Annotated in this window: 47 protein-coding genes and 1 tRNA gene (1 of these 48 running past the window's edge); 20 read left to right on the forward strand and 28 right to left on the reverse strand. The window is 60.3% G+C overall.

Annotated elements, in window-relative coordinates:
* A protein-coding gene (locus FN060_RS15140; protein ID WP_142588821.1) for a diacylglycerol/lipid kinase family protein crosses the window boundary here: on the forward strand, positions 1–228 show its final stretch. The gene continues 711 nt to the left of window position 1, outside the view; 228 of the gene's 939 nt are visible here — the last part of the coding sequence; its start codon lies beyond the left edge, outside the window; it ends in the stop codon at positions 226–228.
* 4 nt (positions 229–232) lie between these two features.
* Here the strand turns inward: FN060_RS15140 and FN060_RS15145 are convergent, their stop codons facing one another.
* Complete coding sequence (locus FN060_RS15145) at positions 233–1,564, reverse strand: glutamine synthetase family protein (protein WP_142588822.1); 1,332 nt, start codon at positions 1,562–1,564, stop codon at positions 233–235.
* 83 nt (positions 1,565–1,647) lie between these two features.
* Between FN060_RS15145 and FN060_RS15150 the strand changes: the two genes are divergently transcribed.
* On the forward strand, positions 1,648–3,015 hold the full coding sequence (locus FN060_RS15150; protein ID WP_142588823.1) for an aspartate aminotransferase family protein: 1,368 nt from the start codon (positions 1,648–1,650) through the stop codon (positions 3,013–3,015).
* Here the strand turns inward: FN060_RS15150 and FN060_RS15155 are convergent.
* Both FN060_RS15155 and FN060_RS15160 read right to left on the reverse strand, forming a co-directional pair.
* Positions 3,005–4,522: an ArnT family glycosyltransferase gene (locus FN060_RS15155; protein WP_142588824.1), complete on the reverse strand. Its 1,518-nt coding sequence runs from the start codon at positions 4,520–4,522 to the stop codon at positions 3,005–3,007. The genes FN060_RS15150 and FN060_RS15155 overlap by 11 nt on opposite strands.
* Positions 4,522–5,523 carry a glycosyltransferase family 2 protein gene (locus tag FN060_RS15160; protein ID WP_142588825.1) on the reverse strand — a complete coding sequence of 334 codons (1,002 nt, stop codon included), beginning with the start codon at positions 5,521–5,523 and terminating at the stop codon, positions 4,522–4,524. The genes FN060_RS15155 and FN060_RS15160 overlap by 1 nt, the downstream gene beginning before the upstream one ends.
* A gap of 87 nt (positions 5,524–5,610) precedes the next feature.
* On the opposite strand from FN060_RS15160, the gene FN060_RS15165 reads away from it, so the two are divergent.
* Positions 5,611–6,567, forward strand: coding sequence for a lysylphosphatidylglycerol synthase domain-containing protein (locus FN060_RS15165; RefSeq protein ID WP_142588826.1), 957 nt, complete (start codon positions 5,611–5,613; stop codon positions 6,565–6,567).
* Between the two features lie 19 nt (positions 6,568–6,586).
* Here FN060_RS15165 and amn read toward each other — a convergent pair whose 3' ends face one another.
* From amn to FN060_RS15205, 8 genes are all read right to left on the reverse strand, one after another.
* Positions 6,587–8,089, reverse strand: a complete 1,503-nt coding sequence (gene amn / locus FN060_RS15170; protein ID WP_142588827.1) for an AMP nucleosidase — start codon at positions 8,087–8,089, stop codon at positions 6,587–6,589.
* Between the two features lie 57 nt (positions 8,090–8,146).
* Positions 8,147–8,344 (reverse strand): hypothetical protein, encoded by a 198-nt coding sequence (locus FN060_RS15175; protein ID WP_142588828.1) that lies wholly within the window; start codon positions 8,342–8,344, stop codon positions 8,147–8,149.
* Positions 8,341–8,508 (reverse strand): hypothetical protein, encoded by a 168-nt coding sequence (locus FN060_RS15180; protein WP_183949938.1) that lies wholly within the window; start codon positions 8,506–8,508, stop codon positions 8,341–8,343. The genes FN060_RS15175 and FN060_RS15180 overlap by 4 nt, the downstream gene beginning before the upstream one ends.
* Positions 8,509–8,723: 215 nt before the next feature.
* Entirely contained in the window at positions 8,724–9,122 is a 399-nt protein-coding gene (locus tag FN060_RS15185; RefSeq protein ID WP_142588829.1) for a hypothetical protein, read from the reverse strand.
* A gap of 325 nt (positions 9,123–9,447) precedes the next feature.
* Positions 9,448–9,681, reverse strand: a complete 234-nt coding sequence (locus FN060_RS15190) for a hypothetical protein (protein ID WP_142588830.1) — start codon at positions 9,679–9,681, stop codon at positions 9,448–9,450.
* Between the two features lie 85 nt (positions 9,682–9,766).
* Positions 9,767–10,003 carry a hypothetical protein gene (locus FN060_RS15195; protein WP_142588831.1) on the reverse strand — a complete coding sequence of 79 codons (237 nt, stop codon included), beginning with the start codon at positions 10,001–10,003 and terminating at the stop codon, positions 9,767–9,769.
* 86 nt (positions 10,004–10,089) lie between these two features.
* Entirely contained in the window at positions 10,090–10,338 is a 249-nt protein-coding gene (locus FN060_RS15200; RefSeq protein ID WP_052637656.1) for a hypothetical protein, read from the reverse strand.
* A 475-nt stretch (positions 10,339–10,813) separates the two neighbouring features.
* Positions 10,814–11,149 (reverse strand): DUF2147 domain-containing protein, encoded by a 336-nt coding sequence (locus FN060_RS15205; protein ID WP_210310775.1) that lies wholly within the window; start codon positions 11,147–11,149, stop codon positions 10,814–10,816.
* Positions 11,150–11,640: 491 nt separating this feature from the next.
* Between FN060_RS15205 and FN060_RS15210 the strand changes: the two genes are divergently transcribed.
* Positions 11,641–11,907, forward strand: coding sequence for a sel1 repeat family protein (locus FN060_RS15210; protein ID WP_077547835.1), 267 nt, complete (start codon positions 11,641–11,643; stop codon positions 11,905–11,907).
* Between the two features lie 29 nt (positions 11,908–11,936).
* Here the strand turns inward: FN060_RS15210 and FN060_RS15215 are convergent, their stop codons facing one another.
* From FN060_RS15215 to FN060_RS15225, 3 genes are all read right to left on the reverse strand, one after another.
* On the reverse strand, positions 11,937–13,046 hold the full coding sequence (locus FN060_RS15215; RefSeq protein WP_142588832.1) for a pyridoxal phosphate-dependent aminotransferase: 1,110 nt from the start codon (positions 13,044–13,046) through the stop codon (positions 11,937–11,939).
* Between the two features lie 70 nt (positions 13,047–13,116).
* Positions 13,117–13,977, reverse strand: a complete 861-nt coding sequence (locus FN060_RS15220; RefSeq protein WP_142588833.1) for a LysR family transcriptional regulator — start codon at positions 13,975–13,977, stop codon at positions 13,117–13,119.
* Between the two features lie 329 nt (positions 13,978–14,306).
* The gene (locus FN060_RS15225) at positions 14,307–14,657 is read right to left on the reverse strand and encodes a hypothetical protein (RefSeq protein ID WP_052637661.1); all 351 of its coding nucleotides are present in this window, start codon (positions 14,655–14,657) and stop codon (positions 14,307–14,309) included.
* A gap of 215 nt (positions 14,658–14,872) precedes the next feature.
* Here FN060_RS15225 and FN060_RS15230 point away from each other — a divergent pair, with 215 nt between their 5' ends.
* From FN060_RS15230 to FN060_RS15265, 8 genes are all read left to right on the forward strand, one after another.
* Positions 14,873–16,090, forward strand: coding sequence for an NAD(P)/FAD-dependent oxidoreductase (locus FN060_RS15230; RefSeq protein ID WP_142588834.1), 1,218 nt, complete (start codon positions 14,873–14,875; stop codon positions 16,088–16,090).
* A 10-nt stretch (positions 16,091–16,100) separates the two neighbouring features.
* Positions 16,101–16,904, forward strand: a complete 804-nt coding sequence (locus FN060_RS15235; RefSeq protein ID WP_142588835.1) for an aldolase/citrate lyase family protein — start codon at positions 16,101–16,103, stop codon at positions 16,902–16,904.
* Positions 16,905–17,006: 102 nt separating this feature from the next.
* Positions 17,007–17,097 (forward strand) — tRNA-Ser (locus FN060_RS15240).
* A 221-nt stretch (positions 17,098–17,318) separates the two neighbouring features.
* Positions 17,319–17,723, forward strand: coding sequence for a helix-turn-helix transcriptional regulator (locus tag FN060_RS15245; RefSeq protein ID WP_210310776.1), 405 nt, complete (start codon positions 17,319–17,321; stop codon positions 17,721–17,723).
* Entirely contained in the window at positions 17,720–18,010 is a 291-nt protein-coding gene (locus FN060_RS15250) for a MerR family transcriptional regulator (RefSeq protein WP_142588836.1), read from the forward strand. The genes FN060_RS15245 and FN060_RS15250 overlap by 4 nt, the downstream gene beginning before the upstream one ends.
* Positions 18,010–18,177 (forward strand): hypothetical protein, encoded by a 168-nt coding sequence (locus tag FN060_RS15255; protein ID WP_183949942.1) that lies wholly within the window; start codon positions 18,010–18,012, stop codon positions 18,175–18,177. The genes FN060_RS15250 and FN060_RS15255 overlap by 1 nt, the downstream gene beginning before the upstream one ends.
* Positions 18,178–18,368: 191 nt before the next feature.
* The gene (locus tag FN060_RS15260) at positions 18,369–19,481 is read left to right on the forward strand and encodes a tyrosine-type recombinase/integrase (RefSeq protein WP_142588837.1); all 1,113 of its coding nucleotides are present in this window, start codon (positions 18,369–18,371) and stop codon (positions 19,479–19,481) included.
* 504 nt (positions 19,482–19,985) lie between these two features.
* Positions 19,986–20,630, forward strand: coding sequence for a hypothetical protein (locus FN060_RS15265; RefSeq protein ID WP_244665819.1), 645 nt, complete (start codon positions 19,986–19,988; stop codon positions 20,628–20,630).
* Between the two features lie 980 nt (positions 20,631–21,610).
* Here FN060_RS15265 and FN060_RS15270 read toward each other — a convergent pair.
* The 7 genes from FN060_RS15270 to FN060_RS15300 form a co-directional block, all read right to left on the reverse strand.
* On the reverse strand, positions 21,611–22,339 hold the full coding sequence (locus FN060_RS15270; RefSeq protein WP_142588839.1) for a PRC-barrel domain-containing protein: 729 nt from the start codon (positions 22,337–22,339) through the stop codon (positions 21,611–21,613).
* Between the two features lie 354 nt (positions 22,340–22,693).
* Positions 22,694–22,894 (reverse strand): DUF1236 domain-containing protein, encoded by a 201-nt coding sequence (locus tag FN060_RS23550; protein WP_142588840.1) that lies wholly within the window; start codon positions 22,892–22,894, stop codon positions 22,694–22,696.
* A 225-nt stretch (positions 22,895–23,119) separates the two neighbouring features.
* On the reverse strand, positions 23,120–23,674 hold the full coding sequence (locus FN060_RS15280; RefSeq protein WP_142588841.1) for a hypothetical protein: 555 nt from the start codon (positions 23,672–23,674) through the stop codon (positions 23,120–23,122).
* Positions 23,675–23,791: 117 nt separating this feature from the next.
* Positions 23,792–24,061 (reverse strand): DUF982 domain-containing protein, encoded by a 270-nt coding sequence (locus FN060_RS15285; RefSeq protein WP_183949944.1) that lies wholly within the window; start codon positions 24,059–24,061, stop codon positions 23,792–23,794.
* 371 nt (positions 24,062–24,432) lie between these two features.
* Positions 24,433–24,828, reverse strand: coding sequence for a hypothetical protein (locus FN060_RS15290; RefSeq protein ID WP_142588843.1), 396 nt, complete (start codon positions 24,826–24,828; stop codon positions 24,433–24,435).
* A gap of 64 nt (positions 24,829–24,892) precedes the next feature.
* A complete protein-coding gene (locus FN060_RS15295; protein WP_142588844.1) occupies positions 24,893–25,159 on the reverse strand; it encodes a DUF1488 family protein in 267 nt (88 codons plus the stop codon).
* Positions 25,159–25,446, reverse strand: a complete 288-nt coding sequence (locus FN060_RS15300) for a hypothetical protein (protein WP_142588845.1) — start codon at positions 25,444–25,446, stop codon at positions 25,159–25,161. Before FN060_RS15300 ends, FN060_RS15295 begins: the two co-directional genes overlap by 1 nt.
* A gap of 962 nt (positions 25,447–26,408) precedes the next feature.
* Between FN060_RS15300 and FN060_RS15305 the strand changes: the two genes are divergently transcribed.
* The 3 genes from FN060_RS15305 (at position 26,409) to FN060_RS15315 (ending at position 30,656) form a co-directional block, all read left to right on the forward strand.
* Positions 26,409–27,557, forward strand: a complete 1,149-nt coding sequence (locus FN060_RS15305; protein WP_142588846.1) for a glycosyltransferase family 4 protein — start codon at positions 26,409–26,411, stop codon at positions 27,555–27,557.
* Positions 27,557–29,740, forward strand: coding sequence for an amylo-alpha-1,6-glucosidase (locus FN060_RS15310; protein ID WP_142588847.1), 2,184 nt, complete (start codon positions 27,557–27,559; stop codon positions 29,738–29,740). The genes FN060_RS15305 and FN060_RS15310 overlap by 1 nt, the downstream gene beginning before the upstream one ends.
* Before the next feature lie 283 nt (positions 29,741–30,023).
* Positions 30,024–30,656: a tyrosine-type recombinase/integrase gene (locus FN060_RS15315; RefSeq protein ID WP_142588848.1), complete on the forward strand. Its 633-nt coding sequence runs from the start codon at positions 30,024–30,026 to the stop codon at positions 30,654–30,656.
* Positions 30,657–31,070: 414 nt separating this feature from the next.
* Here FN060_RS15315 and FN060_RS15320 read toward each other — a convergent pair whose 3' ends face one another.
* From FN060_RS15320 to phnD, 4 genes are all read right to left on the reverse strand, one after another.
* Positions 31,071–32,210: an ABC transporter substrate-binding protein gene (locus tag FN060_RS15320; RefSeq protein WP_142588849.1), complete on the reverse strand. Its 1,140-nt coding sequence runs from the start codon at positions 32,208–32,210 to the stop codon at positions 31,071–31,073.
* A 34-nt stretch (positions 32,211–32,244) separates the two neighbouring features.
* Positions 32,245–33,345, reverse strand: a complete 1,101-nt coding sequence (locus tag FN060_RS15325; protein WP_142588850.1) for an ABC transporter ATP-binding protein — start codon at positions 33,343–33,345, stop codon at positions 32,245–32,247.
* Positions 33,345–35,189 (reverse strand): ABC transporter permease, encoded by a 1,845-nt coding sequence (locus tag FN060_RS15330; protein WP_142588851.1) that lies wholly within the window; start codon positions 35,187–35,189, stop codon positions 33,345–33,347. The genes FN060_RS15325 and FN060_RS15330 overlap by 1 nt, the downstream gene beginning before the upstream one ends.
* A 63-nt stretch (positions 35,190–35,252) precedes the next feature.
* On the reverse strand, positions 35,253–36,215 hold the full coding sequence (phnD, locus tag FN060_RS15335; RefSeq protein ID WP_142588852.1) for a phosphate/phosphite/phosphonate ABC transporter substrate-binding protein: 963 nt from the start codon (positions 36,213–36,215) through the stop codon (positions 35,253–35,255).
* Between the two features lie 97 nt (positions 36,216–36,312).
* On the opposite strand from phnD, the gene FN060_RS15340 reads away from it, so the two are divergent.
* The 3 genes from FN060_RS15340 to FN060_RS15350 all read left to right on the forward strand — a co-directional run bounded on the left by FN060_RS15340 (position 36,313) and on the right by FN060_RS15350 (position 39,358).
* Positions 36,313–36,993: a response regulator transcription factor gene (locus FN060_RS15340; RefSeq protein WP_142588853.1), complete on the forward strand. Its 681-nt coding sequence runs from the start codon at positions 36,313–36,315 to the stop codon at positions 36,991–36,993.
* A complete protein-coding gene (locus FN060_RS15345) occupies positions 36,993–38,387 on the forward strand; it encodes a sensor histidine kinase (protein WP_142588854.1) in 1,395 nt (464 codons plus the stop codon). Before FN060_RS15340 ends, FN060_RS15345 begins: the two co-directional genes overlap by 1 nt.
* Before the next feature lie 104 nt (positions 38,388–38,491).
* Entirely contained in the window at positions 38,492–39,358 is an 867-nt protein-coding gene (locus FN060_RS15350; RefSeq protein ID WP_244665822.1) for an ABC transporter substrate-binding protein, read from the forward strand.
* A gap of 420 nt (positions 39,359–39,778) precedes the next feature.
* Here the strand turns inward: FN060_RS15350 and FN060_RS15355 are convergent, their stop codons facing one another.
* The 3 genes from FN060_RS15355 to FN060_RS15365 form a co-directional block, all read right to left on the reverse strand.
* The gene (locus tag FN060_RS15355) at positions 39,779–40,909 is read right to left on the reverse strand and encodes a DSD1 family PLP-dependent enzyme (protein WP_142588856.1); all 1,131 of its coding nucleotides are present in this window, start codon (positions 40,907–40,909) and stop codon (positions 39,779–39,781) included.
* Positions 40,910–40,977: 68 nt separating this feature from the next.
* Positions 40,978–42,294, reverse strand: coding sequence for an NAD(P)/FAD-dependent oxidoreductase (locus tag FN060_RS15360; protein WP_142588857.1), 1,317 nt, complete (start codon positions 42,292–42,294; stop codon positions 40,978–40,980).
* A 35-nt stretch (positions 42,295–42,329) separates the two neighbouring features.
* Complete coding sequence (locus FN060_RS15365; RefSeq protein ID WP_142523065.1) at positions 42,330–42,914, reverse strand: helix-turn-helix domain-containing protein; 585 nt, start codon at positions 42,912–42,914, stop codon at positions 42,330–42,332.
* A gap of 261 nt (positions 42,915–43,175) precedes the next feature.
* Between FN060_RS15365 and FN060_RS15370 the strand changes: the two genes are divergently transcribed.
* Positions 43,176–44,813, forward strand: a complete 1,638-nt coding sequence (locus tag FN060_RS15370; protein WP_142588858.1) for an ABC transporter ATP-binding protein — start codon at positions 43,176–43,178, stop codon at positions 44,811–44,813.
* 53 nt (positions 44,814–44,866) lie between these two features.
* On the forward strand, positions 44,867–45,876 hold a 1,010-nt coding region (locus FN060_RS15375; protein ID WP_142588859.1), incomplete at its 3' end, for a peptide ABC transporter substrate-binding protein.

Raw genomic sequence — 45,876 nt, forward strand, 5'->3', positions numbered from 1 at the left:
ATCCTGCGGGGTCGCCTGAAGGAAAACGCGGCGGTCACTGCCATGACCACCACCGAGGTCGAGCTGCATTTCCCTCGCGAGCGGCATGATGTTCGCTGCGTCATCGACGGAGAACTGCTGCCCATGGACCGCGACGTCAAGCTGCGCATACACGCCGGTGAACTCAAGGTTCTCGTGCCTCGCGAACCTGACGAACTTAAGCAGGAAGAGGCGGGAAGCGGCATCTGATCCCTCAGATGCGCGGAAGATAAGTGCGGTAGTCGAAATCGGAGACGGTGCGCAGGTAGGTGAGCGCCTCCTTCCGCTTCGTATCCGCATAGAGCCTCTGGTAGCGTTCGCCGAAGACGTCGCGAATGAAGGCGGATGCGGCGAAGTCTTCGACAGCGGTCAGGAAGTCATGCGTCAGGCGGCGATTGCCCGGCACCGGCTGGCCGGGTTCGGTGGGCAGGCCTGCGTCGAGCGTCTGTTCGATGCCAAGCAGCATTCCCCCCAATATGGCAGTCAGCAGGAGATAGGGATTGGCATCGGCGCCGGCGACGCGGTGCTCGATGCGCGCTGCCGGTCCGCCCTTGTCGGGTATGCGCACGGCCGTTCCGCGGTGGCCATAGCCCCAGTCGATCTCGACAGGCGCGAAGGATCCGGGCTGAAAGCGTCGGTAGGAATTGGCAAAAGGCGCGAAGATCAGTTGCGCGTCGCGCATCGTGTCGAGCATTCCGGCACAGACGGATTTGAGGAGCGCCGGCTCGCTCCCCCTGGCATCAAGGATGTTGTTTCCGTCGCGGTCGATGATGCTCGCATGGACATGCAGGCCTGAGCCGGCATGTTCGGCATAGGGTTTCGCCATGCAGGTGGATTTCAGGCCGTGGCGCTTCGCCGCCTGCTCGGCGATCCGCTTGAGATAGATGCAGTCGTCGGCGGCGGCCAGCGCATCCGCCCGGTGCAGGAGGTTGATCTCGAACTGACCCGGGCCGAACTCCGCCGTGGTGGCGTCCGCGGGCAGGCCCTGCGCCTTCGACCAGGCCCGGACCGTCTGCAGATAACCGTCCAGCGCATCGACGGCGCTCATGTCGTAGAGCTGGAAGCCGTTCGGCTCCCCGCGGAATGCAAGGCTTTTCGGCGGGCGCGGCCGTCCGGTCTCGCGCCAGTCGTCCTCCACCACATAGAATTCCAGCTCCGTGGCCACCACTGGCGTGAGCCCGCGTTCCTCATATCGTTGAAGCAGGGCGGCGAGGATGGCGCGCGGGTCCATGAAGCTCGGGCTGCCGTCCAACTCGTGCATCGTTGACAGCACTTGCTGTGACCCCTGCGGTGCCCACGGCATGGGCGCAAGGCTGCGGCGGTCCGGAATGCAGAGGCCATCGGGGTCGCCGATCGACAGGGACAGCCCGGTGATGTCGTCATTGTCGTCACCCCAGATGTCGAGCGACTGCGTCGAGGAGGGGAGCCGGACAGAACCATCCCAAACCTTCTTTTCCGCCTCCAGCGGGATCTGCTTGCCGCGCAGGTCGCCATTCATGCCGACGAGCAGGATTTCGATGCGGGGAGGGGCATTCTCGGCGGTCATGGGAAGTCTTCAGAAGGGAGTTGCGAAGCTTCGTTCGTAGCCGATAAGACTTGGGCAGACAATCTCGCCTCCGGAAGACCCCAATGACCTCTGCCACAGTCCTCTCCAATCTCGGCGCCATCGATGCCGCCCACCACCTGCATCCCTTCTCGGACATGAAGAAGCTCAATGCGGCAGGCACGCGGGTTATCGAGCGGGCCGAGGGCGTGCACATCTTCGACAGCACCGGCAAGAAGTACCTCGATGCCTTTGCCGGGCTCTGGTGCGTCAATGTCGGCTATGGGCGGCGAGAGATCGCCGAGGCGGTTCATCGCCAGATGAGCGAGCTGCCCTATTACAACAGCTTCTTCGGGACGACGACACCGCCGACGACCCTGCTTGCGCAGAAGATCGCCTCGCATGCTGGCGGCAAGCTGAACCGCGTCTTCTTCACCAATTCCGGCTCCGAAGCCTCGGACACCTGGTTCCGCATGGCGCGGGTCTACTGGAAGGCGCTTGGCAAGCTGGAGAAGACACAGGTCATAGCCCGCCGCAACGCCTATCACGGCTCGACGGTCGCCGGTGCCTCGCTCGGTGGCATGAAGTGGATGCACGAACAGGGCAACCTGCCGATCGAGGGGATTCACCACATCGGTCAGCCCTACAGGTATGCGGAGGGCGGGGATCTTTCGCCCGCAGAGTTCGGCCTGAAGGTGGCCCGCGAACTGGAGCAGAAGATCGACGAACTCGGAGAAGATCGTGTCGCCGCCTTCGTCGCCGAGCCGATCCAGGGCGCCGGCGGTGTGATCATCCCGCCGGACACCTACTGGCCCGAGATTGCCCGCATCTGCCGCGAACGCGACATCCTGCTCGTCTCCGACGAGGTGATCTGCGGCTTCGGACGGCTCGGCTCCTGGTTCGGATACCAGCACTACGGGGTGGAGCCCGATCTTGCGCCGATCGCCAAAGGGCTCTCCTCCGGCTACCTGCCCATCGGCGGGGTGATGGTGAGCGACCGGGTGGCGGACGTGATGGTGGAGGAGCTCGGGGATTTCTACCACGGCTTCACCTATTCCGGGCATCCGGTCTGTGCCGCGGCGGCGCTGGAGAACCTGCGCATCATCGAGGAAGAGGGGCTGGTCGAGCGTATCCGCGACGACATCGGGCCCTATTTTTCCGCCGCCTGGAAAAGCCTGGAGGACCACGAGGTGGTGGGCGAGGCCGAGAGCGTCGGGCTGATGGGTGGCCTGCAACTGGCCGCCGACAAATCGACCCGCCGGCGCTATGCCAAGCCTGACGACATCGGTACGCTGGTGCGCAACCACTGTGTCGAAAACGGCCTGATCATGCGCGCTACGGGCGACCGCATGCTCGCCTCGCCGGCCTTCACCATCAGCCGTTCGGAGGTGGACGAGGTGGTCGACAAGCTGCGCAAGGCGCTCGACCACCTGCGGGACACGGTCAGGGAGTAGTCTCGCCGTCTGCCGCCGGCACGTACCAGGCATAGCCGAACGTGTACTCATCGCCCGGACGACCATAATTGCGTGGCAGCATGACGGTACGCATCCCCGCCCGGCGCAGCGGGCCGTACTGGGTTTGAACGAAGGCCTCCAGGTCCTGGCTGAGGGGAGGCAGCGGATTGTCGCGCCACTGCATCCAGCCGATCACGACAGGTCGGTCCGCGGCCGGCTTGACGGTGGGACGGAAGTCGGGATGGTCTGGCAGAACGGCAGGGACTTCCGGAAACTGCACCCGCATGCTTCCGAGAAGGGGAAGCATGTCGCCAACGATGACCGAGGGCTCCCCGGCATCCGCGCGGACCGCCTCTGCATAGGCATCCATCGGCGTGTTCAAATAGTTGTAGTCGCCCGACCACCCGGACGTGACGATGCGGAGCACGAGGATTGCCGGTATCAGGACCATCGCCCCTGCCGCGATCCGGACGAAGGTTATGATCTGGCTGCGCTCGCCAATGCCGGCAGCGTCGAGTTTCAGGCAGATGTAGAGCGGGAGGACGAGCAGGTAGGGTGTTAGATACCGATCCCGGATCTGGTCCAGGCCGCCGGCTAGGATGACCAGCAGCAGGCCGAGATAGATGACGCCGAGAAGCCGTCCGAAGAGCCGCGTCCAGCGGGAGGAGGCGCGGAGTGCCTGACGCCAATCTTTGCCGAAGGCGATGACAAAGACGATCAGCGTGAGGGCCGAGAAGCCGATCGTTGCAAGCATGAGCGTCAGCATTCCTCCACCGACGCGCAGCAGATAGGGAACATCCGTTTCGCTGATCAGCTTGCCCATTGTCCTGTCGGTAGCAGCGTCGAGGTTGCTGAGAAACCAGAGGGCATGCGGCAGAGCCACGGAGAGTGCGACCACGGCCGTGACGGCAAGCCGCCAATCGAACAGCCTTCGGCGCATTTCCGGATCGAGCAGAATGGCGATGAGCGCTGCGGCAGGCAGAAGCACGAAGTTGTACTTGGCATTGAAGCCGATACCGATCGCCAGCCCCGTCAACGCGTAGGCCAGGATCGACGGACGCTCGAGCGTGCGAACCACCCCGTAGAGAAAGAAGCAACTGGCAAAGATGACGGCAACGGTATGGGTGAGATCGCGCTGCGCCTCAAAGCCTATCTGGGGAATGGTGATGAGGCCGAGCGGAGCAAGCATGGCGAGCGACTTGCGACCGATCAGATGCCAGGCTGCCAGTCCGTACAGGAGATAGCTCAGGAACAGCATGCTGTTCTTGACGATCGACAGGCTGAAAAGCGAGGGGCCGAGGGCGCCCGTCACGAGGTACTGGATCCAGTTGTAGAAGGGCGGCTGACTGTTATAGCCGACCGCCAGCCACTGTGCGAGGAACAGCTGCTCCGCCTCATCGAGTTCAAGCGCATGGGGTAGCGACAGGCGCACGAAAACCTGGATCAGGAAGTATCCCGCAAGCAGCGCAAAGACGTAGCCGGGCTTCTCTTCCAGCAGCCGGACCATCAACCGTCCTTTTCGTGGACCGTGCGCACGATGTAGGTGGACGCGTCTGTTTCCGTCCGGGTGATCAGTTCGCTGAGAATACCGGTCGTGATCAGTTGTACCGAGGACAGGAACAGCATGATGCCGACCATGAGCAGGGGCCTTGTGCCGATATCGTTGCCGAAGATGAACTTGTCGACGGCGAGATAGAACAGGATCAGGCCGGAGAGGGCGCCGAGGCCGAGACCGAGCGAACCGAAGAAATGTCCCGGCCGCGCCCTGAAGCGCATGAAGAACATGACGGCAAGCAGGTCCAGGATGACACGGAATGTGCGCGAAATACCGTATTTCGAAACGCCATGCTGGCGGGCATGGTGCGTCACCGGCATTTCGCCGATGCGAGAACTCGGCACCACGCCGGCAACCCAGGCGGGGATGAAGCGGTGCATTTCGCCCATCAGCTTGACCTGCTTGATGACCGAAGCACGGTAGACCTTCAGCGAACAGCCGTAGTCGTGCAGGCGCACGCCGGTGATCCTGCCGATCAGCCGGTTGGCGATCCAGGAGGGGATCTTGCGCAGAACGAGGCCGTCCTGGCGGTTCTGGCGCCAGCCGACCAGCAGGTCCAGTTCGCGTCGAACCAGTTCTGCGACCATGAGCGGAATGTCTTTCGGATCGTTCTGCAGGTCGCCGTCCAGCGTCGCGATCAGACGACCGCGCGCATGCGTGATGCCGGCCTGCATGGCAGCGGTCTGTCCGAAATTCCGCTGCAATTCGACGATCCTGAGTTCGAGGTCGGGACGGGCGAGTGATGCTCTCGCCTTCAGGATCGTGGCATCGGTGCTGCCGTCGTCGACAAGGATCAACTCCCAGCGCTCCGCGTAACCCGACATGGAGGCGACGATCTGTTCGATCAGCGGACCGACGCTTTCCTCCTCGTTGAAAAGAGGCACGACCAACGACAGTTCAACCGGATCGGCGGTTTCGGCGAGGCGGATGACCGACTCTTCTGTTGTAGACAACGTGTCTTTCTCCTAAAGCTCGGGTCCGGCCTGCGCCATGCTGCGGCTGGTCTGCGACGACCCGAGAAACGCTCAGGGCTCTACTATATGAAGAGTGATTCCGTTGCCACCCGCCGGGTGTGGATAATGCGCAATGCGATGACCCTTCTGACGCTCGCGATCATCATTGCCTATGCCGCCTTCATCCAGTGGGTCTGGGGCTGGGGCAGTGTCCTGGCGCTTTGGCAAACCGTGGGGCTGGGGACGGGTCTTGCGGCCCTTTCGGCGCTGCTTGCCACCTATGTGCTCCGGGCATGGCGTATCTATGACTATTTCCCGCAGGAAACCGCCGGCCGGTTCGGCGCCCTGCTGCGGCTGAGCCAGGTGCAGAACCTTCTCAATGTCATGCTGCCGTTCCGTTCCGGCGAGGCGAGTTTTCCGCTGCTGATGATGCGCGACTTCAACATCTCGCTTGCGCGCGGTACGGCGGCACTCCTCGTCATGCGGCTGTTTGATCTCCACGCATTGCTGGCAGCCGGCGGTATCGCCCTTGCGCTCGAGGCGGACGCGATCTGGGCCTGGATCCTGTGGGGAGCCTTTCTCCTTCTGCCTCCCTTGGGGTTCATGCTGCACGGCATTGGCCTGCGATTTGCGGCAAGGGTGCTGCCTGCAAAGGCAAGGCGGCTGCTGGCGGAGATAGAGGCTGGCCTCCCGGCAGATGCCGCTGCCTTCTTTCGCGCCTGGGGGGCAACCCTCCTGAACTGGTCCACGAAGATTGCGGTTCTCGCCTGGGTGCTCGGCCTTCTCGGCGGGCTGGAGATCCTGCCGGGCCTCGGAGGCGCCCTTGGGGGCGAACTGTCGTCCGTCCTGCCGTTCCATGCGCCGGCGGGCGTCGGAACCTATCCGGCAGGGATCAGCGTCGGTGCGATCGCTTTCGGCGCCGCGGCAACGGGCCCGCTGTCCGCCGATCTCGCACAGGCAGCGGTCAACACGCACTTGCTCGTCATCATCTCCGCGCTGGTGGGCACGACGCTGTCGCTCCTATCGGCAAGGGCGAAGCCATAGCGATCACCGCATTTGCCCGCTACTGGAACGCGGTCTCGTAGAAGCTTCGGAGCTTGCGCGAATGCAGGCGTTCCACCGGCATCGCGGCGAGCTTCTGCACGGCGCGGATGCCGATCTGCAGGTGCTGGCTGACCTGGGTGCGGTAGAAGGCGGTCGCCATGCCCGGCAGCTTCAACTCACCGTGCAGCGGCTTGTCGGAAACGCAGAGCAGCGTGCCGTACGGCACGCGGAAGCGGAAGCCGTTCGCCGCGATCGTCGCCGATTCCATGTCGAGCGCGATGGCGCGCGACTGCGACAGCCTCTTCACCGGACCCCGCTGGTCGCGCAGTTCCCAGTTGCGGTTGTCGATGGTTGCGACCGTTCCGGTGCGCATGATGCGCTTGAGCTCGAAGCCCTCATAGCCCGTCACCTCCTCGACCGCATCCTCGAGCGCCTGCTGGACCTCGGCCAGGGCCGGGATCGGGACCCAGACCGGCAGGTCGTCGTCCAGCACATGGTCCTCGCGGACATACGCATGTGCGAGCACGTAATCACCCAGCCGCTGGCTGTTGCGCAGGCCGGCGCAGTGGCCGACCATCAGCCAGGCATGCGGACGCAGGACGGCGATATGGTCGGTGATGGTCTTGGCGTTTGACGGGCCGACGCCGATGTTGACCAGCGTGATCCCGGCATGCCCCTTCTTCTTCAGGTGATAGGCGGGCATCTGGGGCAGGCGCCCGACGATGGAAGTTTCCTCGCGCGGCTCTCCCGGATAGGTAACGAGATTGCCCGGCTCGACGAACGCATCATAGCCTTCGCCGCCCCTGGCCATCATCTCGCGTGCCCAGGCGGCGAATTCGTCGATATAGAACTGGTAGTTTGTGAACAGCACGAAGTTCTGGAAATGCTCGGCGCTGGTCGCCGTATAATGGCTGAGGCGGGCCAGCGAATAGTCGATGCGTTGGGCCGTGAAGGGCGCAAGCGGGGCGGGCTCGCCCGTTACCTGGTCGTATTCGCCATTGGCGATCAGGTCGTCGGTGTTGTTGAGATCCGGCGTATCGAACAGATCGCGAAGCGAGACATCGGCAAGCCCGGCGGTCGCCGACGCCTCCACATGCGCACCCTCGCCGAAGGCAAAGTGCAACGGAATCGGCGTGGCGGATTCCGAAACCGTGACCGGGACATTGTGGTTCCTCATCAGCAGCCCGAGTTGTTCCTTCAGGTAGTGACGGAAGAGCTTCGGCCGTGTGATCGTGGTGGTGTAGATCCCCGGCGACGTGACGTGTCCATAGGAAAGGCGCGAGTCTGCATGACCGAACGACGTCGTCTCTATGCTGACCTGGGGATAGCAGGCGCGGTACCGCCCGGTCACCGGACTGCCATTGGCCAAGGCTCCAAAGGCATCGATCAGGAAGCGGGTGTTGCGTTCATAAAGCTCTGTGAGCGCGTCCACGGCTTCAGCCGGATCGTCGAAGACACCTGTCTCGTAGGGGCTGGGGCTGATGAAGGGGAGAGGGGAAAGAGAAAAGATTCGCTTGCTCATGGGCCATTATAGGATGAAGTCGTTGACAAGCAAAAGACGTCATCCCGTCGACAGGCGTCAAGACATCGACTGGCGCTGCAAGCTGACGAACAGCACGAAGCCTGCGCCTTGCTTGGGTGCCAGACCATTGGCCTTCGCGTGAATGGTCACGGCAGCCAGCGGGCCGACGAGAAGGAGGGCCGCAAGCGTCATGCGCAGCAGCGTCGGCGCCAGGCGCGGGGAACGCGTTTTTGTTTGTTGTTCGCTTGTCCTCATAGGAGGGCTCCGCAGAAGGGAGACAACCCGGTGCACCGGCCAGCGAAGCCGAGATCCGAACGCCTTGCCCAGTTTCCGGCATTCCCGACCATCGCACCGAGGAGGATCGCGAAGTTCACGCAGATCAGCGTGACGATGATGAAGTGGCGAACAAGTGCAGACATTCTCTTTCCCCAAACCCTATTGGGAGCAGAGAGTACCAATGCCGGCTGAACTCCGCCTGAGGCGTCGGTTCATCTGGGGTTCAGCGAAGTAAAGCTCGCGATTCCGTCCACGGTACTTCTACCCGAGACGCAAAAAAAGCCGGCGTTGCGCCGGCTTTTTCGATTTCCGCTCGAAGAGTGCGACCCGAGCGGGAACGGTGGCTTGAATGAACCGATCAGTTGGTCGGACGCAGTGCGCCTTCGTAGTAGTCACCGCGATCCTGGGTGCCGTCGATGTCGGTATTGGCCATGTTGCGATCACGGATCATCCAGTTGCTGTCACCGTTGATGCTGCCGGTCGACATGGTATCAACCTGGGTATCATCGATGCTCGGCGGGGATTCTGCATATGGCTCGTACTGCGTCGACTGGGCCAATGCCGAGCCCGCAAAAGCAGAAGAAGCGATGAGAGCGGCAACAAAACCGGTGGTAAGGGAGGTTTTCATGTCCTGTCCTTTCTTTGGGTTATCCTTTGCCAGCGCGCCGTGTGGCGGCTTGCAGGACAGAAACCCACTCGGCAGAACATCGTTCCGCAAAAGATGATTATCGGCGTTCACAAAGAATGCGAGCAACATCAAGCGGATGTTATCTTCTGCGTGATCTGGATTTGATCCGTGGCTGGGGCGAGCCCAGTCTATCGCCAGCGCTCCCTTTACCCCCGCGGTCTTCGTTGATTCGCGTCGCCACCTGTTCTATCATGACCACGCGATGGCGAGCCGCAGGCCTCTTCATCGTGTCAGGTGGAGGGCGATTGCGACCCGCCGTCCAGCCGGTGTCTTGAATGAACTGCAAAGACCAGCCGCGAGAGCGGCTGGTCTTTCGGTATTCGTAAGAGGTTCGGCCTCGTACGGCTCGTAGCAGGCGGTGGATCAATGCGTTGAGCCGTGCGGGGGGGCGCGATTATTGCGGACGGTTGGCGCCTTCGTAGTAGTCGCCACGGTCGGGGGCCTGGCGTACATCCTGAGACGCGAATTCAGCGCGATGGCTGATGCTGCCGGTCTGAACACGGTCGATCCGGCTGTCTGCGGCGTCCTTGGCTGCGCCCTCGTAATAATCGCCAGCTGCGAGTGCTGCGCCACCGAAGGTGGCGGTTGCGATGAGAGCTGCGGCGAGGGTGGCGATTGACTTGGTCATGGTGGATTTCCCTTCTTTGATAGGGCTGCCGTGCGGAAAGTTTGCGACCTGAAGCACGGCCAGCCGGTGTTTCGAATGAACTGCGTTAGTTGGGGCGGTTTGCGCCTTCGTAGTAGTCGCCGCGGTCAGGCGCCTGGCGGACGTCCTGATCAGCGGAACCGGCGCGGTCGCCGATGCTGCCCGTCTGGACACGGTCGATGCGGGATGCTTCCGTCGTCTTGGAGGCACCTTCATAGTAGTCGCCGTCGGCGAGAGCTGCGCCACCGAAGGTAGCGGAAGCGATGAGGGCTGCGGCGAGGGTCGAGGTAAGAGACTTGGTCATTGGAGTTTTCCTTCTTTGGTCAGGCTGGCGTGCCGAGAGTTTGCGACCTGGGGCACGACAAGCCGGCGTCTTGAATGAACTGCGGTTTAGTTGGGGCGGTTTGCGCCTTCATAGTAGTCACCGTGGTCGGGCGACTGGGAGGCAACCTCTACGGTCGAACGGTCGTTCGCGAGCAGGGGCTCATTGTTGATGCTGCTGGTCTGGAAGGTATCCACCGCGGCAGGAGCTTCGGAGGATGCACCTGGGTAGTAATCGCCCGAAGCGAGGGCTGCGCCACCGAACGCGGCAGAGCCGGCGAGGGCGGCAGCAAAGACGGAAAGATTGAACTTGGTCATTTCGTATTCCTTTCGGCATAAGCGAAGCAGTGCTGCTTGCTGACTGCCATATCGGATCGAAACGATCGGTTCGGAAGGTCAGAAAATGGAATCCGCTGTCAACGCGTCGTTGACAATCCAAGCCGAACTGCCGGGAAGTGCAGCGCAGGGTTGATAAACAGGAACGTTGATAGCTGCATTCAGCGCCCCGCGCCAAATGCGCTTTTTCCGTGCTACCGCCTGCAAATCAGGGGCTATATAATATCAGCAGATCTGCATGTGACCGCAGGTGGCAGGATTGTCACGGTCGAGGAAAAAGCAAGAGCAACTCTTGGCCGCTCCTCGTCGAAAAACGCGATTCACGCACCTTCACAAGTTTTTTACGGCATCAAAAAGCTGCCGCAACTCCTTTATTGGGAGCCGCGGCAGCGCGGGCGTCGTATTCGTTGGCGATAAATCTAGCCACGACGTGGAGCGTGACGTCGCTCCCGAACGATCAGAGGCGAGTCCAGGTCTGCGTCTTGCAGAGCACCGCCATGACGCAGCCCTTCATCTTCAGAGAGTTTCCGCTGACAGTACCTGAGCCGCTATAGGTCTTGTCTGCTGCGGGGTCGGTAATCTCCCCCTTGTAAGTGCCGCCGGTCCCGGACAGCTTGCCGATCTGCTTGCCGGCGTGCTTGCCCGTCTTCAGCGTAACGCAGAAGGCGCTGCCGCATTTGCCGATGGTAGCGGTTTCGCCGCTCGCCGTCTTCCAGTTGCCCTCCAGCGGCTCGGCTGCATGAGCAAAGCCTGCCGACAACAAGAAGGCGGCAGCAAGTAGTACATGACGCATGATCAATTTCTCCATCCCTGTGTCGGCCGGACCGACAGTCACATCCTCCAGCCCGCCCGGAAGGCGAGCAGGCATCAGATTAGCTTACGCGTACGTAAAGGTAAACGATGCGATGCGCCGGCGAGCGGCTTTTTCTGCGCAGCCTTTCCACCTGCCGCTCCATCGGAGCTTTGCGGATGGTTAGCAGAGAGTTGAGACCGAAATCTCAACTTTGCGTAAAATTTTTCCTCAAGGCCAAGCGCTGCAGGCATCCCGATGTTTAACGAAAAGCCAATTTTACCAAGCATTTGTATTTTGTTTTCTCGCAATTAATCATGCCTTTTAGCCGACTGTTTGAAGATCTGCCGCATAGTCCTCCTCAGCAAACGAGCGGAAAAATCCGCCGGCCTGACGGAGACAAGCCGCCGAAGACGGTGCCTCCGGAAGGATCCCGAAAGGGGCAAGAAACAGAGCAAGTTCAACGGCAACAGCTTCAAACAGGGACAAAGACAATGGCACGCTTCGAAATTCAGAATTCCGGATATGCGACGATGGGTGGCGAGACCCGCGCCGATACCTTCTGCGAAATGGGGTTGATGTATGCGACTGGCCGCGGATGCGCGGTCGATCTCGTCGCCGCTCACAAGTGGCTGAACATAGCCGCCATCAAAGGCTCGGACCGTGCGGCCGAATTGCGGGCTGATCTGGCCCAGACGATGAGCAAGGCCGAACTCGCAGCAGCACTGCGTGCCGCTCGCGAATGGATGACGATGCACTGATGAGTGGCCGCCGTTGCGGCGGCGCCACCTCAGAGGGTCTTCAAGACCCGGGGTAGCGCCTCTTCGAGCAGCGCCATGTCGGCTTCGGGCCCGGCACTGATCCGGATGCACCGGTTGAGCGGTGCGACCCCCGGCATGCGGATGAAGACGCCGTGCTCCATCAGGCCGTCGACGATGGCCTTGGAATAGGCGCCGTCTCGACCACAGTCGATGGCGACGAAATTGGTGGCCGATGGAAGCGGCAAGAGCCCATTTTCGAGGGCAATGCCGCCGATGCGCTCCCGGGACAGCCTGATGTTCTCCAGAACCTCTCCGAGATAGGCCTGGTCCTCCAGGGCAGCCAGCGCCGCGGCAGTGCTGATCCGCGCCATGCCGAAATGATTGCGGATCTTGTCGAAGGCTGCGGCCGTCCCCGGCGTCGAGATCGCGTAGCCAATACGCGCGCCTGCGAGCCCGTAAGCCTTGGAGAAGGTGCGGGTGCGAATGACGTTCGGCTGGTCGATCAGCCCATCAATGTCCGGCGTCGAACCCTCAGGGGCCGTCTCGCAATAGGCTTCGTCGAGGATCAGCAGTGTCGTTTCCGGTAGCGCCCGCGCAAATGCGACAACGCTGTCGGCGTCCCACCAGCTTCCCATCGGATTGTCGGGATTGGCGAAATAGACGAGGGGCGGGTTTTCCCTTCGCACTGCAGCCAGAAGTCCATCGAGGTCTTCCCGGTCGTTCACGTAGGGCACGGTGACGAGCCGGCCCCCAAAGCCGTTCACATGGAAATTGAAGGTCGGATAGGAACCGAAGGAGGTCACAACCGGCATGCCAGGGTCGATGACCAGCCGTACGATCTGGCCGAGCAGCGAATCGATGCCCTCGCCGATCGCAAGGTTTTGCGGCTGACAGCCGAGATGAGCGGCAAGCGCCTGCTTCAGCGCATAGTTTTCCGGATCATTGTACTTCCATGTTTCCGGTGCCGCTTCGGTGATGGCCCGAAGCACGGACGGGGCGGGACCGAAGCCGTTCTCGTTTGCGCCAATGCGTGCCTTGACCTCCAGGCCCCGGTTGCGCTCGATCGCCTCCGGCCCGACGAAAGGAACGGTTGCGGGGAGCGACTGGATGAGCGGTGTGAAGCGGGAGAATGCGGACATGGAAGCGGACCTGCTGCTGGAATCGGCTCACCATAGGGCCGAATCCGACACACGCAAGTACGTGAGAGCGTCAACCGGTTCGGCCTGCCATGCGGTCCGCCAGCCGCCGGAACATCGCCGCCAGGCGGTCCATCCCAAGCCGTATCTCCGGCCGGTGCCGGTCGTCATCATTGGCGACAATCCAGAGCGTATAGGTAAGGCCCTCCAGGATCGGCCCGTCCCGCTCCAGTTCAGGATCGGCATCCCCGACGAAGCATGGAAGCACGCCCCGGCCATTGCCGGCCCGGATCAGCCGCAAGAGCAGGTCCGGCGAGTTCGCCCAGGTCATGATGTCCGCCTCATGATGCTCGAAGGCCCACCGGTCCGCAGGCGAATGGGCGCTCTGCGTCCCGAGCGAGACCCAGGGGAGGGGAGTGCGGGACGAGTTCTTGGCGCTGTAGACGGCATGAGCGACGGGCACCGCTTTGCGCAGCGCGAGATTGCCGGTCTGCGGAGGCTCGCGCATGAGGCCGATATCCGTCTCCCGATAGGTGAAGTCGATGCCGGCATGGCGCATCTGGCAGCAGAGGCGGAAAGGATCCGTGGCTCCGCGAAGGGACGGTGTCTCGTCGGCGATGACGCCCGAGAGCCAGGCATCGGCGCCGATCGAGACGATTGGCAGGGTGAAGGCCTGTCCCCGCCAATCCGCAATCTTCTCCGCCGATGTCTGCATGGCCTGCACATGGGCTAGCAGCACCTCGCCATCCGGCGCCAGCCGGTAGCCCCGCTGGCTGCGCACAAACAGCGTCCGCCCGGTCGCCCGCTCCAGTGCCAGCATCCGGCGCCCGATCGTCGGTGCGCTGATGCCGGTACGCTCGGACGCGCCGCTGAGGCCGCCGGTCAGCGCGACATGCAGGAAGAGCTTCAGGTCATCCCAGTCCGGTTCCGTCATCGGGGCCTATTCTAGCGCGCTCATCGAGAACCGCATCATTCACCGGTGAAAAACGGCTTTCGTTTGCGCGTCTACAAGCGGTGCCCGGCAGGAGCTAGCTGAGATCCATGTTCCGCTGGAGATGAAGACCATGCTTCTGAACTGGACCGTGACCTGGGTAACCCTTTGTGACCATGCGAGGCGCAAGCGGGCGTCGCGCCTCGACGATCCCCTCGATGCGGGCGAGTGGCAGCCGTTCCGCTGGGCGATTCCGCTGATCGCGCTTCTGCTGCGCCAGCACAGTTCGGCAGGTCGACCGGACCCTATGGAGAACGCTGGCCGGAAGGTACTCAGTTGGTCTCGAAGCCGAGCCGGATGACGTGATGCAGGAATTCCGGGTCGATCAGCATGTTGAAGCCAACCGTCACCTTCTCCTCTTCCCGACGGATGACCGTGCAGCCGATCTCGTCGTGGATGCCGAGGATTTCAAGGAAGAAATTGCTCGGCACCGGCACATGCGGGCTGACCTCCAGATCGGCTCCATAGAGCGAGATGGTGCGGATCAGGCAGCGCAGGTGCGTCTTGGTGCTGAGATGGTGGCCGACAAAGATGATCTTGCCCGGACGATCGATCGTGAACTTCTCGAAGACCTGGTCGCGGGGAATGTTCTGTCTCGGGTCGCGGTCCATGTTCAAGGGCATGACACCCTCCTTCTGTCTCCTCACGGCACGATCTTAGCCTTTTTCAACTAACACATCCTGAACGATCCTCCGGCAATTGCAGATAAGCGGGTGAAAAGGATGCACCCGCTTCCTGAAGCCTCGGGCCGACGAGCGGGACATTCGGTTGACGCGCGGACGGCTCGCGGCTACCCCTGCCGGCAGAAGGATCGGTGCGGCAGAGGAGGGGCAGGTCTTTGGCGGGCAGGCTGGTGATCATCGGGGCAGGGCAGGCGGGTTTCGCGCTGGCGGCAAAGCTGCGCAGCCTGAAGGACGAGCGCCCGATCACCCTCATCGGAGCCGAGGATGCGCTGCCCTACCAGCGGCCGCCACTTTCAAAGAAATACCTGCTCGGCGAGATGGAATTTGATCGCCTGACCTTCCGGCCCGAGAACTGGTATGCGGAAAACGGCGTCGATCTCCGGCTTTCCACCTATGTCGAGCAGATTGATCGGAGCGGCCGGCGGGTCCGGATGCAGGACGGCTCCTGGCTCGACTATGAGACGCTGGTGCTTGCGACCGGCGCTGCGCCCCGGACCTTGCCAGCGGCACTCGGCGGCGACCTGGAAGGCGTCCACCTGATGCGCGACAAGCGCGACGCCGACGAACTGGCTCATGAAATGCGTCCGGGCCGGCGCCTGCTGGTGATCGGCGGCGGCTATATCGGGCTCGAGGCGGCCGCAGTGGCTCGCGCCCGGGGCGTCGAGGTGGTGTTGATCGAAATGGCCGACCGGATCCTCGCCCGCGTTGCCGCACCTGAGACTGCCGATGTCATTCGCACCATCCACCTGCAGCACGGCGTGACGATCCGCGAGCGCACCGGCCTGACACGGCTGATCGGCCGCGGCGGCCGGGTCTGCGGCGCCGAGCTTTCCGACGGCAGTAAAATCGACGTCGATTTCGCCATCATCGGCATCGGCGTCGCGCCAAATGACAACCTTGCGCAGCAATGCGGGCTGGAGATCGGCAACGGCATCATCGTCGACGATTTCGGGCGCACCTCCGACCCCGCCATCTATGCGGCCGGCGATTGCACGCAACTGCCGTGGAGGGGGGAGCGCATCCGCCTCGAATCGGTCCAGAATGCCGTCGACCAGGCGGAGGCCATCGCCGCGGTGCTCGCCGGCGGAGCCGAGCCCTACCAGCCGAAGCCGTGGTTCTGGTCCGACCAGTATGACGTCAAGCTGCAGATCGCCGGCTTCAATCTCGGCTATGACGAAACGCTCGTGCGGCCCGGCATGCGCGAGGGCAGCGTCTCCATCTGGTATTTCAGGGAGGGGCGCTTCGTCGCGGTCGACGCCATCAACGATGCGAAAGCCTATGTCACCGGAAAGAAGCTCCTCGACATGGGCATCGAGCCGGATCGCGCCATTCTCGCCGACGCGGCCGCAGACCTGAAGCAACTTCTCTCCTAGGACAATTCGAATGCCAGCACCGAAGAACCAGTTCAAGGCAGCCCTTCGACAGGGCGGCAGGCCGCAGATCGGCCTTTGGCTCAATACCGGCGAGCCGCTGTTAGCCGAGCTTGCTGGCACGGCCGGCTACGACTGGCTGGTGATCGACGGCGAGCATGGGCCGAACGACCTGCGCAGCATCATGACCCAGCTGCAGGCCTTGTCCGCCTCTCCCGCCGAGGCAGTTGTCCGACCGCCCATGGGCGAAACATGGATGATCAAGCAGCTTCTCGATATCGGCGCCCGGACCCTGCTGGTGCCGATGGTCGATTCGGCCGAACAGGCCCGCGAACTGGTGCGTGCCGTCCGCTACCCCCCGCATGGCATTCGCGGCGTGGGCGCGGCGGTCGCTCGCGCTTCGGCCTTCAACACCATTCCCGACTATGCCGATACCGCCGCTGACGAGATCTGCCTGCTGGTGCAGGCCGAGACCCGCGCGGCGATCGCTGACCTCGAGAACATTGCCGCCGTGGACGGCATTGACGGCATCTTCATCGGCCCTGCCGACCTCTCCGCGGACATGGGCTATATCGGCCGCATCGAGGCGCCGGAGGTCCAGGAGGTGATCGAGAAGGCGATTGGCACGATCACCGCCGCCGGCAAGGCGGCGGGCATCCTCACCTTCAACGAGGCGCTGAACCTGCGCTATATCGACCTCGGTGCCCGTTTCGTTGCTGTCGGATCGGACGTGGCGGAATTTGCCGGCGCATTGCGCAGCCTCGCCGCCCGCTACGGCCGCGGCACCCGGGGGACAGGCGGCTCCTCCGGCTATTGAGCCCCGCCTCCGGCCGCACACACGCCCCTTCCGCCGGCAATTCGCCGGCGGGCTCGAAAAGACCTTGCAATCGCCCGGCATCCGAAATAATCAGGCCGCACCGGAGAGGTGGCCGAGTGGTCGAAGGCGCTCCCCTGCTAAGGGAGTATACGTCAAAAGCGTATCGTGGGTTCGAATCCCATCCTCTCCGCCATTGCTTCTTGTAGGCCGCTGATTTCCATATATTTTTTCAGAACGCTTGTTCTTGGCCCGCCAGTCAGCCCGCCACGATCTTTCCGGGCGTATTTTTTTCGACAATCCCCATGAAAAATTCAAATCAGCCGATTGCGAATCGTTACGACATTCGGCTACTTGAGATCCATTAATCAACTTACCACTGCGCAAGAGTGCGGTGTTCCGAACAAAGGAGCACCCATGTCTTCTGATTCGCAGTTGGGCCTGTTCTCTGGCCCGGTTACCACTGAAGCGACTTCATCGAATGATGTAGCGACTGATTCCGCCAACTCTGGTGAAGCCGCTACCGCCAAGCCTGTGGCCGTTGCCGAATTGGCGCCTCTCGCAGAGCCCCTGGATCCGGGATACGGTGAAGCGCGCCGCAGGGGTAGGGCCATTTTGCCCGCCAACCCGTACGCTGAAGAGCGCTATCTTTCTGTTCAGGATGTGGCGCGCCGCTATGCGATCAGCATCCAGACCGTCTGGCGCCATACCAAGCACAATCCGGCGTTCCCGAAGCCGATCAAGATCCTCAACGGCTCCACCCGCTGGCGCCTGAGTGATATCATCGCCTTTGAAGTTGCGCGTAGGGAGGCCGGCCGGTGAACAGGTCTCAGTTTCCTCGCAAGAAGCGTTGCACTCTCCAGAGTGATAAAAAGGCCAGAACCCATCAGCGCTATTCGGGCGATGATGTCGTCAAGCTCTATGACATCTCACGCAACACCCTGACGAACTGGATTGCCGACGGACTTCCCTTCATCGAGGCGGGGACGAGCCTGTTTCGCGGCAAAGACCTGAACGCCTTCCACGCTCGCCGCAGGAAGAGGGTTTCCGGGGCGCCACTTGGCCCCTTCATGGCCAACTGTTTCACTGCAAGCGATATCACTCGCTGATGGATGGTGAGATCGCCATCATTCCCGGCCGGACGCATGGGGTCTTTCGTGCCTCCATCACGTGTCCGGACACGGGAAAGACCGCGAACAGGTACCTTTCGATCGAGGAAGTCGAGACGATCCAGAGGCTTCGCGAAGCCAATCCCGGACGCGAGACTCGCGACTAATATGTTTCGCTACTGCACTCCGGGTTTGTGCAAATCGGGCGGTCTCGACTCCGAGGCCGCCTCAGCACCCAGTCCATCTCACAGCTCATGGAGCATCCCCAGCCAACACACTCCCCTTAGCCGTAGGTCCGCCTTCGGCGAATTAACCTCATGCGGTCTCGGCAGATCGCAATTGATTGAAAGTAACAAATATGAATGTCACTAAGACTAACGCCTCCATCGTCTATCTCTATCAAGGCGAACTGAGGCACGGAAAAGGGTTTCACCCGAAGACTATTGACGACATCCTGCGCCACATCTGGCAGTTCGAGGAGCACACGGGTTCAGTCGACTTCCGGTCGGTAACCCTCAGGATGATCGAGGAGTTCAAGGACAAGCTCATCAGCCGGGCAGGCGAGACGGGCAAGGAGGGACTGTCCGCCTCCACCATCGTGCACACGTTCGGGAATTTGAAAGCCTTCTTCTCATGGCTTTCCAATCAGGAAGGCTACAGGCGGTCGATCACGGCCCAGCTGTACAATCACTTCAACTCCCCGCGTTATCTGATCGAGCTCGCAGGAGCTGCGGCGCCGAAGTTCGTTCCGAGCGCGGATCAGCTTCGGGCGATGCTGGAGGTAATGCCGGCGAATGCGCCGGCGCAACGACGGGACCGCGCCATGCTGGCAGCGCTCTTCCTGTTTGCCGTCCGTGATGGTGCGCTCATCTCGCTCCGCCTGAAGCATGTCGACATAGATCACAAGCAGGTGTTCCAGGATGCCCGTGAAGTGAAAACGAAGTTCAGCAAAACAGGCTTCGTTGACTGGTTCCCCGTCGGGGATGACATCGAACGGATCGTCATCGAGTGGATTGAAGAACTAAGGGGCATGGGGGCCGGAGACGATGCCCCGCTCTTTCCCACGGCACCATTCAAGCCATGGATCGGTCGGCACAGCATTGAACTGGAGTTTCTCACCACAGCCGCTCCCGTCCGGCAGGTTTTGCGAAAGGCAGCCGCTGCCGCCGGTGTTCCCTATTTCAAGCCCCACGCCATACGTTCGACCGTCGCCAAGCTCTGCGATCAATGGGCGTCGTCATTGCGCGATATGAAGGCGCTCAGCCAGAACCTCAGCCATGACCAGATCAGCACAACGTTGAAGTACTACGGCGATGTCGAGCCTGACGTGAAGCAGGAGCTGTTCAGCAAGATGCGAGAGAAGCAGCGCAACCCGGGCGGCCGCGACATCGGCGAACTTGCCGAGCAGGTCAGCCTCGAAACGCAGGATGTGATCCGCAAGATCCTGCAGATGGAATTGAAGAGGAAATAACCGGCAAAGACAGGTGGCGGCAAAGTTCTTGCCGTCACGTGTCATACAATGCCAGTAGTCGACTCAGGACGTGCCAAAGCGAGCATGTCGTCCGGACTTCGTTTTCTTAGGAGCAGGGCGCTGCCTTACCGCATATCTGCTCCGCCCAAAGCTCGGTAGGCGAATAAGCAGACAGTTGAGCTAGTTTTTCAACAGTATCGGCCGACAGCGGGAATCATTTCCGCTTTGCGCCTCCCTTTCGGTCATTGCCGCGATAATGGCTGTTGCCCGGAAGCGGACATTCGTGTGGCTAAAAGCGGTGGCACCTTCGCGCCCAGAATCGGTTGTCCCGCAACGGGCGACTAAACGGTCGCAGACGGATGTCAGTAGTCTGCCTAGCTGCAAGAACTCGTCCTCGCACACGGTGAGATCGAGTTGATCCATCCCGCGGATCTCCGCGCGATACCGCGATCTGCCGGTCATGATATGGTGAAGGGATGCATGGATGAGCGAAAGGAATTGGTAATGTCGGACCAGGATTTCCAAGCTCGGATTGATAAAGCGCGCAAATTGGGAAGCATATGCTCTGCTGATTGGCAGTCCTACACTTGGAAGAACGAGCTCGCAGAGCAGCGACGCAGAATAATCCTTCATCTCGGCGAGGCGCTGGCGGAGGCGGATACCGAGCACAATCCCTATCACATGCTGGAGAGAGCGATTGGAATCGCCGCCGTGTGCATGAGACGGCTCATTGAATGCCGTCTGGTGACGGATCGCTTTCGCGAGACGCCGCTGGAAGTTCATGAGATCGTCGTTAAGAAGGATGTGGAATGGCGAGAGCCATTCGTAAGCCGCACGGCAGATGAGATCTTCAACAACTATGATTTGACAGCGCGGTGTTCCGAAAAACGAACGCCAAAAGTGATTTCCGACAAGATGCTGCATGCGCGTGTTATCGGCGTCCTTTCCGGAAGCGCCTATCTGCCGGACGGCTTGCTGATTGCTTCGGACACGCAAAGCAAGACGCAGCTCTTTCTTTTTTCACCGCCCGAGATCGCGCGGATCTTCGACGCGTTCCTGGAAGATGAAGTCACGCTGACTTCCGACGGATACATGGATGAGGATGGCCAGGTCTCGGGGACGCGCAAAGTGTTCGCGATCAGGGAATAGCACCTGAAATTCATCCCATACTTCGGTCTTTTACTTGATCTTCATCGCGAGGAGCGTGGCAATCGTCATCGAATGCCGAGCTCTGTCGCTGTTGCCAGAGATTCGATCTCGTCTAGCTCCGGGTCGCCGACCCGTCCATTGGGTTCTCGACATAGTGTCGCTTAAGCGCCCTCATTGAAGTCATCCCGCGCCGAGGCTCATCCTTCCAGAAGCTGCCATCTTGCTTGAGGCCGTCGCAAGCATCACAGTGCAAAAAATTCGCTTTCGGGACCAGATGCGAGGCGCCACGAAATCCGAGAAGTCTGCTAAGGTGCCGGAAAATCCTACCGACGGCGCCCGAGCCCCTATCGTGCCCATTTCCGGCTAAGGACTTAGGAAGGCCGCTTTCTCGCAATGAGCGAAGCGTGGGGACGCAAAGACCAGCGCCGCAACGCCCCGCCAGGCATGAAGCAAGAAAATCTCATCGCGAACCTGTCTTACAATTCGCGGATGACCGGCGCATGACGCGGGCGATCTCACAGGAAGTTGTGTTGGCGAGCTCATGGCAGCTAAAGATCATCACCTTCTGGGAAGTTCTAGATGAACTGACTGTGGCGCTGTCCGAGCGAGGCGGCGATCACGGTCATTAAGCCGCCGCTGTCCGCTAGTGCCCAGGTTTGAGGAACGGACAACTCCAGAATTTTGATGACAGATGGTGCCTATCTGGCCTGCAGCAGTCGCTACCGTGTCCCACATCGGCCGACGCTCCCCCTAGCTTGGAGCTTCACCTGCCTGCGCCGCTCCGAGAGCTGACGCACCAATCTTGCGGGATGATTTAAATCGACGGAACGACGTTTGAAGTTGCCAAAGAGGATGGTGCCGTCGTGGCAACTACCTCGCTCCACTCAGCCGTGAGGCTTAGCGCCCACACCACCTGATCGCGCCAGGACGAGGCTGAGCAAGACCCGTTAGGCGCCTCGCCGATCCGGCAATACAGGGGTTCAAGGCTTAAAGAAAGCGTCGTTCTTGGTCCGCCATTCTTCATCCGCAAGCCAAGAATAATCTTGATCTGGCATGAGGGGTACTTTCTTGACTTCCTCCTCCGGGATGCGAACGAAAAAGCTATCGCGCTCCTGATCGACCTGGAGAAACCGCAGCGGCACAACGATGCTATCTTTCCCCGGCGTGAAGAAGCCGCCTGAAGCGACGACAACGTAATCCCATCGATCTTTTGTGCCGATGACTACGTTGCGGACTTCGCCGATGATCTTGTCATCTGAACTGCGCACCTCAGCACCCAGGAGTTCGTCGGCCCGAAGGCCAGGCCCTAGTTCGTTGATATCCAGGAGCGGCAATGCGGACTCACGGCCGCGATTTCCTTCAACTTGTCCTCCAGAATGAAGCATGGGCTCCCCCGCGGCCATCTGCTGATCTGCTTCGTCTTCATCATTACCGCCCAAGCTCCCCATGCTTGGCGTAGCGATCAGCTCTCGGATATTGCCGAGGAGGCGTTCGCAGTCTTCGTGCCGACCATAGGCCCACAAAACGAAGGCTGCGTCTCGTAGCGCGCGCAGATCTTGCACCATCTGGTGATTTTGGTCTCGGAACTCCGGCTTCTTTAGAATAGCCTCTTCAAGCTTCGCATCAGAGATATTGCAGACTGCCGCCGCTTCAGACACGCCGAACGTGCAAAACAGGATCGCCGCCAACAGGTGTGGTCTAATCGGCATCAGTTCTTCCTTACCTGATTGAATTCTTAAATTAGGAATGCGAGGCCCAAGAATGGCACAGCTACCGCGTCCACGGCGGCATTAGCTACTTTGCGCCCAAGGATATCAGGCGTTGGCCTTGCGGGTGTCTAAAGCGCAGGGCCGCTGCAGCGTGAGGCGGCCAACCTACCGGTTTCAGGAACGGCCTTTTCGGCGACGATAACAGCTCGCGTTAGTTGCGTTGCTGAGGGGCAGTGCCACGGCGAAAACAGCCGCAGACTGTTCCCATTACTGCGGGTGCTGTGGCCGTCCCTGGTCAGGCGCCCGCAGCGATACCCGCTTGAGATCGACAACGCCGCCGCGGGCCGCTTCTCTCTAATCCACTATCATGATTACCCTCCGGGTTGCCAGATCGACGATCAGGCGGTCCTGGTTCACCACAATGAACCCATACTGTTGCGCATCGGGGATCGGGGTTAGTTGAAGGTTGTCGGGAAGACGGCTTCCGGCAGGCAAGAGCTCCGTCACCTGAATCGGATTTTGCGGAAGGGGCTGATTTCTTACGTAGCCTATCACACCTCTTCAGAGACCGGGCGCGACGTTGGTACGACAGTCTCCGGCTGTTGGGGCAAAGCGCCTGCAGCGGTAACTGCGAGCGCGACGGTGATTACGAATGTCCTGAGCATTGACCTCTCCGTGGAAGGAGCGTTGAGTTGGCCTAGAACTGCGACGGGATCCGGCTTATGCCCTACGGTAAGCAGTCCCGGAACGGGGGACGGTGTCCGCAGATAATGACCGAGTCTAATGCTGCGTCTCGCCGGCGGTGATCTGCGTATTGGCATCAAGGATTGCGCGCAGCGCGGCTTGCTCTGGTCCCGCAGGTTTACGGGCTAAGAAGTCAGAAATAGAGGTTTGGGTCTCGTGACCGCCAGAAGACTGATTGCCCCGGTGAAGGATCATCGACTGACTTGTGCGGACGTCGGTTTCCAGGAACCATCGGTCACCGTTGTTGCTACGGTAGAACTCTTCGAGGTCTCTGACATCGTCGGCGCTAGCCTGCCGGATGCCTGCTGTCGCGGAGGGAGCTTGCCCCTCCTGTGCGGTGCGAGAATCGTTTCCAGCAGATGCATCCCTCGAGAGAGCAGCCTCAAGTTCGGCTGCATTCACGTTCCAGGCTTCAACCAGCCCACCCGACGCCAACATTAGCGTCACCGTTTCATGATATGCCTCCCATGATACGTCCAGTGGCTCCCGAGAGATTCTTAGCTCGAACGTCCCTGCCGGGTGATCGCGGTCCATCCCTGGAATCCGAAAAGGATGGGCGAACGTTATCAATTTGACGGTTGTGCTGCTCATGTTCTTGTCCTTTCAGGACATGGTGACGTCTCTACGGCCCGATCGGGGCCGTGGCGTTTCCTACGTTCCCATGAACCACGCGCTACGTAGTCCGAGGCGATGCCCAGGCCGCTTCTTCTAGTGGCCGCCCATCTTGCACATGTGGTCTGCGTAAGCAGCGATGAAGCACACCCGCGCGTGGTCGGGCGTACTTCGGCCTAAGAGAGCGGAGTTGCAGGCGCTCACGGCCGTCCAGTAGGGCTGACCAGAGCGCTTCTTGAAATTCTGCTGGAGATATTTCAGGCCTGCGCGTGGCCCCTCGATAGCTTTGTCGTCGAAATTTCCTTCGGTGACGAAGACAGGAAGTCCCCAATCGATAGCGAAAGCAACGTCGATCACGGAACCCATCAGGAATCCTCGCAGGTCAGGTTGGGAGGCCAGCTCCTCAGGAAGCAATTCTACCATACTGTGCCAGGCATTGCTTATGAAACGGATGCTGATGAGCTAAGCACAATCAAGCAATCAGCGCTGGGAAGCCCGGTCGTCACTCTGCTCACTGGGTTCCGGTTCCGTTGAAATTGCGCCGAGAGCAAGGGCGCGAACAGGCCCTGGTGGCACTTTTGTCCGCTTTTGAGCCGCAGCTTCTCGGATTAGATCGAACGGATTTTTCCCGGCCCCGCCTAGTGCCGAATACCGGCTTTTCCTTGTGACGCGGATCATGATCTATCCTCCTGTTGCCGAAGTGAATGAAGGACTTTATACCGCAAGGGGCGGAGGCCTCAGGCAGCCAAGGCTGTGCTGCAACCTTCAACGACACCGTTGTCGGCGGAGTCTTGACCAGGCATTGTCGCCCAGCCCCCAGCTTCGATAAATTGCCGCTTCTTGTAAGTGTCCGGAAGAGCCCTGAACTCCACCAGTCGCATCGCGGAATCAGGCGCATTACTGAACCGCTCCACGCATATAGCCGATGCGAGTTGCCTGTTTGCCGTTTCACCCGCGGCCGTTGCTGCTTTCTCGGCGCTTCCTCCTGTAACCCAGCCACCCCAGCCGAATCCCACTGCCATCGTCGCGACGGCTGTCATGCCGCAGGCCCAGACCAGGATAGTCTTCGACGGCTGGTAGCTGTCCAGTTGCTGGAACACAGATATGCTCCTGCTGCCATTTTCGGTGTTCATCGAACTCTCCTGGCTCGTGAGGGTGTTCCTCCGCTGTCCGCCCATGGGAGCGGCTCAAGCGTATTCACTTGAAATGATCGAGCGCCAAGGTGATGGTTCTGTTGGGGCGGGATTTGTAGGCGCGCTTGGCCGCCTCTAATATTCTGGAACGGAGCGCGTCAAAGGATGCGAGATAGTCCCGTTCCGTCGCCGTCCGCTGAGAGAGGCTGCCTGCAAGGACTTCCGCAAGCACGAAGAATTTTACCTCGAACATGCCGTCATGGCCGACAAACCGTACGCGCGAATGGGCTTCGTCATAGCTTCGGGCTGAGTTAGGAAAGGAAAGCGTCATCATTGCCCTCCTTCGTCTCGCCACCTCGCCATGGCCTCGCTCTTCATGGAGCTCGTGACCGGCGCACCTCTATGGAGATCCTCGCGCTTGCTTTGGAGGGCGAGGAGCAGAGCTTCCCTCGTTCTCGTCCCATTGCGGAATTCTGACTGGAGTAGGGCTGAAGCCGCGCGTTTGGCGTCAGAGTTCTCCTCAGCGTCAACGCCTCTGAAGCCTCCGGCTCTAAGTACATCCCTGATCAAGGCAAGATCGGCGGGATCGAGCTCTTCTGGGTGGGAGATGGAAGACATGCCGTCCTCCTTCGTTGGGGCAAGGATTCTAACCCTCAATGGCAGCGCCCTTTAGACGAGCTGCTATCTCATCCTATGTCGTGCTGCCTCTCGTCCTTTGCAAGTAGCAGTCCGCTGGTGTGGGGTTATTGTTAGTTCGCAATCGGTGTTGCGTCGAAGCCAGTTGATGCTCCGGCTGGGCAAGAGCCACCGATCGCTACCATGACATTAGTCGAATCGACATGGCGCTTGTTGTGGATGCGCCGTCCTCCTCGCCCTGAGCCTCCCATCGAAAGTTCCAGCCCCTCAAGAACATTGGCGGTTGCTATCTCGTCACAATGAGCGCGTTATGGATTAGGAGACACAAAGTCTCCGAGGAGAACGCAATGTCTATCCAATGGAGAGACCGTTTCTTTGACCTGTTGAGCGTGCCGTATTCCATCCTCGGGATCTCGCGCGAAAAACGACCGCTTGCGGGTGCGTCTGATCCGCGGGCACCAGAGCTGCCCTACCAAAAGCCTGGAAAGGACAAGAACCATCCAGGCGACAAGGCGGCCACTAGGGCCTCTACCGAGCGATCAGGCGCTCCAATCAAACACTGAGTCTCTCGGCTGGGTGCGGCCCCAGCCGGGACCACATAATCAACTCTTGCTCGTCCTCGTTGATCTTCCGTGCTCTTAGCGCACCTGCTGGGCTTCGACGTTCAACCGTCCCTGCATGCTGCAGAGCCGACCAATCCCAAAATGGACCCACCCGCCACTTCTGCGGGACGATAGCGTTATGACGATTCCGGCAGGTGCTTGCGTGTTTAGCAACGCACAGACGTCGCTAGTAATGCGGGGAGCCTAGCCAAACCCATTCTTCGTTCCCATATCCAGTTCTTCGCTGTTCCTGTGCACTAGCAAGGCCCTCGTGAGCGGATGCCGGCGGTTCCTACGAAATCTCGTACTGGACTGACGCTTGGCGTAACACAGAGAAATCCAATGCGTATTGCACAAGTCGCACCCCTGGCGGAATCCGTTCCGCCCCAGCTCTATGGCGGCACTGAACGTGTCGTCTCCTGGCTGACTGAAGAACTCGTCGAGCAGGGTCATGATGTTACGCTATTCGCTAGCGGAGACTCCAAGACGTCTGCTGAACTGGTGCGAGCAGTTCCGCAGGGCTTGCGGCTTGGAGGTGTGCGCGATCACACTGCCAGCTTGCTCGTGATGCTGGAAGAGGTTCGGCGGCGGGCTTCGTCCTTCGACGTGATCCATTTTCACGTCGATCTGCTTCAATTTCCGGCGTTTCGACATTCGTCCGCGCATTGTCTGACCACGCTGCATGGTAGACTGGATCTACCAGACTTTCATCCGATCTACCGTGCATTTCCCCAGATGCCCCTCGTTTCGATCTCCAGGAATCAGCGCTTGCCGCTTCCCGAAGCCAACTGGCTGGCCAACATCCAGCATGGTCTTCCACAAGGCCCTGCGCCTTCCAATGTACACAAGCGTGACTATCTTGCCTTCCTGGGCCGCATAGCGCCTGAGAAACGGCCGGATCGAGCGATCGAAATTGCGAAGCGCGCCGGCATTCCGCTGAAGATCGCTGCAAAAGTGGATCCGGCAGATCAAGACTACTTCGATCATGTCATTCGTCCGCAGCTGAACCACCCGCTGATTGAATTCATCGGCGAGATCGGCGATCATGAGAAGCGCGACTTCCTCGGAAACGCCATCGCTCTCCTCTTCCCGATCGATTGGCCCGAGCCGTTCGGCTTGGTCATGATCGAGGCCATGAAAGAAGGAACGCCGACGATCGCTTGGCGCCGAGGTTCGGTTCCTGAGGTTGTGGACGAAGGAATGACCGGCTTTATCGTCGACTCGATCGAAGAGGCCGAGGTGGCAGTTCGCAGGGCTGTCGAACTTGACCGCACTGCGGTCCGGCAACGCTTCGAAGAGCGGTTCACAGCCAGTCGGATGGCTTCCAGTTACGTCGCCGAATACGAAGGTCTGTTGGAACAGTCAGCCATGATGGTGCCGCATCCCTGGCGCGAAGCAGATGCTTCTCCAACACCCTTAAATCTGATGGTAACTGCGCCAAAGATCTCCGGCGATGGCGCCAGCGTCTCAGCCTTTCATCGGCCCATCTGATGGTGCTCGCCGTCGACCCGTCGAACAACGTAGCAAATGGCTTCGAAACCGTCCGGTATGATCTGGAAGTGGAGACTTCTCTTGTTGGCCGATCACTTCAAAACCTCAAGGATGGAGAAACCTTCGCTGTCTTGAACAGCCATGGAGACATTACTGGTGACAATGCCGTTGAGGGACTATTCCACCGCGATATGAGATTTCTATCGCAGCTAGAGCTCCGTCTTGACGGGCGTAAGCTCCTGCTCCTGAATTCGTCCACTCACGATGACAAGGCGGCGCTGTCGGTCGATCTCACCAATCCGGAAGTTGAACATGATGACGAGTCTTTGCCGCGCGAGACTATCTTCTTTGAGCGCACCAAGTTTCTCTACGGCGGAGTGTATTACGAGCGGCTAAGCGTCCGGAACTTCACGACGTCGAAACGCCGGTTGACCATCGACTATGCATTCGATGCCGACTTTCGCGATCTGTTCGAAGTTCGCGGGATGCAACGGGAGAAGCGTGGGCAAGAGAGTTCCCCGGTAGTCAAGCCCAATGGAGTCGAGTTTTGCTACTTGGGCCTCGATAGCGTGAAACGACGAACCTCGATCGCTTTTACGCCAGCGCCGAGACTGCTTGAGGGAAATCGCGCGACGCTCGACGTAGTCCTTGAACCTGGCGAGAAGACATCAATTTTCCTTTCGATCGCTTGTGACGAGGGTGAGCCGACGCCTGTGCTGGATTTCTTCCGCGCCTACCGTCACAGCCGTCGAGCCCGGCGATCCCAAACGCGGCGTATCGCGACCCTGCATAGTTCCAGCGATCTTTTTAACGAGGTCGCTTGTCGAGCCACCTCCGACGTTTACACGCTGATCACATCTACACCGTTGGGTCCCTATCCGTATGCAGGAATTCCCTGGTTCAGCACGATTTTTGGGCGTGATGGGATCTTTACGGCGATGTTCATGCTGTGGATGGATCCGTCAATTGCGCAGGGTGTTCTGCGTACACTGGCGGCAATGCAAGCCAAGGAAACGGATGCCAGATCGGATGCGCAGCCCGGCAAAATACTGCACGAGATGCGCCATGGCGAAATGGCCAATCTCGGCGAAGTTCCATTCGGCCGCTACTATGGAAGTGTCGATTCCACGCCGCTATTCATCATGCTGGCGGGAATGTATCTGGACGCCACAGGCGACTTCGATACCATTACTGAGATCTGGCCGAACATCGACGCTGCGCTGCGCTGGATAGATGACTATGGCGACCGCGACGGCGACGGCTTAGTGGAGTATCAAGCTCAAAGCGACGGCAGCCTGAAAAATCAGGGCTGGAAGGATTCGCACGACTCCATCTTTCACAAAGAAGGTACGGACGCAGAAGGGTCCATCGCCTTATGCGAGGTCCAAGGTTACGTCTTCGCAGCCAAGCGTTCTGCGGCGGGGATGGCTGACCGGTTGGGTCATCACGATCTTGCAGCCGATCTAAGAAAAGCCGCTGAAGAACTGCGCCTTCGTTTCGAAGCCGATTTCTGGGACGAAGAACTTGGGACTTACGTTATGGCGCTGGATGGGATGAAGCAGCCGTGCCGCGTGCGCAGCTCGAATGCAGGGCATGCATTGTTTACGGGCATCACTTCGCCCGAACGGGCCAAGCGGGTAGCCGCGACCCTCTTGAGCAAGGACGGGTTCAGTGGCTGGGGCATCCGGACGCTTGCTCAGGGAGAAGCCCGTTTCAATCCAATGTCCTACCATAACGGATCTGTATGGCCGCATGATAACGCTGCCATCGCAGTCGGTCTGGCGCGCTACGGTCTAAAGGATGAGGCGGTGCGTGTGCTGGGGGCAATGTTCGATGCTGCAAAAGAGCAGGAAATGCGCCGCCTGCCCGAGCTGTTTTGCGGTTTCATCCGAAAGCCGGGGCGAGGGCCGACACCTTATCCGGTCGCGTGCTCACCGCAGGCCTGGGCGGCGTCTTCGATCTTTGGCATTCTAGGGGCGTGTCTCGGTCTCGAGCAGGCGAATGCTGAGAAGGAAATTCGTTTCCGCCATCCGATCATGCCCGAATTCCTGGATGAGATCGTCTTACGCAATGTCCGGCTCGGCTCATCGCATGCTGATTTTCGGATGCATCGGTATGGCAGTGACGTTTCGACGAATGTCCTGAACCGGAGAGGAAACGCCAAGATCCTCATTGTGAAGTGATCTCATCGGGATCGAGCGGCGAGACGGGGTGGGACGTTTATTGGAGGTCTACGCTGCGCCTGGAGGGAATCGGAACGGTTGACTCGAAACTAGCGACGACTGCGAGAACCCGCTCCCAGTTTGCTTTGATCTGCCGCTATGCAGGCGACAAGCTTCACCTCTTCGCAGCGCTCTGGCTGCTTTTCTTCGTTTACGTCTTGAAGCAGTCAGACCGCAGACGGCCCCCTTGGAGCTGAGACCTTTGCGTTCTTTCCGCGGCCATGGTGGCCAAAGGAGAACGAAAATGGGTATTGCACAATATGATCCTGCCGCATTGGGCCGCCCGGCATGGAATGCCGGCCGACAAGTTGGTGTCAAGAAACCTCTGAAGCAGCGCCAGATTTGGGCGATCCGCTTCTTCCTTGACCGAGAGGGGCGAATGAGAGATCGCGCTCTGTTCGATCTTGCCATCGACAGCAAGCTCCGCGGCTGCGATCTCGTTAAGATCAAAATCGGCACTCTCGTCATGGGCTCGGAAATTCGAACTCGTTCGATGGTCGTTCAGCAGAAGACTAAACGTCCCGTCCAGTTTGAGATCACGACCGAGGTTCGAGCCAGCCTACTTGCCTGGCTTGAGCGGAGGGGAGGAACGGTCGATGACTATGCCTTTCCTAGTCGGGTCGACCACGCCGATCATCTAAGCACTCGGCAGTATGCTCGGCTGGTTGACGAGTGGGTGACAGCCATCGGTCTACGGCGCGAGGACTATGGGACACACTCGCTTCGACGTACGAAGGCGGCGATGATTTACAAGGCAACGGGCAATCTTCGTGCAATCCAGATCTTGCTCGGACACACCAAGATCGAAAACACGGTCAAGTACCTCGGAGTCGACATAGAGGATGCGCTGGAACTGGCGGAGCATACAGAGATATGAAAACATGCGGCCTCGCGCTACAGCGGGGCCGTGCCCTGTCGGGAGCCACTATGCGCCTTCATCTCAGTCATAGAATCCGCTTAGTGCGCATCCTGAAAGCAGACATGGTTGGGGCAGCATCACGTCCTCTCTGCGGCCTCCATTTCGGTCGATCCCGCAGGCAACCTCGCGCCGCCGTAACGGGCCATTGGCACTAGTTGTCAGAAATTGTGAAGCGGCGGGCCGAATGCAGATATTGGCGTCCTGACACTAGGCATTGAACCCGCCTTGTCGGTCGATGATGCGCAAGATCCGTTGCTGGGCGATCCATCAAGCGGTCCACGGGGCTCAGCATCTGCGCGTGTTGGGGCAACCGAGTCACGGTTGGCGCGCCTCTGTCGCCCCGCGCCCACAGAAGGGCGCGGGGCTTCTCACTTAGCGGGAGTTCGTAAGCCAGAAGTCTTGCCAGTCCTGCAACTTGGCAAAGTCATCCTGCGTCGTTTCGGAGTGATTGATGTAGAGGCGATCAAGATGGTTGGCGATTCCAGACGCCTCTCCTTCTGGCATTTTCGCGTCGACGTTCGTCGAGATCTTGCCGTCACCAAGCTGGGGTGCCATGCCTTCCTCGGTCATCATGAATCGGGCAAAAAGCTTGGCGGTACTGGGGCTTCTCGTACCGGCCGCGATCACGGCCACGCGCGGGGTGAGCTGCCCGATCCACGGCTTCATCTCCTTGCAGATGCCCATGCCATAGCCGTCCTTCTTGGCATCGCGGAAAATGGCGGCGCTGAGGAAGCCGATCGGTGGTTTTTCTTCCTTGGCACCGACGATGGGACCGACGTCGCTGTCGCTCTTGGTCACCTTCGGCTTGTTCTGAGCCAAACGCTTGACCCATTCCGCCGTCGCGCTCGCTTCGTCGGTCGTCAGCTCCTCGCCGAACTGCTCCTGATAGGCGGCGCGCATGGCGGCATCCTCATGGGTGGCGAGCTGGTTGAACCAGAACATCGTTTCATTGCGAAGCAGCGGATCGGGAATGGCGACACGGCCTTTCCATTCCTCCGTCGTGAGGGCCCAGAGATTGTCGACCGGGCAGGTGTCGCCATGAACATCCGTATTGTAGGCGAAGACCCATGGATTGTTGCTGGTGATCGCGGGGCTCTGGTATTCGGCGGGGATCTTGTCCTTCAGGTCTGGGGCAAGCCAGGACACGCCGAAGCCCTGCGGGAGGATCTGGCTGGTGACCGAGGGCAGGTTGCTCATGTTGAAGACGTCGGTCCGCACGTTGCCGGCAGCCGCTTCACGGGCGATGACCTGTTCCTGCTCCTGGCCACTCATCTTGACCCCGGTCGCCTGGAGGCCATACTTCTTGGAGAAGTTCTCAGCCATCGTCACGATCTTGCCCGTAGCATCGATGACGGTGATCGGACCTTCCTTCTTGGCCGCTTCGATAAGTGCCTCCAGCGAATATTCGCTGTCGGGGATGCCTATTTCCTTGGCATCTTGAGCCATGGCGCTTGCTGCGCCCATCGTTAGAATGGAAACCCCGGTGATGAGGCCGATCGTTGTCTTAGGCATGATTTCCTCCTTTGCCTTGATCGCGTACGCTCAGCTACTGAGCGATACGGTTCTTCTCCCGGTCGAACAGGTGCAGATTCTGCCTTTCAACCCAGAAATGAATACTGTCGCCCGTGCGTTTTGACGGGCTGTCGGTGGTGATCGCGAAGAACTGGACACCCTCAATGTCGAGCTCGACGATCCAGCTACCGCCGGTCGGGACGACGTCGACGATCGTTCCCTGACCAGCAGCACAGCGCTTTGCATCCTCGTCGTTGAGGCTGCTGAGCCGTACGGCCTCTGGCCGGATGCCCGCCGACGCTACGGGCGCGCCGGCAAGAGCGAAGTGAGCAAGCAACCCATCGAGCCAACGGCAAAGCGGCGCCGGTTCCGCGTCACTCCGTTCAATGATGTTGATTGGGAGACTTCCGACAAATTCTGCTACGAAGCGGTTTGCCGGACGTTCGTAGATGTCGTCGGGCGTTCCCACTTGCTGCAATGCGCCCTCGCTCATCACGGCGATCGTGGTTGCGAGCGTCATGGCCTCCCATTGGTCATGGGTGACGAACACGATGGTGGAGCCGGCTTCGGCATGAATGCGCTTGAGTTCGGATCGCATCTCCAGCCTGAGCTTGGCGTCAAGGTTGGAAAGCGGTTCGTCGAGCAGGATGACCGATGGATTGAGCGCCAGCATGCGCGCAAGCGCCACACGCTGCTGCTGTCCGCCTGATAGCTGTGCCGGATAACGGCTTGCATACTGCGCGATACCGAGTTTCGTCATGACTTGATCGACGACTGCGTTGCGCTCCGGAGCGGGTGTCTTGCGCAGAACAAGGCCGAAGGCGACGTTTTCGCGGATCGTCATGTGCGGCCAAAGTGCATAGTTCTGAAAGACCAGCCCCATGTTCCGCTTCTCCGGCACGGTGAAGATCCCTTCATCGACGGAGACGATGGGCTTGCCGTCCACTAGGATCCGACCTTCCGTGGGATGCTCGAGCCCAGCAATCATGCGTAGCGTCGTGGTCTTGCCGCATCCGGAGGGGCCCAGCAGGCACAGAAATTCGGCGGACCCGATCTCCATGTTGAGATTGCCGATGGCTGGCGGTGTATTTCGCCCATAGCTTTTGCGGATGTTTTCCAAGGTGATGCTGGACATTACTTGCTTCCCATGCCGTCTGAGAGGGAGGCCTTGCCGATCTTCTGCACCAGCATCGTGCCCGCGAAGGCAACGAGACAGAGCATCACGACGACGGCATTGGCAGCCTGACTGTAGCCGTAGTCGACAAGGCGGATTGCATAAGTTGTGAGGAGGTCGGTACCAGGGACAGCAAGGACGACGACAAGGCTGAGGCCCTTGATCCCCGAGATGAAGGGCAAGAGGATTGCTGACACAAGTGCGCCGCGCTGAATGGGCAGCACGATGGAACGCATGCGCCGGAACCACCCCGCGCCCACGATCTGACCAGCTTCCTCGGGCTCGCGGCCAAGCTGCATCATCGACGATATGCCGGCCCGCGAAGCAAAGGGCATCTGGTCGGCAAGGATGGCCAGGACGAGAATCGCATGCGTGCCGTACAGTGCCGGGAGGGGCGGACGGGCAACGGCGAACATCGAAAGATAGGCTGCCGCGAATGCGATGCCGGGGACCAAATAGGGCAGGAAGGTAATCTGCCGCAGCGCCACGGAGACCACCCGTATGGGGGAGCGCACCACGCCGTAGCCAACCAGGAGCCCGAGCAGACCTGCCCCAAGTGAGGCAAGGCCGACCATCCAGACCGTGTTCCACAGCGCCAGCCAGAACTCGCCGGTCAGGAGAATCCCCTGATGCAGAGCAGTTGTCCCGAGATCCGTGCCAATCCAGTAGTCGAGGGTGAAATTGCTGAGCTCGAACGAACCGGGCACACGCATGACCGTCGTCAGCGTCAGCGCCACGAGGGGGATAGCGGCACTGACCAGGAAGACTGTAAGGACCCAGAGCACCGCAGGCATCTGCCATTTCCCAAGCGGTGCCTCGCGTACCATGGCGCCCTTGGCGCCGATGGTCACGAAGCGCTTGGCTTCCTTCATGAGGCGCATGTCGATAATGACGGAAAGCGTGCCGAGGAGGACAATCACGCCCGCGATGACGGCCGATGCACCTGCCTGACTGGTCGAGATGGCGCGAAACAGGGATGTTGCCAGAACGTCAAAGCCGACGGGGACGCCCAGCACATAAGCCACTCCAAAGTCGCCAAGACATTTGGCGAAAATCAAGGTTGCTGCGGAAGCGAGCGAGGGCATCATCAAAGGCAGGATGATCCGGCGTGCCACGTCCCTCGGCCGTGCGCCGAGGCTGCGGGCCGAATCTTCCAACTGCGTGTCGAATTGCTTGAGTGCGTTGCCGAACAGCAGGATGACGAAGGGCGCGTAGTGCAGCGCCAGGATCAGCGCGATGGGAAAGGCACCATACGCGAGCCAGTCAGGCGGGGTGAAGCCGAGGGTCTCCATCCAACCGGGAACGCCGCCTGTTGTGCGGTTCTTGAACAGGGTGAGCCAAGCGAGTGCGAACGTCCATGACGGCAGCATGTATGGAAGCAGTAGCGCTGTCGAAAACCACTTCTTGCCCATAAGGTCGGTGCGGCTGAGCAGCCAGCCCAGCGGGCCGCCGACAAGGAAAGCTATCATGATCGCGGCGACCGATATGACGGCCGTGTGGGCAAGGGGCCACCAGAATAGGTCACGCGAAATCGGGGACATTAGTACGCGGTTCAGGTAGTAGAGCGTGAGCGCGCCAAGATCTTGTCCACTGCGTGCAATATCGGGGAAATGCACAGTCACCGCGTCTACCAGCAGCAGTAGGACAGGAGCGAGAATGAGGTACCCGAAGACTGCAAGCAGCAGCAGGGCAAGCAGGAGTGTCGGATCAGCGCTGTTGACGCGGACCTGGTAGGCATAGCGTCGCCAGGATGAGGCGGGGCGAGGATGCGACGGATCCTCCGGCAAAGCGGCTTGCAGCGTCATGGGCTCATTGTCGTAAGTCGGTGTGGAAAGGAGTGGCGTCCCGAGGCAGTATAGACCTCTGGATCAGTCAGGCAGGGCGCCTACTGCGGCGGTCACCTCCCTAACTGTCTGCCATTCCTTGTCATATCGGACTGGCAAAAACTGCTCGTCCCCATTGAAGGCGGCGCTCATCTGCGCGGGAAATCGGAAGGAAAAGAAGCAGGACTTGAGCTTGGTCGTCAGATCCGGATGGAGATCATGGGCATGGGCAAAGGCGGATGTGGGGAAAAGCGGGCTTTCGTAGAGGATCCGGATGGCGCTTGGGTCTATCGCTCCTCGTTCGACCAACCGTTCGACAACATCCGAGGCGACGGCTGCCATGTCGTAGTCCCCCGAGATGACGCCCATCACCGACTTATCATGGGCTCCTGACATGATCGGTCGATAGTCCACGTCGGGGACGAGACCCTGCGTAGGAAAGAGCGCGCGCGCGGCGACATTGCCGGAGTTCGAGCCCGGCGATACATGCGCGACGCGCTTGCCCTTCAGATCCTGCAGCGTCCGGTAAGGTTTGTCTGCGCGTACAATGGCGATCAGATGATAGCCGCGGACCTCGTCTTTCTGGCCTTTTGCCGCGAAGGGTACGGCACCGGCGGTGTTCACCGCTTCGACCGTTGGTCCAGTGGAAAAACCCGCAAAATGTAGCCGGCCGGCACGCATCGCGCCAATTTCGGCCGCAACCGACTGGACGGGATAGTACACGATCTGCCGATCCAGGCAGGAGGAGAGGTGCTGTGTGAAGGGGCGAAACAACTGGGCGTAGACTGCAGGGTCCTCGATGGGAGCGAACGCCCAAACCAAAGTGTCCGGGTTTCGCCATCTGGAAGGATCCGCCGGCAGATCTGCCACAAGATCACCATTGGCATCGCAATAGGCTTCGTTGAGATCTGCCCGCTGATGACATGGTGGTTCAGTGGCGGCGAATGCACCGACCGAAACTGTTGCGGCCAGCACTATCGAGGCCGCCAAGGCATGATAGCGTCTCATTTCTCCTCCCGAAGGGATAAACCGTCTCGCGTTCGGCAGAACCCTTGCTGTAGGATGAGACTATCTCCGGTATCCCTGTCAGAGTCCTGTCAGCCAAATGCGCATCTTGATAATCGAAGATTCGGTCGACATCGCCGAGGCCATTGAGGCGAAGCTCTCGCGAGCCGGCCACCACGTTACGCTTGCGCAGGATGGTGTGACGGGGGAGGAGCTTGCCCTTTCCGGTGCCTTCGATGTCGTTGTTCTTGATATCAACCTGCCGGGTCGAAGTGGTTTTGAGGTCATGGCCAATATGCGGTACGGCCAGTCGCCCACCCCAGTTCTTGTCATCACCGCTCGCAATCAGCTTGATGACAAAATCAGTCTCCTTGACCTTGGTGCAGATGACTACATCGTCAAGCCATTCGACCTTGGCGAACTGGAGGCGCGACTGAGAGCCGTCACCCGTCGGCATCAGGGGCTTTCGCAATCGGTGGTCAGAGTTGGACCTCTTGAAATTGATCTGACGGTCCGCGCTGCGCGCCTCGGTGGCGAACCTCTGGAGCTGGGTAAGCGCGAATTCGAGGTGCTGGAGGCACTGGCCGCGCACTCGGGGAATACCGTCAGCAAAGATCGGCTTTACCTGAAGCTCTTTGGACATGAAGACATTGGTACGCCGAATGCTCTGGAGCTGCTTGTTTCCAGGATACGCAAGAAGCTTGAGGGCAATGATGTCGAGATCGTCACGCATCGCGGTTCCGGTTACATGCTGCGGGCCCGGGTGGACGCGGTGAACTGATGGCGCGAGTGTCCATCGAACGGCGGCTTCTGATTACCACCGCCTGTCTATTTCTCGTGATAGGGACCGTGCTCGCATTGACGGTCGGTGCCTACGCTAGGCGTGCCGCCGACGAGGCTTTCGATCGCGTGTTGACCGCGTCCGTCTTGTCTATCGCCGATACCGTTAGCTTCGAAGATGGGGCCGTGACCGTTGACATTCCCTATTCAGCGTTCGCCATTCTCGGTACTTCGCGTCTCAACCGCGTCTTCTACAAGGTGACGGCGCCTGACGGCAGTTTGGTTACGGGCTCGCCTGTTCTTGGTCTGGACTTGCCGCTTGCGCAGGATCAGGCGTTGCAGCTTTATGATGCGGTCTATCGGGGTGATCCGGTGCGGGTTGCCGCCGTGCAGCGGTACCGTGCCGCCGACACGGCAGCGGGGACCGGTGGCTGGATCGGCATCATGGTTGCCGAGACCCGCGAGGCGCGACAGGAACTTGCGCGCCAGTTGACGATTAACGGCATGTTGCCAGCGGCCGCCATTGCTCTCATTTCCGGGGGGCTCATCCTCGCTGCCGTACGCTCGGCGTTTTCCCCATTGCGCCTCATCGAGGGTGATCTGCGAGCGCGTCGTCCCTCCGAACTCAGTCCTATCGATCGGGAAGTGCCGATCGAAATTTCCGCTCTTGTTTCCGCTCTCAACGAATTCATGGATCGGCTGGGTTCGGTTCTTGATGGCGTAAAACGGGTGACTGCCGACGCTGCACACCAGTTGCGAACGCCGTTGGCGGCGATACAGGCGCAGGCAGAGGTGGGTCTTGAAGAGGCTGAAGATCCGCGGGTGAAACGACGGCTTGTCCGGATCCATGAGAATGCGCGCAACGCGGGTCTATTGGCAAACATGCTGCTGTCCGATGCCACGACGATCCACCGCCTTGAAACGCAGGTACGCGAGATCCTCGATCTCTGTCGCACGACCGAGGATGCCTTGCAGATGCTGCGTGCCGAAAGCGCCTATGGCTCGCTCATGCGATCTGTAACGCTCGACATGGCCGACCGTCCGCTGATGGTAAAGGCGGAGCCTATTGCCTTGCGGGAAATGGTTCGCAACATTGTCGAGAATGCCTTCATCCACGCACCGGGAGACGTCTGCATACGGCTTTATGGAGGCGAGGGGGTTGTTGTCCTGCAAGTGATGGACCGGGGACCTGGAATACCCGATAATGCAAAAAATCTGGTATTCCAGCGCTTCGCTCGAACGGATATCCAGCGCCCCGGAACCGGTCTTGGACTTGCCATCGCTAAGGATGTGGCCGTCGCTTTCGACGGGTCAATCGCGATCACTGACCGCGACGGCGGGGGCGCGGTGATCGAGGTGAAGCTGCCAATGGCTGCAAGGGATGAAAACGTATGACCTTGTTGCGCGGCTGCGTTCTCTACCTCTTGCTGTTGGCTGTTGGGCCAGCCGTCGCGCAGGAGCGGCCGGTTAGGATCGCAGGCGTGGCTTCACAGGAGCGAATGGCGCCGCTGCTCCAATTGCTGGGGGCACAGTTGCCGCGGGCAACGCTGTCCTATGACTGGCTTTCTTCCGCTCAGATTGCAGCCGCAGCGAGGAGGAGCGAGGATGTGCCATTCGACCTCGCACTGTTGGCGTCGCCCGATATCGCCGTATCGGTTGCGAACGAAGGATATGCCTTCGAAGATGAAGCCGCAGGAGCCATGGCAATTGCGCAATGGCGCAATGAGGTCTTTGGAATCTGGTCGGATCCGGGGGTGATGGTCCTTCGGCGCGCTGCGTTTCCTGATCGGATGCCACAGACACGGATCGAGCTGGTGCGTGCCCTGGAGCAGGGGGGTGGCCGCTTCGACCGCCGTGTCGGCATCATCAACATTGGCATCGATGATGTCAGCTATCTGCTGGCATCGCAGGATTCCCTGCGCTCCACGTTGTACTGGCGGCTGATGCGTGCTTTTGGCGCCGCAAAAGCGCGCATCTATGACACGACCGATGATATTCTTGACGCGCTTCAAACAGGTGATTTGGACATTCTCTACAACGTGCCGCTATCCGCGTTGCTCGTTGCAGGCGACCCGCCCGAAGGCATGGAGATCGTAGTGCCACAGGACTACGTGCTCGCCGTGCCCTGGTCAGTCTTTGTACCGAAGGGAGCAGCAAACCCTCGCGGGGGGCGCAGCCTGCTTCATAGCCTTCTAGCGCCGCAAAACAAAATTGCCTTTTCGTCAGTTGGCTTTGAAGTCCCGGATGGCCTTCAGGGGCTTGAGAGCATCCAGAAAATCGAACTGGGGCCTGAGCTCCTCGTCTTCCGCGATATGATCAAGCGCAGCAAGTTCCTGGATGCCTGGTTTCAGGCTGTCGTGGACTAAGAAGCGACCGTGCGACTGCCCCTTCAGGTGCCAAAGGCAAGATGCTTCATATCCCGCTTCTCCGCTTGAACAGAATGACAGCGGGCGGTCCGTTCGGCCCCCTTGTTGAAATGATTTCCGCTTCGCGCCTTCATCTCGGTCATAGAGGCTGTCATCAAACTGCCCGGAAGCGGAAAATCACCCCGGCAGAGGCCTAAGCGAAGTACCAGTTAAAGATATCGCACTTCTTCTTTCGGAGAACGGCGTGCCGCGAGTCGATGAGTAAAGGTGGCGACCCGTATCATGAACGCGATCCGCTATGGTCTAAAGTGGAGGGATGATCCCGCATCTGCCCAAACACAAGCTAGCCGGCCTAGTACGTGATGCTCTCCCGAGACGGATTCTCCAGGTGACCAGTGAGACTTGACTCTGGCCGGCCGTTCACCTGCGGGCGAGCACCGGCCAGAGGGCTACCAGCTTGTCCCCTCGGACACAGTGATACTGGTCATACAATGTCACGGTCGGGTCATTGTGAGGCACAACACATTCGATGACCTCCCCGATGGATGGGCGTGCAGCATCGTGCAGGTGCAGGCGCCCATGCTCATCGCCGGCGTAGCTGTAGGTGGCGGCATCCAGCCCGGGGCTTGCCACTCGCGGAGCGGGGCCATTGAGCGCGAATGCTTTCGTTCCCGCGTCAGTCGTCACGGCGCCCGCGACGTTCGTGCTGATCACCGCCGTCTGGACAAACAGCGCGTTCTCGAAGGGCCAAGCCGTGCCACTTTGGTAGATCACCGTCTCATATTCGGCGTCCATGAAGATATACGAGCCGGCCTGGATTTCGGTGAAGGGGCCTTCCCTCGCGTCGATTGCGTGACTTCCGGTACCCCCGCCGGTGACGATGTCCGGCTTCATGTCGATTGCTGCCAGTGCCGAGATCACCGCGTCGATCTTGAGGTGCGCCTGCCTGCACAGCGCCAAGCGCTCGTCAGGATCGATGGTGTGCTGGATGTGCCCGCCATAGGCTTGGAGGCCCCGATACGCGAGGGACGGCAGCGTCTTGATCGTCTCACCCAACGAAACGGCGGCCTCCGGCGAGGCGACGCCTGTCCGTCCGAAACCCAGCTCCACGTCAATGATCACGTTCAACCTGATGCCGGCGGCAGCGGCCCTTGCCGCAAGCGCCTCAACATTGGCCGGATTGTCGACCACAACCATCGTATCGGGAGTTCTGCCGGCCAGCGCGATCAGCCGGTCGAGCTTGAGCGCGGTCGTCATCGGCGAGGTGATGAGAATGCCCGCTATTCCGGCTGCCGCCATGACCTCGGCCTCATCCAGCGTCGCACAGCAGCAGCCGACCGCACCGGCCGCGATCTGGGCTTTGGCGATCGTCGGCGACTTGTGGGACTTCGCATGTGGCCGTAGGTTCTTGCCGTGGGCTCGCATGATTTCCGCCATCGTCTCGACGTTCCGTTCGAAGGCATCAAGATCGAGAACAAGTGCGGGCGTGTTGAGCGCATACCGTGAGCCGGGTGCATCCAGGTTGTAGTGCGCGAAGGTTGGAACGGTCATGGCACGGCGTTTCCCTTAGCAGGTGAAGACGAGCGGCACTCAAGTCACCCTGCATGCCGCACCAGGCCTCAGCGACCGGCGCGTCGCATGAGCTTGCGATCCAGATGGCGGTACCACGCCATAACGCCCGGCATGAACCACGGCTTGCCGGTGTAGAATGGCACGGCCGAGGGCGGACGAAAGTCGAAGGCCGATGGCTCCACGTCTCTGTCGCCCATCAGTTTTCTTGCAGCCTGCGTTCCGATCCAGGGAGCCCAGACAACACCGGAGCCACAGAAGCCTGTGGCGTAGACGACGCCGTCCCGTTCGAAGATGCGCGGGATCATGTCGCGGTGCATGGCGACGTGGCCGAACCAGCTGTGGGTAAGGGTGACGTCCTTCAGTTCAGGGAAAATCTCGATGAGGTTGCGCTTGAGATGCAGGGTGGCCTCGATCGGCTCGCCGGATGTGGAGCCGTCGCGCCCGCCGAACAGGATGCGCTTGTTGTCCGGTGACGGGCGGTAGTAGAAGCCGAGGTTGCGGGTCTCGCTGCACATCATCAGCTTAGGCATCAATGTTGCCATAAGGCCTTCCGGCAGTTCCTCCGTCGCAATGATACGGCTGCGGATCGGCACCATGCGCCGGCGCAGCCAGCGGTCGGAATTGTCGGTGTAGCCATTGGTGCAGGCGAGGACCTGCCGTGCAAAGATCCGACCGGCCTCCGTAGTGACCTGGAAACCGCTGCCAGTTTTCTCGACCGCCGTCACGGCGGCGCCCGAACGAACCTCCACGCCAGCTTCGAGCGCGACACGCAGCAGTTCGGCATGGAATTTGGCGGGCTGCAGGCCGCCGATGTCCATGCGCACGGACCCGCCCCGATAGAAATCCGTCCCGAGATAATTGCGTTGCTCGGACTGCGGCACCGCATAGGCCTGGATGCCCAGCTTCTTCTCGAGTTTCTCCGCCGTGCGGGCGAGCTTGTCGTAGTCGTACGGGCCCAGCGCGCCGCTGAAACGGCCGGAGAGGCTGAAGTCGCAGGCGATGTTCTCCGTCGCCAGGAGGTGATAGAGGAATTCGCGCGCCTTTTTGCCCTCCGCCTCGATCGCCATCGCGCGGGGCTCTCCGAAGCGGCGAACCAGCGTTGCATGGTCGAGACGGATATTGCCGCTGGTGATGCCGCCGTTACGCGAGGAGGCACCCTCTCCGGGGTTCATCTTGTCGAGGCAGACGACCGAGCGGCCCGCACGGGAGAGATGCAATGCGGCGGTAAGGCCCGCGTAACCCGCGCCGATGATCGCGACATCGACGGTGGCCGGAAGCGATTCTTCCGGCAGCGGGCGAACCGGTGCTGCCTCCCACCAGAAGGGGGTGGTCTTGTGTGCCGGCGCTGGATTGTTCTCGGGCATGTCGGTCTCGATGCTCCCTTAGTGTCTTGAGCTTGTTAGAGATGACGGTCGAACTGCACCGCGCCGATGATCCAGAGGATCTCCGCAGTGGATTGCGAAACGTTCTTGAAACTGTGTGGCAGCGCGCTGTCGAAGACGAAACTGTCGCCGGTGCGCAGAGTGCTTGTCTGCTCACCGACCGTCAGCGTGAGCTCACCGGAAAGAACCAGGCCACCTTTTTCCGCCGGATAGCTCAAGGCCGTGTTGCCGGAGACGCCACCGGGCTCGACCCGCAGGATCATGATCTGCAAGTGATGATGGCCGCTCGCGGTCAGCAGCTCCTTTTTGAGCAGTCCGAGGTCGATCTGGGGGCGATCCTTCAGGCGGCGCACGAAGGGCGGATCTCCCTGTTCCGGCGCCTCGTCCGGCTGCTCGCCAAACATTTCCTGAATGGACACATTCAGTGCCCGTCGGATCGCGGTCAGCACGCGCATCGACGGATTGGCGAGATCCCGCTCAATCTGGCTGATCATGCCGACCGACACGCCCGAACTGTCCGCCAGCTGCTGAAGGGACATGCCCTTGGCGTTGCGCAACTGCCTGACGGTCGCCCCAATCAACGATTGTGTTCCCCTGGACATCCGTAACACCCCTCTAGCCACCCTGCAGGAAATTGAAATATCTCGAGTAGATTTTCAATATGTTTGTTCAGCAGTATGCGGATGAAAATCCGGAAAGAAAATAGTTTTGCAAGAATAAGTTCATGAAATCAGATATTTAATACAAATGATATCCTCGCAAAGATTTCCTGGTGCGAATGCCCTTCGGTCGGCCCTTGTCAAAATTTTCATTATAAGCCTATCATCGATGAAAATGAGAACAAGAAGGGTTGGAGTTCGGCCATGGCCAATCATGATCCTATAGCTGCGCCTGTGAGTGCGCTTACAGTTCGCAACCTGACGATCGACTTGCCGAAGGGCATGGAGCGAAAGCACGCAGTGAGCGGAATCTCCTTCGATCTGAAAGCCGGTCAAATCCTCTGCATCATTGGTGAATCCGGTTCCGGTAAATCGGTCACCGCCAATGCCGTCATGGGTCTGCTCCCAAGTGCCATTAGCATTTCTGCCGGCAGCATCCGATGTGGTGATGTCGAACTCACGGATGCATCGCCGCAGGCTCTCCGCGACATCCGCGGGCGCGTCGTCTCGATGATCTTCCAGGACCCGCTTTCGGCGCTCAATCCGCTGATGACGGTCGGCGACCAGATCGAAGAGGTGATGTTTGCGCATGGCGAGGGCACGCGGGACGAGCGGCGCGCAAGGTCGCTCGCATTGCTGGCGGAGGTGGGCCTGCCGGATCCAACGCTGATGTACCACCAGTATCCATTCCGGTTGTCGGGGGGGCAGCGGCAACGGGTGATGATTGCCATGGCGCTTGCCCTCGAGCCCGCCATTCTCATTGCCGACGAACCGACGACCGCTCTAGACGTCACCACCCAGGCACAGATCCTCGACCTCATCCGCGATATTCAGCGCCGCAAGGGCATGAGCGTGATGTTCATCACCCATGACTTCGGCGTCGTGGCCGAGATCGCCGACAGCGTCATCGTGATGGAGCAGGGGGTCATCGTGGAGCAGGGGAGTGCCGAGCAGGTGCTCCGCAACGCCCAGCATCCCTACACGAAGCGCCTGATCGCCGCCGTTCCGCATCTTTCCGATAATGATCGCACGCATGAAGAGGTGACGGGCAGCGCGCCGGTCATCGAGGTCGACGATCTTCGCAAGGAATACCGCAGCGGTAGCATCTTCTTCGGCAAGGAGCGGGTGGTGAAGGCAGTGCAGGGGGCCTCCTTCGCGCTCCAGCCCGGACGGACCCTCGGGATCGTCGGGGAAAGCGGCTCCGGCAAGTCCTCGCTCGGACGGCTTCTGGTGAAGCTCATGGACAGCGATGGCGGACGGATCCTCTTTGACGGCCAGGACATCGCACCGATGAAGGAAGCCCAGTTCCGCGCGCTCCGCCCCAAGATCCAGATGATTTTCCAGGATCCCTTTGCCTCGCTCAACCCGAGGTCGACGATCGGTCGCATTCTGACTGCCGGACCGGTCGCGCATGGCATGGCACCGGCGAAGGCGAGCCAGGAGGCAAGGGCGCTGCTCGAGCATGTCGGCCTCGACGGCGGTGCTTTCGACCGGTATCCGCACGAGTTCTCCGGCGGCCAGCGCCAGCGCATCGGGATTGCGCGCGCTCTGATGTTCAAGCCGAAGCTTCTCGTGGCCGACGAGGCTGTCTCTGCGCTCGACGTCTCGATCCAGGCGCAGATCCTGGAACTCCTCAACGACATCCAGCGCGAAACGGGTGTGGCGATGATTTTCATCACCCATGACCTGCGTGTCGCGAGCCAGATCTGCGACGAGATCCTCGTCATGCAGCGCGGGGTGATCGTGGAGCATGGCCCGCCCTCGCAGATATTCCGCAATCCGCAGTCCAGCTACACACGCGAGCTGGTTGCCGCGATTCCGGGAGAGAAGATCGCGGCCTAGCAACACCTCCACAATCGACGGTTCATAACTTCAACAAGCAGGGGAACATGCGCATGACCGATCAGAAACAGAAATTCGCCGCGACACGTCGCCAAGCCCTCAAGATGCTGGGCTTCACCACCGCCGCAGGCGTGTTCATGCCGAACCTTCTCGGCAGGCCGGCCTTCGGCGCAACGCCTCCCGAAACTCCGACCGGCCGCATCGTGGTCGGCTTCTCGCAGGAGCCCACGGTCTTCAACCCGCTGATGCCGCGCATCGAGGTGGATGACGGCGTTCACTTCTCGCTTTTCGACACGCTGTTCCGCATTGCTCCGGACGGCTCGTTCACGCCCGGCCTCGCCACGGAAGTTCCATCCATCGAGAATGGCGGTATTTCCGAGGACGGCCTGGAATGGCGCGTCAAGCTGCGCAACGACGTCAAATGGCATGACGGCGAAGCCTTCACCGCCGAGGACGTGAAGTATACGCTGGAGCTCATCGTCAACCCTAACTTCCGCAGCTGGCGGACCACGGGTCACACGCTCGTTCGCGACATCAAGGTTGTCTCTCCCACGGAGATCACCTGGAAAATGGAGAGCGCGTTTGCACCCTACCTCTCGTTCCTGGCCGACACCTTCATCGTGCCGGAGCATATTCTGGGCGCCGCGGAGGATCCCAATACCGCACCCTTCAACAATGCGCCGGTTGGCACCGGTCCGTTCAAGTGGGGCAGCCGCACCGCAGGTGACCATGTCGAGCTTGTCGCCAATACGGACTATTTTGGCGAAGGCCCCTATGTCGAGCGCCTGATCTACAAGTATATTCCCGATCTCACCGTGCTCTACACGCAGTTCAAGAGCGGCGACATCGACATCATCGGCTCGCAGTACATCACGCCGGACAACTACGAAGAGGCCAAGACCCTTCCGGGCAAGGTCATCACCACCGTTTCCACCGCAACGGTCGAATCCATCTACCTCAACATGGAGCGCCCGCAGTTTAAGGATCTTGCGGTTCGTCAGGCGATCTATGCCGCGATCGACAAGCAGACCATCATCGATGCGCTCTACTACGGCCTGCCGAC

Origin of the sequence: Pseudorhizobium halotolerans, from assembly GCF_902153235.2 — a bacterium.
GTDB lineage: Bacteria > Pseudomonadota > Alphaproteobacteria > Rhizobiales > Rhizobiaceae > Neorhizobium > Neorhizobium flavum.

What these genes read in the sequence shown, in the direction of transcription:
- FN060_RS15330 (WP_142588851.1), bottom strand. Translation starts at nt 35,189, where the DNA reads ATGACGCTGCAAGCCGCTTTGCCGGAGGATCCGTCGCATCCTCGCCCC.
- FN060_RS15370 (WP_142588858.1), top strand. Translation starts at nt 43,176, where the DNA reads ATGGCCAATCATGATCCTATAGCTGCGCCTGTGAGTGCGCTTACAGTT.
- FN060_RS15190 (WP_142588830.1), bottom strand. Translation starts at nt 9,681, where the DNA reads ATGACCAAGTCAATCGCCACCCTCGCCGCAGCTCTCATCGCAACCGCC.
- FN060_RS15355 (WP_142588856.1), bottom strand. Translation starts at nt 40,909, where the DNA reads ATGACCGTTCCAACCTTCGCGCACTACAACCTGGATGCACCCGGCTCA.
- FN060_RS15305 (WP_142588846.1), top strand. Translation starts at nt 26,409, where the DNA reads ATGCGTATTGCACAAGTCGCACCCCTGGCGGAATCCGTTCCGCCCCAG.
- FN060_RS15255 (WP_183949942.1), top strand. Translation starts at nt 18,010, where the DNA reads ATGGATGGTGAGATCGCCATCATTCCCGGCCGGACGCATGGGGTCTTT.
- FN060_RS15345 (WP_142588854.1), top strand. Translation starts at nt 36,993, where the DNA reads ATGGCGCGAGTGTCCATCGAACGGCGGCTTCTGATTACCACCGCCTGT.
- FN060_RS15295 (WP_142588844.1), bottom strand. Translation starts at nt 25,159, where the DNA reads ATGACGCTTTCCTTTCCTAACTCAGCCCGAAGCTATGACGAAGCCCAT.
- amn (WP_142588827.1), bottom strand. Translation starts at nt 8,089, where the DNA reads ATGAGCAAGCGAATCTTTTCTCTTTCCCCTCTCCCCTTCATCAGCCCC.
- FN060_RS15340 (WP_142588853.1), top strand. Translation starts at nt 36,313, where the DNA reads ATGCGCATCTTGATAATCGAAGATTCGGTCGACATCGCCGAGGCCATT.
- FN060_RS15290 (WP_142588843.1), bottom strand. Translation starts at nt 24,828, where the DNA reads ATGAACACCGAAAATGGCAGCAGGAGCATATCTGTGTTCCAGCAACTG.
- FN060_RS15220 (WP_142588833.1), bottom strand. Translation starts at nt 13,977, where the DNA reads ATGACGGAACCGGACTGGGATGACCTGAAGCTCTTCCTGCATGTCGCG.
- FN060_RS15365 (WP_142523065.1), bottom strand. Translation starts at nt 42,914, where the DNA reads ATGTCCAGGGGAACACAATCGTTGATTGGGGCGACCGTCAGGCAGTTG.
- phnD (WP_142588852.1), bottom strand. Translation starts at nt 36,215, where the DNA reads ATGAGACGCTATCATGCCTTGGCGGCCTCGATAGTGCTGGCCGCAACA.
- FN060_RS15280 (WP_142588841.1), bottom strand. Translation starts at nt 23,674, where the DNA reads ATGAGCAGCACAACCGTCAAATTGATAACGTTCGCCCATCCTTTTCGG.
- FN060_RS15155 (WP_142588824.1), bottom strand. Translation starts at nt 4,522, where the DNA reads ATGGTCCGGCTGCTGGAAGAGAAGCCCGGCTACGTCTTTGCGCTGCTT.
- FN060_RS15195 (WP_142588831.1), bottom strand. Translation starts at nt 10,003, where the DNA reads ATGACCAAGTCTCTTACCTCGACCCTCGCCGCAGCCCTCATCGCTTCC.
- FN060_RS15225 (WP_052637661.1), bottom strand. Translation starts at nt 14,657, where the DNA reads ATGCCCTTGAACATGGACCGCGACCCGAGACAGAACATTCCCCGCGAC.
- FN060_RS15150 (WP_142588823.1), top strand. Translation starts at nt 1,648, where the DNA reads ATGACCTCTGCCACAGTCCTCTCCAATCTCGGCGCCATCGATGCCGCC.
- FN060_RS15325 (WP_142588850.1), bottom strand. Translation starts at nt 33,345, where the DNA reads ATGTCCAGCATCACCTTGGAAAACATCCGCAAAAGCTATGGGCGAAAT.
- FN060_RS15360 (WP_142588857.1), bottom strand. Translation starts at nt 42,294, where the DNA reads ATGCCCGAGAACAATCCAGCGCCGGCACACAAGACCACCCCCTTCTGG.
- FN060_RS15315 (WP_142588848.1), top strand. Translation starts at nt 30,024, where the DNA reads ATGGGTATTGCACAATATGATCCTGCCGCATTGGGCCGCCCGGCATGG.
- FN060_RS15185 (WP_142588829.1), bottom strand. Translation starts at nt 9,122, where the DNA reads ATGTTGCTCGCATTCTTTGTGAACGCCGATAATCATCTTTTGCGGAAC.
- FN060_RS15215 (WP_142588832.1), bottom strand. Translation starts at nt 13,046, where the DNA reads ATGTCCGCATTCTCCCGCTTCACACCGCTCATCCAGTCGCTCCCCGCA.
- FN060_RS15165 (WP_142588826.1), top strand. Translation starts at nt 5,611, where the DNA reads ATGAAGAGTGATTCCGTTGCCACCCGCCGGGTGTGGATAATGCGCAAT.
- FN060_RS15285 (WP_183949944.1), bottom strand. Translation starts at nt 24,061, where the DNA reads ATGGGTTCCGTGATCGACGTTGCTTTCGCTATCGATTGGGGACTTCCT.
- FN060_RS15300 (WP_142588845.1), bottom strand. Translation starts at nt 25,446, where the DNA reads ATGTCTTCCATCTCCCACCCAGAAGAGCTCGATCCCGCCGATCTTGCC.
- FN060_RS15245 (WP_210310776.1), top strand. Translation starts at nt 17,319, where the DNA reads ATGTCTTCTGATTCGCAGTTGGGCCTGTTCTCTGGCCCGGTTACCACT.
- FN060_RS15200 (WP_052637656.1), bottom strand. Translation starts at nt 10,338, where the DNA reads ATGACCAAGTTCAATCTTTCCGTCTTTGCTGCCGCCCTCGCCGGCTCT.
- FN060_RS15180 (WP_183949938.1), bottom strand. Translation starts at nt 8,508, where the DNA reads ATGTCTGCACTTGTTCGCCACTTCATCATCGTCACGCTGATCTGCGTG.
- FN060_RS15210 (WP_077547835.1), top strand. Translation starts at nt 11,641, where the DNA reads ATGGCACGCTTCGAAATTCAGAATTCCGGATATGCGACGATGGGTGGC.
- FN060_RS15175 (WP_142588828.1), bottom strand. Translation starts at nt 8,344, where the DNA reads ATGAGGACAAGCGAACAACAAACAAAAACGCGTTCCCCGCGCCTGGCG.
- FN060_RS15310 (WP_142588847.1), top strand. Translation starts at nt 27,557, where the DNA reads ATGGTGCTCGCCGTCGACCCGTCGAACAACGTAGCAAATGGCTTCGAA.
- FN060_RS15145 (WP_142588822.1), bottom strand. Translation starts at nt 1,564, where the DNA reads ATGACCGCCGAGAATGCCCCTCCCCGCATCGAAATCCTGCTCGTCGGC.
- FN060_RS15320 (WP_142588849.1), bottom strand. Translation starts at nt 32,210, where the DNA reads ATGCCTAAGACAACGATCGGCCTCATCACCGGGGTTTCCATTCTAACG.
- FN060_RS15260 (WP_142588837.1), top strand. Translation starts at nt 18,369, where the DNA reads ATGAATGTCACTAAGACTAACGCCTCCATCGTCTATCTCTATCAAGGC.
- FN060_RS15205 (WP_210310775.1), bottom strand. Translation starts at nt 11,149, where the DNA reads ATGCGTCATGTACTACTTGCTGCCGCCTTCTTGTTGTCGGCAGGCTTT.
- FN060_RS15235 (WP_142588835.1), top strand. Translation starts at nt 16,101, where the DNA reads ATGCCAGCACCGAAGAACCAGTTCAAGGCAGCCCTTCGACAGGGCGGC.
- FN060_RS15270 (WP_142588839.1), bottom strand. Translation starts at nt 22,339, where the DNA reads ATGCCGATTAGACCACACCTGTTGGCGGCGATCCTGTTTTGCACGTTC.
- FN060_RS15350 (WP_244665822.1), top strand. Translation starts at nt 38,492, where the DNA reads ATGGCGCCGCTGCTCCAATTGCTGGGGGCACAGTTGCCGCGGGCAACG.
- FN060_RS15265 (WP_244665819.1), top strand. Translation starts at nt 19,986, where the DNA reads ATGTCGGACCAGGATTTCCAAGCTCGGATTGATAAAGCGCGCAAATTG.